We start from the raw sequence: 50,191 nt of genomic DNA on the forward strand, positions 1-50,191 counted from the left end.
GATCCTTACTCAACAGGTTCGATACCACCACAAGTAGCTGGAAAGGATTTAATTATCTCGCTTTTATGGCTATTGCACTAAAAAAATTCTATAAACCTCAAAAGTTTAGATGACCTCATAATCTAAAAACCTGGCAAGCGCATCTAACGTACTTGCAGAAGGATTTGAATCGTATTTTGTTTTTCCCCAAAGCCTTTTGAGGGTAAGTGGACTTAAGCGCACTTTGTTTTTTTCAAATATTAGTTCACTTAAAGATTCAAAATGTTTTTGCTGCCATTGCTCCGATGCAACCCAATTTAATTTGCGTTCAATTTTTTTAAGACACTTGCTTAGTAAGATATTACTTTCAGTCATGTGCTAATCGTATACTTTTCTTTATTGAAATGCAATGTTTTCATTGGTGACCATCCAGATCCCTAACAAAGGATAAATTCAAAATTAAATGGCTACTGTTCTATCCAAGGCCATATAAAAAAGGTCTTAAAATGTCCAGGTATGGAAAAAAGCACTTGCTTATTTGGGATAAACACCGCTTAATTCAGTTCTATTTTTTTATCCTTACTGCGAAGTATAATCGATTGATATTCCCATACTTCAGCATTACGCGTGGCTTTAATATCCATCACGCCATTTTCTTTACTTCCTTTCACCTTAAAAGTGAGTTCAACTTTGCTGTGATCTTCGCTATACTGCACATCACCGTTTAAAAGGGAAAGGTTATCTTTTACACTTATTCTTCCGAAGTAATCCATAACTTTTGGATCGTTATTCGCTATATCTAAAGCATCTTTATGTAAGGCTTCATCAGCGTAGATTTCGGTAAAATTAGAAATATGGGTACCTAAGTTTGTGGTAGAAAATGCTAAAATTAAAAGTACGGCTACAATACCAAGACTAATGACCAACCATTTTTTCATGTGTTTAATTTTTGGTTTTGTTGGCTTCAAAAAGTGCGCTGACCTCTGGTTTTTGGATCTCGATAATGGTTAAAATTCCAAGAACAATACCTAAAATACCAGTTAAACAGTTTATTACAGAAACTACAATGATAAAAGTAGCATTTTTACGTTGATTAAGATACTTAGCCGCTAAAAAGGTAAGTACGGCCATGATAATAGAGAATAGAATAAAAATACCTCCAAAAATAAAGAAAATCAAGTTAAAGTAATTAAACGGAAGATCACCGTGCATATCTGCATTGGTAAAAGCAACCCCCATCACCAGGTATATAAAGCCTACGAAGCAAATAAGTAAATTTAAAACGCCCTTTATTATGAATAAAATTCTATACGTTTCTAAATTTCTACCTGGCTCAACTCTTGATGGTTCCATTTTTAATTGGTGATGATTCTTAGGCAATTTACTAATATTAGACGAATAACGGCCGGGTTTTTAGATAGGTATTTAGAGAAATTATAAGTATTTTTCAGCATAGTTTACAAATACTTTTAAAATGGAAAATAAAAAAGAAAAACTTCTGGTTCAGTTTAGTAAAGCATTTGTTAATGGCGATCATCAATTTATGCTGAATCAGGTTACTGAAGATTTTCATTGGATCATGATTGGTAAAAAGGAAATTAAGGGAAAAGCGCAGTTTGCAGACGCTCTTAAAGATATGAAAAACTGCGTGACCAGTGAGCTGGAGCTTGTAGATGTAATTACGCACGGTAAAAAAGCCTGTGTTAACGGAAATATGAAGGTAGGATCTCCCAAAGCTGAAGACCAAAGCTTTTCTTTTTGCGATGTTTATGAATTTAGCTCATTTAAAGAGCCCAAAATTAAACGAATGACGTCCTACCTTATCGAGCGTTAATTCTTAAGAAATATATAAATACCAAAATCATATAAAAAAGCTATACATTCTAAATTAGAGATCAATAATAACTACTATACTACTATGAAAAAACTATTTATTCCGGTTGGTGCCTTATTTGCCATGTCTTTTATCAGTGCCCCAAAAACTGAAATTTTAATGCCTGTTCGTTCCGAGATTTCAGTAAAAGAAGCCATCAAAGTAGATTTAAAGGAATACTTTAAAGAAACCCGAAAAACTATTGAAGATCATATTAATGGACTTTCTAAAGAGCAGATGAGTTTTAAGCCAGCTCCAAATCGTTGGTCGGTTAGCCAGTGTTTGGAACATATTATTAAAACCGAAAAATTGTTATTTGGAATGACCAAAACCACTTTAAACAGTGATCCTAATCCCGAGCGTAAAAGCGAAATTAAAATGAGTGATGAAGATCTTATCGCCGGAATTACCGATAGATCCAGCAAAGCACAGGCCAGCGAGTCTTTAATGCCTAATGGAACTTACGAATCTCCTGAAGCTGCTTTAGAAGCCTTTGATGAACAACGTGATGAAATTATGGACTTTATCAATGAACAAACGGAAGAGGATCTAAGAAATCATATTTCAGATTCTCCTTTTGGACCGGTGGATGGTTATCAATCATTATTATTTATTGCAGGGCACACGGCTAGACATACCTTACAGATCGAAGAAGTGATGCAGGATGCTAATTTCCCTAAAGAATAAGTTTATTTAAAAATCGCTTAAATTCTAAAAAGCCATCCAGAAGTGGATGGCTTTTTTATATATGAAATTCTTCAGGATATACCACAATACCAAAAATATCTTTTGCCGCATTGGGTACCAGTTCTTTCAGCATAAAATTCTTTTTAGGAACCTCAAAAGGTGCCTGGATATCAAAATTTATAGCCGGTTCGTATTCAAATCTGGGATAATATTCTTCGTGCCCTAAAACGATAACCAGTTTGTAGTCTAGTTCTTTTGCCTTTTGGTGCACACTTTTAAGTAATTTAGAGCCAATGCCTTTCGATTGGTATTCTGGTAAAACTGCGACGGGAGCAAGGGCCAGGGCCGGGAATTTATTTTTATCGTTTTGGATGGTAATTTCACTAAGCAACACATACCCCACAAGCTTATTGTCCACTTCTGCCACCAAGGAAAGCTCAGGTATAAACGCGTAAGATTTACGTATGCGATCCACTAAAAATTGTTCCTGGTGATCACTATTCGATTCATTTAAAAATGCTGCTTCAATAAGGGTAAAGACACCTTTGCGATCTTCGGGTTTTTCCTGCCTAATTTTTACTTCCATCTGTTCTAAAAAATAAAGAAGCAATGTAAGTAAATAAAATGCATCTCGCTATTATTCGACATTAATTATCAAAACGGACTCTTCGCTATTTAAGCTTTCAATTTTTTCAGCATAAGGATTATACGCAAAACTATTTCGGCAGCAATTCATTCCATCGGCCATTCCAACATTGTTTACCAGCAGCGTAGGAATTTTATACGTTTCTGAAATAAATTGAAGGCGATTTTTGGCCTTTTCCATACCCAATTTATGCTTTGCCACACTGGCAAGATAAAGATCTGGTTTTTCTAAAATAATATCTTCCAGATGTTCGTCTACACTTATTTCATAGCAAATGGCCAATTTTATTTTCTTCTGCTGAAATTCAATGACGGAAGCACTCTTTTTAGGCTGAAAAAAACGGAACTTCATCTTCATGTAAATACTGTTTAAAATAATATTGAATATTACTTTTAGGTTTAAAAATGACCATTGCAATATGAATTTGATTTCCCATTTTTAAAGGTAATCCAAGTCCAATTGCTATCTTATATTTAGCGCTATAATCTTTAAAGATTTCAAGTCTGCCGTCGTTTTCGTCAAAAGCCAGATCCTTAGCCAGATTAGGTTCATAGTTGGTTAAAGAAAGTTCTGGGAAAACAATAAAATCTGCTTTGTCTTTAGCCGCTTTGGTGATAAAATCGAGGTGCTTTGCCATATTGGCTTTAATATTTCCCGATTCAGATTGTAATTGTGCCAGTGCTATTTTCATTTCTTATCATCTTTTTATACTGAATAGTCTTCCGTAGCTAAGGCAGCGCCAGCACCATTCTAAAGGACCAAATTTAAAATACTTAAGCCAAAGTTTGCTTAACATTATCTGAAGTATAAAGCATACGGTTGCGGTAATAAAACATTCCAGCAGACTCATTTTCTGATACATCGAAAACCCAATTCCGCTAAAAATAATCACTCCTATTAAACTTTGAAGGATATAATTGCTAAGTGCCGTCTTTCCAACGGGCTGGAAACGTTTCAAGAAAACAGTTAATTTTCCTGTAAACCACAACCACGCGATAAACCACATGTAAAAAAGGCCAAAAAGCGTGTCGCAAATCACCATTAATTTTAGCCAGATAGGATTAAAAAAATCATCCTTATAAATATCGAAATTGGGTAAAATAAAGAGAAAAATAAGTCGGTATACATTAGTGAGGATCACCAACCAGATAAATGCGTTTTTACTTTTTAAGATAAAATCCTTAAGCCCTAAAAGTTTACATGATCGTACAAAGGCAGCTCCTAAAAGCATCATCGAAAAAGCAATTGGAGCTAAAAAGACCAGTAAAACCGTCAAATTAGCGAAGTATTCCAAAACCCTGAAATTTAAAGCTTCGGTGTAGTTGCCGTTTCTTAAAATTTGGGTAACTTTTTCGAAATTGTATCCTTCTAAATACTTATCCGGAGAATAATTTATAAAGGGAAAAAAATATTCAGCAATTACATCATAAAAAGGGAATGCTAAAATAAAAATAGCAAATAGGAGTAAATATTTGGTGTTCAGTTGATACAAAAGGCAGATAAAAATGCCCAAAATCGCATAAAGATGAATCACATCACCACCCCAAAGCACTAGGATATGAAGCATACCAATTACAAATAAAATGAGCATGCGTTTAAGCATAAAAATGGGATTTGTTTTCTGCATTTTTAGCTTCTCTAGCTGCATGGCTATTCCCATCCCAAATAAAAAGGAGAATATGGGGAAGAATTTGGTGTAAAAAAATAGCTGTAAACCCCGTTGAATTAAGGCATCAAATCTTCCTGGTGACTGCTCGTAAAAAATATCCTGATTCATAAACACGGCGTTCATGATTTCGATGTTTACCACAAAAATCCCGAAGACGGCAAAACCACGCCAAATGTCAAGAATTTCGATACGATTATTTGGAGTGACGGGCCTTAGGCTTGGAGATTTCATATTTAATTTATGCGGGTTGCAGTTCAAAAATGGTAATCTCCGGTCGTACATTAAATCGCATTTGGCGCAAACATCCCAATGCACGGTTTATATACAGTGTCCTGCCATCATAAAGATCGATAATCCCGGCGTCGTAACGTTTATTTTCTACCGGTAAAATGGGAGCTCTTAAAAAAGGAGGTTTGCATTGCCCGCCATGGGTATGGCCGCTTAATATCCAGCCTTGATAGCCTTTCCAAATATCCAGATCACAAACATCGGGGTTATGGCATAAGGCGATATTCGCAATTTTAGGATCATAATTTTTGGTAGCATTTTCAGGATAAAAATTAATGCCCCAATAATCATCTATTCCCAGAAAATGGAGTCCGTTTAAGTCTTTTGCTTCATTTCTTAAAATGTGAATATCCCGGGAGGCTAATTGATCGATGATATTCTGGGCAACGTGTGCTTCTTTATAGTCTATACCATAATCGTGATTTCCTAAAATTCCGACACTTCCTAAGTTTCCGGTAGGAAAATAGGGGATAACTTCCGCAAGCTGCTCCAGATTCTTCGGTTCTTCGTAAGTTACAAAATCACCGGTATAAACTACAAAATCTGGATGTAATTGCTGGGCTTGTTTAAAGGAATCAATGATATACTGATAATCGAAAAAATCACCGATATGTACGTCACTAATATGCATTAATTTTTTGCCATGAAGATGCTTAGACAGGTTTTTAACTGGCATTTTGTGGTGAACAAATTCTAACCAGAATGGTTCTACCTGCCAGGCATAAATCCCTGGAATTGCCGCAATTCCGCCTAAAATAGCCAGTCTTTTTAAAAACTTTTTTCTTTTCATTTTGCTTATTCGAAGATCAATATTCAAAATAGTACACTGGCGCAGTACAAGCCCTTGAGGCATTCATTAGAAATTGTAAAAAGTTTTTGGAATTCATATCCAAAGTTTCCGTTTGTTTTTATTTATAAGGATCGCCACTCGCCGCAGTGATAATACAAATTATATGTAAAAAGATCCCCGGGAATATAAAGAAAATGTAGCCTATAGTTACAAATATTAGCCATAAAATTCCGGCTACGACTTCGCCTTTATAAATATGCCCAACGCCAGGAAAGAAAATGCTGAGTAAAATTGCTACTCCTGCGCTCCATTTTGGATAATTATTAATAACGGTTACCGGTGCTTGCGGTTGTTGTGCATTGTATGTTTGGCTGGCACTAAAGCGTTCGCCACAATGCCAGCATTTAATGGCTTCAGATTTTATAGTTTCTGCACAGTAAGGGCACTTTTTGGTTTGATAATCCATAATTTTTTGATTGGTGATTTAACGTTTGCTTTTAAATGGGAGGCTTATTTAGTTATGCGTCTTAGTTTTATCGATTTTGTTACGTAATTTAGGGATTATTAATGATTTATAAATATAAATAGGAAATACAATACATTTCTAATTCTTAATTTATGAGAATTGATTTTGAATTTTTAAAGCGCATAATTCCCGTATTTCCTGATATTTTAGCATTAACTGATACTATATTAACCATAAATATGGTTTTTGTTGGTTATTGAACAAATATTTTACAACTTTACACTAAACTCTCTGCTTATACTTATGAATAGAAAATTATTTTTTCTGGTTTTATTGATTTTAACGGCAATTTCTCTAAAAGCTCAGGAAACTCAATTTACTCATGCCGATACTCTTAGAGGAAGTATAACCCCTGAAAGAGCCTGGTGGGACGTGATGCGCTACGATATTTCAGTAACACCAGATTTTGATAAAAAATATACTTCAGGATTTAATAACATCACCTATAAAGTAGTTCAGCAAGATCATCCTAATGTGATGCAAATCGATCTTCAACAACCTTTAGTGATCGATAGTATTATTTACGACAAAAAACAATCATTAAGTTTTAGTAGAGAAGGTGATGTGTACTTCGTGAAAACTGAGCCTCAAAACATCGAATATGAGCATGAAGTGAAAATATATTTTAGCGGAAAACCTCATGAAGCTATTCGCGCACCCTGGGATGGCGGTTGGACGTTTACCAAAGACGAAAAGGGGAGGCCATGGATGACGGTTACCTGCCAGGGCCTTGGTGCTTCTATCTGGTATCCCAATAAAGATCATCAAAGTGATGAGCCAGATCGTGGCGCTTCTTTAACCATACGTGTTCCCAAAGAATTGATGGCTGTGGCCAATGGCCGAATGTTGGATAAAACCAAACATAAAGACGGAACCATTTCCTATAAATGGGGCGTAGAAAACCCAATAAGTAATTATACCATTATACCTTATATAGGTCACTATAAAAACTTCTCTGAAGTTTATACCGGCATAAAAGGCGATTTAGATCTTAACTACTGGGTGTTAGATTATAATGTAGAGAAAGCAAAAGATTATATGCCCACAGAAGTTCATAACCTTTTAGATGCTTTTGAATATTGGTTTGGGCCTTATCCTTTTTATGAAGATGGTTATAAATTGGTAGAGACAGAGCATACCGGGATGGAGCATCAATCTAATGTTTCATATGGTAACTGGTATGCCGGCGGCTATCGTGGCAGGGATTTATCGGGTACCGGTCTTGGTTTAACCTGGGATTTTATTATTATCCACGAGAGTGGTCACGAGTGGTTTGGTAATAATATTACCACTAACGATCTGGCCGATATGTATATTCATGAGAGCTTTACCAATTATAGTGAAACCCTGTTCCTGGATTATGTGTATGGCGAAGAAGCTGCGAACGATTATAACTACGGAACAAGAGGAGGAATCAAAAATGACAAGCCTATTATTCCTGATTATGGCGTTAATGCACAGGGGAGCGGTGATATGTACCCTAAAGGCGGGAATATGCTACATAGCATTCGCCATAGTATAGACAATGATAAGTTATTTAAGAACATTCTTACCGGCTTGAATATGACTTTTCATAACAAAACGGTAGATGGTTTAGAGGTTCAGGAATATATTTCAGATAAATCAGGTTACGATTACTCAAAAGTTTTCGAGCAATATTTGACCACGACAAAAATTCCGAAACTTCAGTTATATGTAGATGCATCAAACAGTAAAATGTTTTATAGATATACCAATATAGTAGATGGATTTAATTTACCGTTAGTGCTAAAAGGAGATGAAGAAAAAATAAAAATTATCCCTTCATCAGATTGGCAAAGTGTAGCTATTCAGCATAAAAATCAGTATTTATTTACCCCTTGGAGGATAGAGCATATGTATTATGTAGATGTAGAATTACTCGATAATCGGGATGACTCGAAATAAGAAATAATTTCAGATAAAGGCCTTATGACCTTATCTGAAATAGTTTACTAAAAAAAAAGAAAGAAAAGATGTTTTCAAAAGAAACGTATGTAGCGCGAAGAGAGAGCTTAAAAAAAAGAATGAAATCTGGCCTCCTAATTTTCCCGGGAAATAAGGAAACCGGAATGAATTACAAAGACAACTGGTATCCATTTAGACAGGATAGCAGTTTTTTATATTACTTCGGAATTAACCTTCCCGATCTTTATGTCCTTATCGATTTAGATAATGATAAAGAGATCCTTTTTGGCGACGATCTTACTCCTGAAGATTTTGTGTGGGTTGGAGCGGTAGAACCTTTATCGACGTACACCGAAAAGTGTGGTATTGCTGAAGTGCAGCCAATGGCAAAGCTGGAAGCCTATATTCAAAGAGCACAGCAAAAAGGTCAGGATTTGCATTATCTGCCCCCTTATAGAAACAAAATAACGATTGAGATCAGTAATCTTACCGGAATTCCTGTAAACGAAGTTGAAGCTAAAAAGTCGGTTGAATTTACTAAAGCTGTAATAGCGCAGCGTTCCATAAAATCTGCTGAAGAAGTTAAAGAACTGCACAAAGCGGTGAACATTACGGCCGCCATGCATCGCCATGCTATTAAATGGACAAAGCATGGAGTAACCGAAAAACAAATCGCCGGAGAATTGCAGGCCATCGCCATTGCCGGTGGCGGGAATATTTCTTTCCCGATAATTTTAACCAAAAACGGGCAGTATCTGCATAATCACGCTACTCAGGCCGTGATAGAAAACGGGGATATTGTGTTATGTGATTGTGGTGCAGAAACGGCAATGAATTATGCGGGGGATATGACGCGTACTTTTCCGGTTGCCGAACGATTTACAGCAATTCAAAGAGAAGTTTATTCGATCGTTTTAGATGCTCACGAAAGCGCAGCCGCAGCATTAAAACCCGGCTATCGTTTTAAAGATGCCCATTTATTGGCTTGTAGCCGAATTGTAGAAGGCTTAAAAGGTCTTGGATTAATGAAGGGCGATACTCAGGAGGCCGTAAATACCGGTGCGCATACCTTATTTTTTCAATGTGGGTTAGGACATTTTATGGGAATGGATGTTCATGATATGGAAAATTTTGGGGAGCAATTAGTGGGCTATACCGATGATCTTAAAAAGAGTACCGAATTTGGTCTAAAATCACTTCGATTAGGTAAAGCACTGGAAGAAGGTAATGTGCTTACCGTAGAGCCGGGCATTTATTTTAATCCGTTTTTGATCGATTCCTGGAAAGCTCAGGGGAAATACACCGATTTTGTGAATTACGAGGAAGTCGAGAAGTTTAAAACTTTTGGCGGTATGCGTGTAGAAGAAGACTTTTTAATCACCGCAAACGGAAAAGAGCTTTTAGGCGATCCTTTAGCTAAAACCATAGAAGAAATCGAAGAACTTAAAAACTTATAACTATAGAAAATCTGAAAATGCTATGAACCACTTTCTCTCCTTTAAATTTCTCCACTTTTTTAGCCTTTTGTTCATAGCATTTTCTTTTTCATCACAAGCACAAGAGTATCCCGAGTGGCAGCGTTTAGATGTGCTGTCAGTTAATACCGAGGATCCACGTGCTAATTTTCATTACTATGATTCTGAAGCTGATGCACTGACCGGGGAATATAAAAAATCGGGTAATTATAAAAGTTTAAATGGAAGCTGGAAATTTCATTTTTCTGAAGTTCCGGAAGAAAGACCAGAAGATTTTTATAAAACCACTTATGATGTTAGAGACTGGGACGATATTGAAGTGCCTGGGGACTGGCAAATGCAGGGATATGATTTTCCGCTGTATGTGAGTGCCGGTTTTACTTTTGAAATTAATCCACCTTTTGTAGACACCACCTATAATCCTGTAGGTTCTTATAAACGGAGATTTGATTTATCATACGATGATTTGATGGCCGGTAAAGACTTTTATCTGCATTTTGGCGCGGTAAACAGTGCATTTTATGTTTGGATAAACGGTAAGAAAGTAGGTTATAAGGAAGGGACCAAAACTCCGGCTGAATTTAAGATTACCAGCTATTTAAAGCCGGGAGAAAACAGCATTGCCGTTGAAGTATATCGATGGTCTTCTGCCAGTTACTTAGAAGATCAGGATTTTTGGCGATTAAGTGGAATCGAGCGCGATGTGTATATCTACAAAACTCCTAAATCCCGAATTAAAGACTTCTTTGTGACTCCGGGATTGGATGAAAACTATGATAAGGGAATTCTGGACGGATATGCGGTTATCGATGCGGAAAGTTCTCGTAAAAACCTTCAGTTAAATATAAAGATCTGGGACGATGGAAAAGTTATTTCAGAAATAACAAAACCTATTGGCGAAGCTAAAAACGATACCCTAAAATTTCAAATTTCAGGTTTAGATATAAAACATTGGTCGGCTGAAAGACCAAATCTTTATTCCTTAACCTTAAGCCTTAATGATACCGACAAAACGCTAATGGCCACTTCAGCAAATATAGGCTTTAGGACTTCAGAAATTAAAGGCGGGCAGCTTTTGGTAAACGGCAAGCCAATCTTACTAAAAGGGGTGAATCGCCATGAGCACGATCAAAATGCTGGTCATGTGATTTCGCATGAATCCATGCTCCAGGATATCAAACTTTTTAAAGAATATAACATTAATGCCGTTCGAAATTCGCATTATCCTGCCGATCCATATTGGTATGAACTATGTGATAAATACGGTATTTATATGATCGACGAGGCCAATCTTGAAAGTCATGGGTTTGGGTATGACGAAGATAAAACGCCGGCAAATAAACCAGAATTTGAAAAAATGCATCATGATCGTATCGCCAGAATGATGCAAACCAATAAAAACCATCCTTCAATTATTATCTGGTCTATGGGGAACGAGGCGGGTGACGGCCCGGCATTTATAAAAAATTATCACTGGTTAAAGAAAAACGATCCTAGTCGCCCGGTGCAATACGAAAGAGCTGAACGCGGCAAAAGTTTTCAGGAACCGCATACCGATATTATTCCCTGGATGTATGCCGGTGTAGATTATATAAAAGAGAACTATTTAGGGAAATATCCAGACCGCCCATTTATTTGGTGTGAATATGCGCACGGAATGGGGAATAGTACGGGGGACCTTATAGACCTTTGGAATTTCGTATATGAGAATCCACAAGTTCAGGGGGGATTTATTTGGGATTGGGTGGATCAGGGATTTGTGAAAACCGATGAAAATGGTAAGAAATATTGGGCCTATGGTGGTGATTTTGGACCCGATCGATATCGGCATGATGCTAATTTTGTGATTAACGGATTAGTAAATCCAGATCGTACGCCACATCCTGCACTTTACGAAGTAAAAGATGTTTATCAAAATGTAGAGATTAGGCTAAAAAATAAAAATGCTGGCACTTTTACTTTTGATATTGAAAATCGATTCTTTTTCACCAATTTAAATGAATACGAAATCACTTATGATTTGATAAAAGATGGGCAAATTGTTCAGGTGGGTGCTCCCATAACGATAGATTTGGTACCACAGGGAAGTACTTTACAAAAACATATTTTTAAGCTAGAAAAAGGAGCAGAGTATTTTATCAATTTTTATGTAAAAACCAAAAATATTGGTGCTATACTCGCCAATGGGCATGTAATCGCCAAAAAACAAATTCAGCTTCAGGAAGGTAATGAGGTACAATTACCGATTGCCACTTCAGGAAAATTAAGGACAAAAAATAAAGGTGAAAATCTTACAATTTCGAATACCGATGTCGAGGTGATTTTCGATAAAGAAACAGGGGAGCTTTCAGCATATAACTTTAAAGGAAAAGACCTGATCAAAAAAGGACCAAAACCCGATTTTTGGAGGGCGCCAATAGATAATGACTTCGGAAATAATTTTCAGAAACGTGCAAAAGCCTGGAAAGAAGCCACAGTGAATCCTAAACTGATTGATTTTGCTTCAGAAAAAGAGGATGGCTATGTTGAAGTAGTGACCAATTATCAATTAGATTCTGTTTCTTCTACATTAAAAATCACCTACAAAATTTACGAAAATGGGACTATTGAAGTCGGTAATGATTTTCAATTCAATGGCGATGCCGAAAAACTAACTTCATTGCCAAGATTCGGTAATTCCATGGTACTTCCGTTAGCCTACGACAATGTAGAATGGTATGGTCGTGGGCCATACGAGAATTATTGGGATCGAAAAACTTCCGCTTTTGTTGGGATTTATAAATCGAGCGTAGAAGATTTGTATGTGCCTTATATCCGCCCGCAGGAGAATGGCTATCGAACTGATAATCGTTGGGTAAAACTTACTGATAATAAAGGAAACGGAATAAAATTCACCGGAATGCCTTTGGTGTCTTTTAGTGCATTACGAAATCCGACTTCAGATTTTGATCCCGGTATGGAAAAAGCACAGCGACATACCACCGATATCAAACCTAAAGATGCGATTTATCTAAATATCGATTATAAGCAAATGGGTGTTGGAGGTGATAATAGCTGGGGTGCAAAAACCTGGGAAAAATACCAGCTAAAACCTAAAAATTACAGTTATACCTATTTTATGGAACCAATTTTTGAATGATCTTTTTTAGTCATTTCGAGCGTAATGCAATGAAGTCGAGAAATCTATTTATATTGAAAATAAGAATTTAGAAGTTAGATCGCTTTGCTGTTAGAATATAGATAAAAGAAACAAGACTAATTAATTCGATAATTTGAAGATGTGCTAATTTGAAAAATGATCCTTTTTGGTGTTAGAAGTTTTTTTGAATGCTTTTTTTTAGTCATTTCTAGTGTAATGCAATGAAGTCGAGGAATCTATTTGAGTTGAAAGTAAGAAATTTTGAGTATTGATAAGTTAGATTTTAGATCGCTTTGCTGTTAGAATAAAGATGAAGAAATCAAGAAACAGGACTAATTAATATGGTCATTTGAAGATGTGGATTTGAAAATGATTCTTTTTGGTGTTGGATGTTTTTTTGAATGCTTTTTTTTAGTCATTTCGAGCGTAATGCAATGAAGTCGAGAAATCTATTTTAAGTTAGAATTGAGAAGTTAGACCGCTTTGCTGTTAGAATATAGAAAATGGATTTATTCTGAATGCTAAATGTTGTTTTGTTATTTGAAACGTCACCCTGAACTCGTTTCAGGGTCTCATCATATAAGTCCACCAAGCTTTATGAGATTCTGAGTCAAGCTCAGAATGACGAAAGGAAGTAGAGCAAAATAATTTAGGTTGGAAGTTGAATCTTCTTTTGTCATTTCGACAGAAGCATAGCGAATTGGAGAAATCTCTTTTTTAGTTTAGAGAAGTATCTTTAAAATGCAGCATGGGAATCTCTTTAGCTATTGGGAGGAACGGAATAAATTAATAAGCTAGAAAAACCTTAATTTATATAGATCCCTCCACTACGCCTGCCTGCCGGCGAGGCAGGGTCGGGATGACGTTAGTAAGAATCAATAAAGATATGATTATTAAAAGCTGACAACTAAGTGCTAAAAAAACATAAACTACAATAACAATAAAATGGCCAAAAATCACCTTTTAAGAATAGCGATATTGCTTTTCTTTTCCTCTTCCATAATCGCACAGGAAGATGCTAAACTTTTAAGTTTAGAACGTATTTATTCCTCATCAGAATTTAGTAGTGATTATCAACGTCCTATCTTCTGGATAGAAGGCGGCGATGCTTTTGTGAGTATTGAAAAAGATGATTCGGGTAACGATGAGCTTATTCGGTACGAAAGCAAAAATTATAAATCGAATACTTATTTAGCGGCTAAAAATCTTACTGTAAATGATAAAAATCTGGTCATAGAAGATTTTTCGTTATCACCAGATGGTAGCAAGGTACTTATTTTTACCAATTCCAGCAGGGTTTGGCGCTCTAATACCAAAGGCGATTTTTGGGTTTACGATTTTGATACCTGGGAATTAAAGCAATTAGGAAAAGATTTTCCGTCTTCATCATTGATGTTTGCAAAATTCTCTGAAGATAATCAGTTTGTAGCCTATGTGCATAATTTTAATATTTATAAGGAGAATTTTAAAACCGGAGAAATTACTCAGTTAACCAAAGACGGCACCGGTGATATTATTAACGGAACGTTCGATTGGGTTTATGAAGAAGAATTTGGAATGCGCGATGGTTTTATGTGGAGTCCCGATGCTTCCAAAATTGCGTTCTGGCAACTGGATGCTTCAGCCATTGGTACGTTTTATATGATTAATAATACAGATTCGGTTTATTCTGAGCCTATTCCTCTTCAATATCCAAAAGCGGGATACGACCCTTCTTCAGCAAAAGTTAGGATAGTAGATACCAAAACTTCCGAAGTAAAATGGATCCCAATGCCTGGTGATCCTGTGCAGCATTATCTACCGGCAATGCAATGGCTTAATAAAGATCTGCTGCTTATTCAGCAAATGAATAGGAAACAAAATGAATTGAACATTTTCACCTATAAGCCTTCTACAGATAAGCTTAAAAAAGTGTATACAGAAACTGAAGATACCTGGGTAGATTTGCGTTATCCTGATATTTCATCAAATCAATGGGGAAATAAAGATCAGTTAATTGTAGATAACGGAAAGTCATTTTTACGAATGACAGAAAATGATGGTTGGCGCCATATTTACAAAGTAGATTTAACCTCTGGCGAAAAAACACTATTAACGCCTGGCGATTACGATGTAGCGACTTATTATCAAACCGATGATAAGAATTTATATATCGTAGCCTCACCAGATAATGCCACGCAACGTTATTTATATCGAGTACCTTTAAATGGAAGTGGAAAATTAACAAGAATTACTCCGCAGCAGTACGAAGGTGTAAATACGTATGATGTTTCTCCAAACGGAGAATATGCGATCCATAAATTTACCAATGTAAGCACCCCAACTACGGTTAGTTTGGTGAGCCTGCCTAAACATAAATCGGTAGAAACGTTGGTGGATAATGAACACTTAAAAAGCAAATTAGCTTCTTTAGTGCTACCGGAGACGACATTTTTTAAAGTGACTATCGATGATGATGGAATTGAAATGGACGCCAGGATGACCAGGCCTCTAAATTTTGATTCCGCTAAAAAATATCCGGTTCTTTTTCATGTGTATGGCGAGCCTTGGGGTGTTGTCGCCACCGATCAATGGGTTGGATTATACGAGCTTTTTATGGCGCAACAGGGATTTGTGGTGATAAGTATTGATAATCGCGGTACACCAACTTTAAAAGGTAGTAAATGGCGAAAAAGTATTTATCAAAAAGTGGGAGTGATTAACACCAATGATCAGGCTGCAGCCGCTAAAAAAGTATTAGCAACCTATAATTTCTTAGATGAAAACAGGGTAAATGTTTGGGGATGGAGTGGTGGAGGCTCTATGACGCAGAATCTACTTTTTAGATATCCAGAAGTTTACAACACCGGGGTTGCGGTTGCCGGTGTGGCCAATCAGTTGTTTTATGATAATATTTATCAGGAACGTTATATGGGATTGCCAGATGAAGATAAAGAAAAGTTTATTGAAGGATCTCCTGTAACATATGCAAAAAATTTAGAAGGAAATCTATTGCTCATTCACGGTACCGGAGATGATAATGTACATTACCAGAATATGGAGTTTCTTGTAAATGAACTGATCAGAAATAATAAGCAGTTTGATATGATGGCATATCCAAACCGTTCTCATGGTATTTATGAAGGGCAAAATACATCGATCCACCTGTACACGCTCATTACAAATTATTTTTTGGAGCATAACGGATTGAAATAAGTTTAAAAAAATAATTAATCAGTTTGTTGCCTGTACTGTGTTGGTGTAAAACCTTTTAGTTCTTTGAACTTACGATTAAAATTGGCGATATTTTGAAATCCGCAAAGTTCGGAAATTGCTGATACCGATAAGTCCTGGTCTTTATACAATAGTTTACAGGCATGTTCTATTCGTATTTCTATTAAAAATTGAAAGAAGGTTTTATTTGTTCTTTTCTTAAAATACCGGCAAAATGCATTTTTACTCATAAATGCAATTTCGGCGATATCTTCCAGAGAAATATTATCATGAAAGTTGTCCATAGCGTATTGAAAAACATCGTTCATACGTTTTCCCTCGTCTTCAGTATATTTTTTTTGGTACACAAAAGAAGACAACGGCTGTCTCTCAGCATGTGTAAGTTCATTTAGCAATAATAATAGGGTCGCCACCCTTTCGATTTTGCTTTGTCGCTTCAGGTTATTAAAAAGATGAAATTTTTTGTCATCCGCTTTAATTTTCATTCCATACTCAGATTCATCAAAAAACTTCTGAATTCCGCTAAGATCGGTAAGATTAAAAAATTCTTTTCCGAAGGACTTTTTGGTGAAAAAGAGCGTGTACATGATAGAATTTGGATGCGCTTCAGCATCACTTCTAAAAACATGCGGGATGTTCTCACCTATAATGAGAATATCATGTGGCTGATATTCGTTAATACTATCACCAACGATTAAAGAGCCGCTACCTTCCATAATGTAACTAATTTGTATCTCTTCATGCTGATGGAGTTTATCATAAAATACGATTTCATGATCTTCCTGATATACCAGCGCTTCCTTTTCTGGCTTAGGAATTTTAAAGGGGAGAACTTTCATGGGGTGTGAGTTTTTGTAAATATTATTAAAAAAAACTGAATTAATCAATTTATATGGTAATATAGTATCATGTTTAGCTAATCAATACAAATAGAAAGCGATTTAATGCATATATTTTTGTTAAAAAATTAAACACATGGCAATAAAATGGGAAGGGGTAATGCCCGCAGTAACCACTAAATTCACAAAGGATGACGAACTGGATTTAGTAACCTTTGAAAAGAATATTAACGCACAACTGGAAGCAGGTGTAAACGGAATCATCTTAGGAGGAACTTTGGGTGAAGCTAGTACTCTAACACCGGCAGAAAAGGAAACGCTTGTAAAGAAAACTTTAGAAATTACAGCAGGACAGGTGCCGGTAATCATTAATATTGCCGAGCAGTCTACGACAGAAGCTATTCAGGTGGCTAAAAATGCTGAATCCTGGGGAGCGCAGGGATTAATGTTGTTACCACCTATGCGTTACAAGGCGACAGATCACGAGACTGTAGTATACTTTAAAGAGATCGCTAAAAATACATCGTTACCAATTATGATCTATAACAATCCTGTAGATTATAAGATTGAAGTAACTATCCCAATGTTTGAAGAACTTTTAGCCGATTGTCCGAATATCCAAGCGGTAAAAGAATCTACTCGTGACATTAGTAATGTTACCCGTTTAAAAAATAAATTTGGGGATCGTATTAAAATCTTATGTGGGGTAGACACCCTGGCATTAGAAAGTATGGTTGCCGGTGCAGATGGCTGGGTAGCTGGTTTAGTAGCCGCTTATCCTGCAGAAACTGTAGCGATCTATAAGCTGGTTAAATCTGGAGATATCGAAGAAGCATTAAGAATATACAGATGGTTTATGCCATTATTAGAATTAGACATTTCTCCACAATTAGTACAAAATATCAAATTGGCTGAAGTGGCTACCGGTTTGGGAACCGAGTATGTAAGAGCGCCAAGATTAGTTTTACAGGGAGCAGAAAGAGAAAGAGTACAGGGTATCATAGATGCTGCGATGGCTGTAAGACCAGAATTAGTAGAATATAAATCTTTATAAATCAAGAAAACAGAAAGCATGATTACAGGAAAAAATTATATTGGTGAGGAGCTTTCAGGTAAAGGTGATGTTACCTTTAAAACTTTTGATCCAAAAGAAAATAAAGAAACTGCCGCTATTTTTACTGAAGCGACAACCCAGGAGGTTGATGCTGCCGTAGAAAAAGCGGCTGCCGCTTTTAAAGTGTACAAGCAAAAATCTGATGCTGAAAAAGCAGCGTTTTTAGAAGCAATTGCTGAGGAATTAGAAGCAAATGCTGAAGATTTAAAAGAAATTTACAGAGCAGAATCTGGCTTACCAGAAGGACGCTCTAATGGAGAATTTGCTCGTACCACAGGGCAGCTAAGAGCTTTTGCAGAAATGCTTAAAGAAGGTAGCTGGGTAGAAGCTATTATTAGCAATCCTGAAGGAAAACCTGATATTAGAAGAATGCAGGTACCTTTTGGACCGGTAGCTGTTTTTGGGGCAAGTAATTTCCCATTTGCATTTTCTACCGCAGGAGGGGATACCGCCAGTGCTTTAGCATCGGGTTCTCCGGTTGTAGTAAAATCTCATCCTTTACACGCGGGTACAGGAGAATTGGTTGCTGAAGCGATTATTAAAGCAGCAAAGAAAACCGGAATGCCAGATGGTGTTTTCGCTAACCTTAACAGTAAAGGAATTGAAGTAGGAGAGTGGCTGATAAAACATCCTAAGATCAAAGCTGTTGGATTTACCGGAAGTTATAAAGCAGGTACTGCTCTTTGTAAATTAGCTGCAGATCGTCCTGAACCTATTCCGGTTTACGCAGAAATGGGAAGTATTAATCCTGTTTTGGCGTTACCATCTGCACTAGAGGAAAAAGGTGATTTTTGGGCCGAGCAATATGCAGGTTCTATCACCGCCGGATGTGGGCAGTTTTGTACAAATCCAGGTTTAATTTTAGGGATCGAGAGTGCTGCTTTAGATCGTTTTGTTGAAAAATTAGGTGAGAATTTATCAAAAATTGCACCTTCAGTAATGTTGAGTCCTGGTATTCAAAATCAATATGAAAGCTCTAAATCTGAGGTTTTGGCGCAGGATGGTTATGCTGAAGTAAGCAGGTATGACGGTGATCTTCAACCTAATTTTGGAAGACAACAAATTATAACGGTTTCTGGCGCAAATTTCCTTCAGAATAAAAACTTCCATAAAGAAGTATTCGGGCCTTTTTCAGTAGTTGTAAAATGTAAAGATAAGACTGAACTTGGTGCAGTGCTACAGCAATTAGAAGGACAGCTTACCGGTACGGTATTAAATTCCGAAGAAAAAGAATTAAGTGAATTTGCAACGATTATCGACACCCTAACCGATACTGTAGGTAGAATTATTTACAACAGCGTACCTACAGGGGTAGAAGTTTGTGCTGCAATGACGCATGGTGGACCATTTCCTGCAACGTCCAATGCTAAATTCACTTCAGTAGGATTAACAGCGGTACAACGATGGGTGCGACCGGTTTCTTTTCAGGACTGGCCACAGGCATTACTTCCGCAAGCGCTAAAGAATGAAAATCCTTTAGGCATTTTACGAAACATCAATAATAAATACACTACAGATAGCTTATAGATTTTAATGGCAAGAAAAACTTTTTTTTGTGTTGACGCCCATACTTGTGGGAATCCGGTAAGAGTGGTTGCTGGTGGCGGTCCTTTTATCGAAGGAAAGAACATGAGTGAAAAGCGTCAGAATTTTATGCGGGAATACGATTGGATTCGCCGTGGTTTGATGTTCGAACCACGCGGTCATGATATGATGAGCGGAAGCATTTTGTTTCCGCCATCAGATCCCCAAAATGACTGCGGAATTCTTTTTATTGAAACCAGTGGATGTCTGCCTATGTGCGGGCATGGTACCATTGGTACCGTAACGGTTGCGATAGAAGAAGGTCTAATTTCTCCTAAAAATCCCGGTACGCTAAGGCTGGAAACACCTGCCGGACTCGTAAATGTGAGTTACGTTCAGGAAGGGAAAAAAGTAAAGTCGGTTAAAATCGTTAATATTAAATCGTATTTAGCAAAAGAAAATATCATAGTACATAGCAATGATCTTGGTGATTTAAAAATAGATGTTGCTTACGGTGGTAATTTTTATGCTATTGTAGAAGTTCAGGAAAACTTTAAAGGGTTAGAACATTATCAGGCTAGTGAATTAATTACGTGGAGCAGGGAATTAAGAAACAAATTAAACGAAGCTCATGAATTTATCCACCCAGAAGATCCTACGATCTTTGGTTTAAGCCATATCCAGTGGACGGGAGCTGTAATGGATGAAACCTCTACTGCGCGTAATGCAGTTTTTTATGGTGATAAAGCTATAGACCGCTCTCCTTGTGGTACTGGGACTTCGGCAAGAATGGCGCACTGGTATGCTAAAGGAAAACTGAAAAAAGGTGATCAATTTGTGCATGAAAGCATAATTGGTAGTAAATTTATTGGAAGAATAGAAGAAGAAACAGAATTAGGCGGTAAAAAGGCTATTGTTCCCAGTATAGAGGGCTGGGCAATGGTGACCGGTTATAATAATATTGTTATTGATGATGACGATCCTTATGCTCACGGATTTCAGGTACTTTAAAATTTAAATTATGAAGAGAGTTGCAATTATTGGTGGAGGAATTACAGGCTTATGTTCCGCTTATTATCTGGTTAAGGCCGGATATGATGTCACAATTGTGGATAAGGGGAATATTACAAAAGGAGCTTCTTTTATTAATGCCGGATATGTAACTCCCAGCCATTTTGTACCCATTGCAGAACCTGGAATGATTAATCAGGGTATTAAATGGATGTTCAATAATTCCAGTCCGTTTTATATAAAACCACGTTGGGATATAGATTTCTTTAAATGGTCCTGGTATTTCAAAAAATCTTCAACCAAACACAAAGTAGCAAAAGCAATTCCTGTGCTTAAGGAGTTGAATGAAAAAAGCAGAGACTTATATGCTGAAATGCTGGAGTCTTTGGATTTTGAATTTCACATGGAGCGTAAAGGCCTTCTTATGGTTTATAAAAGTGCTAAAAATGAAGAGCACGAAGGTCATATTGCTGAAAAAGGAAAGGAATTAGGGCTAGATGTAAAAGTTTTAGATAAAAAAGCCTTACATGATTTAGAACCCCAGTTTAGTGATGATGTTATTGGAGGTGTTCATTATGAATGTGATGCCCATAGCACACCAAACCTTTTTATGAAAAACCTGAAAAAATGGTTAGAAGATAAAGGGGTGAAATTTGTTTTAGAGGAAACGGTTTCTGGTTTAGAAGTAGATGGTAAAACCATAAAAGCAATTCATACCAGTAAAAATACTATTGAGGCAGATGAATTTATTATGGCTGCGGGAAGCTGGACTTTTCCTTTAGCTAAGAAGTTAGGTCTTAATATTCCTATTCAACCCGGTAAGGGTTATAGTATGAGCATTACCAGAGAAACCAATATTAATTTACCGGCTATACTGACTGAGGCAAAAGTAGCAGTTACCCCAATGAAAGGTTTTACAAGATTTGCCGGTACTATGGAGTTATCGGGCGATAATAATATTATTTTACCCAATAGGGTAGAAGCTATCGCAAATGCAGCTTCAAATTATTATTCAGGTTTCACCTTAACGCCTGAAGAGAAACAATCGGCTACCAGTGGTTTACGACCAGTATCCCCTGACGGATTACCATTTATAGGGAAATCTTCAAAATTTAGAAATTTAAATATTGCTGCGGGTCACGCGATGATGGGATGGAGCCTTGGCCCAATTACGGGAAAATTAATTTCAGAAATTGTAGAAGGCAATCACACTTCAGTGTTATTAGAACCATTTGATTTGGAACGATTTTAGAAAAAAAATTGTTTCAAATATTTATATAAGTTTTAAGACTGTCACTTTTATAGTGATAGTCTTTTTTTTGCTATGATTTTTCTGAGATCTGGATTTTGATATTATATGTAAAGATTATTCATTAATTACGTTAGATCTAATTGATAGATTTTGGGTATCTACCATGGTATCATCTGTTTAACTTTTACCAAAAAGCAACTATTAAATATTCTATTTCAAAAAAGGAAATACTCATCATTCTTTTTATAAAAATTTTAAAATAATACTTGTTAATATAGTATTATATAAAGCTAATTTTTTCAAAAAAGCCTCCTTAATCTAATTGTAAGTTTATCCTCTAAATATTAATGTTTATCCAGTTTTAATGGATTAAAATCAATCAAAACTCACAAAAATTTCAGTTATGATGAAAAAATTATGTTTTTATGTGGGAAAATTAAATGTTAAGAAAAAGCAATATTCATTGCTTTTTTTAATGCTATTTTTTTCTCAGCTAAGTATTGCTCAATCACGATTTGAGGGTAAGGTAATAGATGAAGGAGGTGTGCCCATGCCAGGTGTTTCGGTTAAGGAAAAAAATACTGGTAATGGGACCGTTACAGATTTTGATGGCGCATTTTCTATCTCCACTAATTCGGATGATACTATACTAATATTTTCATTCGTAGGATATAAAACCAAGGAGTTAAAAACAAGCGGTCTAAGTGGAAATATAAGTGTGACTTTAGAAGAAGATTTACAAGCTCTGGAAGAGGTTGTTTTAATTGGTTACGGAAAACAGGATAGAAGCCAGGTGACCAGTGCTGTTGCCAGTGTTTCTGAAAAAGATTTTAATCCTGGAAAAATACAGGATGCGGCTGAACTTGTTAAAGGTAAAGTAGCTGGTTTAGTTGTGACTAATAGTTCTGGAAATCCTAATGATGAATCTAATATTATGTTACGTGGGGTAACAACGTTAAATGGTAGTACAAAACCGCTTATTTTAATAGACGGAGTTCCTGGAGATTTAACGATGGTCGCTCCAGAAAATATTTCCTCGGTAGATGTACTTAAGGATGCCAGTGCAGCCGCTATTTATGGGACTCGTGGTGCTAATGGGGTTATTCTTATTAGTACAAAATCAGGAAGTTTTGATCGCCAAACCAGTGTAGTATATGATGCCTTTGTGTCTGTATCAGATTTTTATAAGGAAGCTGATTTTATGACTCTACAGGATATTAGAGATGGATTAACATCTTTTAGTGATGGAGGTTTCGAAACAGATTGGTTAGATGCGATTTCACAAACAGGATTTATGCATAATCATGCTCTTACTATTAATGGAGGATCAGAACTAACATCTTATTCCGGAAACATTTCCTATAGAAAAGAAGATGGAACTATCAAAAAATCGAATAACGATCAATTAAGATTACAATTAAATTTAGAACAATATCTTTTAAAAGATATTTTAAAAGTCGGTTTTAAAATCTTTTCTGAGCAGCGTAAAAGAACGCCTAACAATATTGAAGATAATGGGATCAGCAATATTTACCGCCAGGCAGTTATTCGTAATCCAACTTCCCCCATTTATGGTGAAGACGGAGATTATTTCGAAGAATTTGGACGATATCAATATTTTAACCCGGTTGCTATGAATAATGAGTTGATTGGGGAACGTGAGTTACGACGAACTAATATTACTGGTAATATCACTTTCGAGCCAATAAAAAACTGGGTAACGAATCTTTTAATTGCAAAAAACCTGTCGGCTACAGATATTTCCACCTACACTACTTCCAGATATTATTCATCTAAAACTACTGGATTTAGTGGTAGTGCTTATAAAAGTTATGAGAAAAAAGAGGATAAATTTTTAGAGCTTACTACTAATTACGAATTCGATATTAATACTGTTCATCGTTTTAATGCATTAGCAGGATACAGTTATAATTACTTTAGTAATAGTAATTTTTATGCCAGCAATTCAGATTTTCCTACAGATGGCTATCTATATAATAATATAGGAGTTGGTGCCAGGCTGAATGAAGGAAATGCCGGAATGGGTAGTGGAAAATATGACTCTCGTTTAATAGGGTTTTTTGGAAGAATTCAATATGGGTATGACAATCGATTTAATCTGCTTGCCAGTATACGTAGAGAAGGTTCTTCCCAGTTTGGAGACAACCATAAGTGGGGACTTTTTCCTTCAGTATCGGCTGGTTGGACGCTTAGTAATGAAGCGTTTTTGGAATCAGCTAGTTGGATCAATAATTTAAAACTTAGAGCAGGTTATGGAGTAACGGGGCAACGACCTAATGATAATTATCTTTCCTTAACCACCTATAATTATGATAGCAATTACGGAAATTTTGTTAATGAGAACGGACAATGGGTAGCTGGTTTAATGGTAACCCAAAATCCTAATCCAGATTTAAAATGGGAACGAACTTCTGAAGTTAACATTGGACTTGATTTTTCATTCTTTAATAGTCGTTTAGGTGGTTCCTTAGATTTATATAGAAAAGACACCGATGATTTGTTATACTCATATAATGTGCCTTTACCCCCAAATATCTACGGTCAAACATTGGCCAACGTAGGTTCGATTAGAAACCAGGGGTTTGAGCTTATGATTAATGCCCTTCCTGTAACCAATGACGATTTTTCATGGGAAACTACGGTTACGCTAACACATAATGATAATGAACTTTTAAGCTTATCCAATGATTTATATGAAACAGAAGATTATTTGGATGTGGCCTATGCAGGCGATCCGATTAATGTTCCTACCCATAGAGTTGAAGTAGGGCAGGCCATAGGAAATTTCTGGGGATTAAAATCGGTAGGAGTGACGGAAAATGGACTATTCCTGGTAGAAGATCCTAATACCGGTGAGGCCATTCCCTATTCCACAAGTCTTAATACCAACGATTATCGCCAATATCTCGGTAATGGATTTCCTACGGTTTATATGGGATGGACCAATACATTACGATATAAAAACTTCGATTTAACCACCTTAATTAGTGGACAGTTTGGCTTTGATATTTTAAATACACAACGGATGTTTTACGAAAATAATTCGATCCAATATAATCGTTTAAAATCGGCGGCAGAACCCGTTTATGGAGAACGTCCATTATCTGGAGCCCAAGCGCAGGCCTTTGTAAGTCATTATTTAGAGAAAGGAGATTTTGTGAAATTAGATAATATTACTTTGGGCTATAATTTTAAAATTGAAAAAATATCAAATTATATTTCTGATGTACGGGTATATTGTTCTGCCAAAAACTTTTTAACGATTACTGATTATAGCGGAATGGATCCTGAATTGGATAATAGAGATTTTTATGCCGCCGGGAATGACTTTAGAGATAAATATCCTACGATCAAATCTTTCACCATTGGTACTAGATTAAACTTTTAAAACTACATCATGAAAATTTTCAAAAATAAACTTTTAAAATATACAGGAATAGCTGCTTTTTTTCTGACCTCGTTTTCCTGTACAGATCTTTCTGAAGACACCTATAGTATTCTTACAAACGAGGACATAGACTTTAATAACGAGGAGGATATTTCAAGATTAACAGGCTACGTATATAACCATTTAAGGTATACATACTGGGAATGGAATGGATTATTTGATATCCAGGAAGAGTCTTCAGATTTAATTATGACTCCCTTGCGTATAGGAGTGGGTTGGGGAGATTTATATATTTCTATGCATAAGCATGATTTTAATTCTAATATTGGGCACTTTAGTACAATTTGGGATAATGCTTATTCTGGCATCGGTTATGCCAATACTATTTTGGACCTTCCTGAAATTCAGGAAAATGCTTTGCAAAGTGCCAGGCTTCGTACCATGCGTGCATTGTATTATTATATCTTATTCGATTGTTTTAGAAATGTACCTTTAGAAACAACACAAGCTGTAGAAAGCGGTTACCTGCCAGAACAGGCCAGTCCAGAAGAAGTTTTTGAATTTGTTGTATCTGAGCTTAATGCTGTGAAAGAAGATTTGGGAACCGAAAAAATTTATGGCTACCCCAATAAATATGCAGCCGAAATGATTCTTGCCAAAATGTACCTGAATCATAATGCATGGTTTAATGATTATGGTAATACTGAATATTTTGAACTGGCTTTACAACAAGTAGATGATATTATTAATAACGGCGGTTATTCCCTTTCACCAAATTATAAAGACAACTTTAAAGCCAATCTAGCCGGCAATAATGAGATTATTTTTGCAATTCCTTTAGATTACACCTATGCCAGTGGTAATTATTTGGTAAACAAAGCACTTACTAGTGAGGGCGCTAAAGCTTTTGGATACGACGGGTCTCCATGGAATGGCAGTTGTGCAGTGCCACAATTTATAGATACCTATCATGAAAATGATTCGCGTTTAGAAGATACATGGGCTTATGGGCAGCAATATCATTATGAAACCGGAGAACCATTGAGGATGAATGCAGATGACCAGGGAGAAGTTAATCTGGTTTATACGAAAAGAGTTCATTCTATAGATAATCCGGGAGCTTATATGATGGAAGGCTATCGTTTTGTAAAGAATGAAATTGTACCGGGTGTCGATGGAACTTATGGTGATGATGTCCCCTTCTTTAGACTATCAGACGCTATGTTTATCAAGGCAGAGTGTTTATTGAGACTTAACAGGGATCAGGCTGAGGCCGCAAGATTAGTAAGTGAAGTACGTGCTCGTGCATTTGAAGATGGTACTGAAGCCGTACGCTCTGTACAGGATTTAACATCCGGAAGTATTTATGACTATGGACACAGAGAATATACCAGTGAAGGTGCTACCAACTACAGCAATCTTGTAGCTACTTACGAAGGTGGAGATGATATAGAATTAGGAGGCCTTCTAGATGATTTAGCCTGGGAATTTGTAGGAGAACATCATCGGAGACAGGATCTTATCAGGTTTAGATTATCAGGGTCTAATACCAATGTTTATAACGGCAAATCCTGGTTTTGTAAAGATGCAGAACCTGATGCAACATATAAAAATGTTTTTCCAATTTTTCAGACCTTTTTAGATGCTAATCCTAAGCTTCAACAAAATCCTGGATATTAAGATTTTGTTTTTATAACATATGAAGACGGAGTGATAATTATCACTCCGTTTTATTTTATAGAATCTATACTATAAGGTCGTAAAAGCATATAAAACTTATCAATTAATGTTAATATAATATAAATATATGTTAATGACAGATTTAAAATTAAATAGCTTTTCACTTAATTTTAAACTATGAAAACACCTGTTTATACCTTTTTTATTTTTTTCCTAATTTCGATAGTCGCTAGTGCCCAGGGAAAAGTAGAAGATTATAAGAGAGCAGAATCTCTCGATACACTTTTCAGAAATAAGGTTTTTAATACACCAAATACCTTTAATTGGTTAAATAAAAATGAATTTTGGTATAGAAATAATACTGAAAATGGTACTGAATATGTTTTTGTAAATGCTAAAACCCTTCAGCGAGAAACGGCGTTTGATCATGATAAATTAGCTGGCGCTCTTTCAGAATTTTTGAAAAAGGAAATTGAAAGTTCAAAAATTGAAATTGCTAACCTGAAATTTGATGAAAACAGATCGAATTTAGAATTTCAATTAGATACGTTAAGATACAATGTAAATCTTATTGGTTATAAGCTTAGTGTTATCGACACCGTACCGAAAAGAGATTGGAATAGGGGATATTGGGGTAGAAAAGGGGACGAAAGAGAAGGAGAACCTGTACCATCACCAGATCAAAAATATACGGCATTTATAAAGAATTCTAATCTGTATATTCAAGACAGTAACACCAAAGTCGAAACACAGTTAAGTTTTGATGGTACCAAGGGGTTCTTTTATGCTGCTAATATAATCTGGTCACCAGATAGTAAAAAGATTATCGCCTATAAAGTTAGGCCGGGAGAAGATCATAAAATCTATTTCGTAGAATCCAGTCCAAAAGATCAGCTTCAGCCAAAATTACATACAAGGGATTATACCAAACCGGGAGATGAGTTAGATTTTAAAAGTCCGCAACTTTTTGATGTACCTTCCAAAATGCATATTCCGGTAGCGACAGATCTTTTTAACGCTCAATTCGCTTTATATAATTATCAGTGGAAAGATGATAGTTCTTCGTTTACTTTTGAGTTTAACCAGCGAGGCCATCAGGCATACCGGGTAATTAAGGTTGATGCCAAAACAGGAAAAGCGACAGCGATAATCGATGAAACCAGCCCGACTTTTATCGATTATAGTGGTAAAAAATATCGCCATGACGTAAAAGGAAAAGATGAAATTATCTGGGCTTCAGAACGTTATGGCTACAACCATCTTTATCTTTATGACAGTAATACCGGGAAAGTCAAAAACCAGATCACTTCAGGAGATTGGCCAGTAAGAAAAGTAGTAGAAGTAGATGACAAAAATCGTCAAATTTATTTTACGGCAAGCGGTTTGGATAAAGACCAGGATCCGTATTTAATTCATTATTGCCGAATTGATTTTGACGGAAAGAATTTTACCCGTTTTACTTCTGAAAATGGAAATCATAAAGTGACTTTTTCTCCAGATAAGGAATATTATGTAGATCAATATTCCCGTGTAGATATGCCGGCGGTTACGGTTTTAAAGAAAACAGGTAAGAAAAAGCCAATATTGATATTAGAAGAGGCTGATATTTCGGCTTTAGAAAAAACAGGATGGAAAAAGCCCGAAGTCTTTACTGCGAAAGCTAGAGACGGCAAAACCGATATTTGGGGAATTATTGTAAGACCAACTAATTTTGATCCCACAAAAACCTATCCGATCATCGAATATATTTATGCCGGTCCACATGATTCGTTTGTTCCGAAGGAATTCAATAGTTATTACTGGGCTTTAAGTTCGTTAGCAGAACTAGGATTTATCGTCGTACAAATCGACGGAATGGGAACTTCTAACAGATCGAAAGCCTTTCACGATGTGTGCTGGCAAAATTTAAAAGATGCCGGTTTCCCAGATCGTAAATTATGGATTACCGCAGCGGCTGAAAAATATCCTTATATGAATGCCGATAAAGTAGGTATTCGTGGTACTTCTGCCGGGGGGCAAAGTGCCGGGGCTGCTTTGGTTTTTAATTCCGATTTTTATGACGTTGCCGTGGCTTCTTGCGGTTGCCATGATAACCGGATGGATAAGATCTGGTGGAACGAGCAGTGGATGGGCTATCCAATTGGGCCGCATTATGCAGCGAACTCCAATATAGAAAATGCCGCTCAAATGCAGGGAAATCTAATGCTTATTGTGGGAGAAGTAGATGATAATGTAGATCCTGCATCTACCATGCAATTTGCAGATGCTTTAATAAAAGCCAATAAAGATTTTGAACTGGTTGTTTTACCCGGGGAAAATCATACCTCTGGAGGCGTATTTGGAGAACGTAAACGAAGGGACTTTTTTGTAAAGCATTTACTGGAGGTAGACCCACCTTCCTGGGATCAGGTTTACAACTAATTTGTCATTGAAGATCTAAATTAACTATCCCGATTGTCGATATTTTAGTTAAGTTTTATCTGGCAATACCGTGATTGAACGCCGGGATGATTTAATTTAGAAAGAAAATTATTTTTTGATACCGAAAGATTTATAATATGAAATTGTATAAAATTATTGCCTGTTTTATTTGCGTTTTGATCGCGGGATTAGTTGAAGTCCGCGCTCAGGGCGATCAGATTCTTGATGGAATAGGAGAAACGGGTTTAATTGCCCGCTATGTTTTTGATAAAGATGCCAAAGACTGGTCTCGTAATAACCTGCATGCAGCAATTAAAGGTGACGCCGAGTTTGTAAAAGACGAACTATTTAAAAATGTGCTATCACTTTCAAAAGGATCATACATCACTTTGCCTGCTTCAGCACTTAGTAATGTTGAGTCGGTTAGTATAGCAGGTTGGGTAAAACCGAATTCCACAAATTCAGGTCAGATCTTTTTTTACTTCGGAAAAAATCAAAATTCTCATACGTATTTAGCACCCTTCGGAACAGGAGCATATACAGATTTTACTGCTGAAGTTGCAAAAAGTATGAATAAAACATACACATTATCAACCTCAGTAGCTGAAGTTTCTAAAGATCGCTGGTCACATTTGGTATTGGTGATCGACGTGCCTTCAAAAGCTATAAAAACCTATATCAATGGTGTTCAGGTGGGGATGAAAGAAAAAATTGACCTTGAACTATCTGATATTTTTAATGTAGAATCTGGAGAAGAAAATCAATTATACATCGGTAAAGCTATCGCGCAGGAGCAGGCTTTTTTGGATGCCAGTATTCATGATTTCAGAATGTATAGAATTGCATTAACCGATAATCAGGTAAATGGAATATTTGAAAATGCTTTAAAAAAGCAAGATGGGGTGGTAAATGAGCGTAAAGAACCTCAGGATAACCTGCCGGAATTTTCAAGAACTGCTCCGCAAGTGTATAATGAATTTTTAACTTCAGTAGAAGATATTGAAATAGAAACAGAGGTAGGCGTTTTACCACGACTACCAAGAACGCTTGCAGGTACTTATAAAAATGGCCTAAAGGGGCCAAAAGTAAAAGTAATCTGGCCGGCGCCAACAGATAATAGCGAAGTTTTAAAAACCGGAACCTATACCATAATCGGAAGCGTTGCCGGAACAGATCTTGCCCCTAAAGCTACCGTTAACGTAGTTGAGCATATTATTACTGAAAAGCCAGACAGAAAATTAGAAACATTTAGTTTGGATCAGGTAAGTTTAGAGGCCAATGCCAACGGACAAAACACGAAATTCATCGAAAATCGTGATAAATTTATAAATACTCTTGCTGAAACAGATCCCGATTCATTTTTGTATATGTTTAGAAATGCATTTGGCCAGCAACAGCCACAAGGTGCAAAACCTCTTGGCGTTTGGGATACTCAGGAAACCAAATTACGCGGACATGCCACCGGTCATTATTTAACTGCTATAGCGCAGGCTTATGCCAGTACGGGATACGATAAAGAGCTGCAGCAGAATTTTGCCGATAAAATGGAGTATATGGTCAACACCTTATACCAATTATCGCAAATGTCTGGAAAACCTGCCAAAGATGGTGGTGATTTTAATGCCGATCCAACAGCGGTTCCTATGGGACCGGGGAAAGAAATATATAGTTCCGATCTTAGCGAAGAAGGTATTCGTACCGATTACTGGAACTGGGGAGAAGGTTTTATCAGTGCATATCCGCCTGATCAATTTATTATGCTTGAAAATGGAGCGGTTTATGGTACCGAAGAAACCAAGATTTGGGCACCGTATTACACCTTGCATAAGATCCTTGCCGGATTAATGGATATCTATGAAGTAAGCGGAAACAAAAAAGCTTTAGCGGTTGCTGAAGGAATGGGAGATTGGGTGTATGCACGCTTAAGCGAATTACCAACCGAGACATTGATAAGCATGTGGAATCGCTATATCGCAGGTGAGTTTGGCGGAATGAATGAAGCTATGGCGCGTTTATACCGAATTACCGGAAAAGAGGAGTATTTAAAAACTGCCAAACTTTTTGACAATATCAAGGTATTTTTTGGAGATGCGAATCATTCTCACGGTTTAGCCAAAAATGTAGATACCTTTAGAGGTTTACACGCCAATCAGCATATTCCGCAGATTGTAGGCGCTTTAGAGATGTATCGGGATTCCGATAAACCGGAATATTTTAATGTGGCCGATAATTTTTGGGTAAAAGCAACTAACGATTATATGTACAGTATTGGCGGAGTGGCAGGAGCCAGAAATCCTGCGAATGCCGAATGTTTTATTGCGCAACCGGGAACCTTATATGAAAATGGTTTATCAGCAGGCGGGCAAAACGAAACCTGTGCGACCTATAATATGTTAAAACTTACCCGTGATTTATTCCTTTACGAACAGCGCCCGGAGCTTATGGATTATTACGAGCGTGGATTGTATAATCATATTTTAGCATCGGTAGCAGAAGATTCTCCGGCAAACACCTATCACGTTCCGTTGCGCCCGGGCTCCAAAAAAAGCTTTGGCAATCCTAATATGACCGGTTTTACCTGTTGCAACGGTACGGCTTTAGAAAGCAGCACAAAACTTCAGAATTCCATCTATTTTAAAGATGCTAATAACAAAGCATTGTATGTGAACCTTTACGTACCCTCTACCTTGCACTGGCATGAGCAAAACATAAAACTGACTCAGGAAACGAATTTCCCTAAAGAAGATCATACCAAATTAACGATTAACGGTAAAGGTAAATTTGATCTTAAATTACGGGTGCCGGGTTGGGCAACAAGGGGATTTATCTTAAAGATCAATGGTAAGGAAGAAAAAATGGAAGCCACTCCCGGAACCTATGTAACGCTTAGCAGAAAATGGAAAGATGGCGACACGGTAGAACTAAAAATGCCATTCAGTTTTTATTTAGATCCTGTGATGGATCAGCAGAATATCGCAAGTTTATTTTACGGTCCTGTTTTATTAGCCGCTCAGGAAGATGAGCCAAGAACCGAATGGCGCAAAGTAAAATTTGATGCTGAAAATATTGGAGCTTCCATCAAAGGAAATCCGGAAGAACTGACTTTCGAGATCGACGGGATCATTTACAAACCATTTTACGAAACTTATGGTAGACATTCAGTTTATCTGGATGTAGATCTTGAATAATATATCTAACTGTGTCATTCTGAACTCGTTTCAGAATCTCATCTATATATTTTTCTAAAATACAATAAGAGATTCCGTGTCAAGCACGGAATGACAAAATAAAGTAGAACTAAATTATAATTATAATAACCAAAGCATGAAGAAATTATTAAGTTTTCTTTTCGTATTTATAAGCCTTTCCAGTAGCATTTATGCTAATGAGATGATCGATGTAATTAACACCTTTAGAGCCGATAAATTTGCGTTAAGACGTACTTATACCATGCGTGAATCTAAAGAATACTACGAGCGTTACAATCAATTTTATACCGATTGGGAAGCCAAACTGAAAAATATCGATTTTAACGGATTATCGAAGGATGGAAAAGCCGATTATGTACTTTTAAGAAACCTGATCGCAAAGGAGGAATATCTGCTTAATCAGGATTACGCAGCTTTTCAAGAAGTAGCTTCAGTAGTCGATTTTGCAGATAATTTGTATGCTTTTATTCAGCAAAGAAGAAGAGGAACCCAGCCAGATGCCAAAGTATTGGCGATGACTTTTAATGAGGCTGAAAAGAGCATTTCAGAAAAAATAAAAGTGCTTAAAAACAACGAATTTAAGGATTGGTTGAAGGCTGAAAAGGCTGCAGCGATTATTTCTTCGCTTCAACGTGGTTTAAGTGAAGCTTATAATTTTTATTATGATTACGATCCAGATTTTACCTGGTGGATGAAGACTCCGTATGCCTCTTTAGATCAAAAATTGAAGGAATATGCCGAATTTCTTATTGAACATTATTCCAAAGAGAGTCAGAAGGATGATGGCAGCGGAATTATAGGGAAACCGGTTGGTAGAAAAACGCTGATCAAAAACCTGGAATATGAGTTTATTCCTTATACGCCAGAAGAACTAATCGAAACCGCTGAAAAGCAATTTGACTGGTGTAAAACCGAAATGATTAAAGCTGCTAAGGAAATGGGCTATGGTGAAGATTGGAAAGCAGCCTTAGAGCATGTAAAAAATACGTATGTAGCGCCAGGTAAACAGCCAGAAGCGATTAATGATTTATATGAACATTCCGTAGATTTTATTGAAGAACGTGATCTTATTACGATTCCGGAACTGGCTAAAGAAACCTGGGGAATGATTATGATGACCCCGGAACGGCAAAAAGTGAATCCGTTTTTTACCGGTGGTTGGGAAATTAGTATTTCGTATCCAACAGAAGGTATGGAGCACGACGATAAATTAATGAGCATGCGTGGTAATAATCCCAATTTCTCATTCCCTACCGTACAGCACGAATTGCATCCCGGACATAATCTTCAGTTTTATATGAATCAGCGGAATAAACCTTACCGTAGTTCGTTTGATACTCCATTCTGGATGGAAGGCTGGGCGTTGTATTGGGAAATTTTGTTGTGGAATAAGGATTTTCCAAGAACTCCAGAAGAAAAAATGGGAATGCTTTTTTGGAGAATTCACCGTTGTGCAAGAATCATTTTCTCTTTAAAATATCAGTTGGGAGAATGGACTCCGCAACAGTGTATAGACATGTTAGTAAACAAAGTAGGGCATGAGTATGCCAATGCTGAAGCTGAAGTCCGCCGGTCTTTTGCGACATCGTACACCCCGCCATTATATCAATTAGCTTATATGATCGGCGGACTTCAGTTTTATGCCATGCGAAAGGAGCTTTTAGAAAAGGGATGGACAGAAAAACAATTTCATGATCGCGTTATGAAAGAGAATATCATGCCGGTATCCGTGCTGCGGTTATTGTTAGAAGATAAGGACATTCCTAAAAATTATAACGCCGACTGGAAATTCTCTACCGATTTTAAATAAAAGCCCCTTAAACCTACTACATGAAAAAATTTAAAGGAATTTTTCTTCTACTTCTGGTCTGTACGATCTACTCTTGCGGCAAGGATAAAAACGAAATTTTATTATCGCCTGTAAAAAATGCAGTGGTAAAAGAAAGCGACTGGCAGTACGAACCCTGGAGTGCACCGGTACATTACAGTGATACGGCTTCAGATCAATACAATTCGCAGGTGCTTATCCTTTCTTCAGATACCTTAACGGCTGAACGTTGGTTTAAAAAAATAGAGGTAAAACCTTTTGCCACTTATAAAGTGACCGGTTATGTAAAAACTGAAGGTGTAGAAGGCGAAAGCGCACAAAGTGGCGCCGGATTACGATTAGGAAAATTCGAATTTACCGGAGACACCATTTTTAAAGGTGATACCGATTGGACAAAAGTGGAAATGGAATTCTCTACCACAATGGACGATAGCTTTTTGTTGGAATTGTTATTGGGAAAACAAGGACAGGCCAAAGGGAAAGTTTATTTTGATCATTTTCAGTTAGAAGAAATTTCAGCTAAAGAATTAAAGCCTGCAATTACGGTACACCTGGATAAAAAATTAGATCCTATGTCGCCCTATATCTATGGGCAGTTTATAGAACATATGGGAAAATCTATTTACGGTGGGATGTGGGCAGAGATGCTGGACGATCGCAAATTTTATTATGTTCCCGGCACCAAATTATCACCTTGGGAAACGGCTGTAGATACCAATTTGGTTACCATCGATAGTTCGTATGCGTATTCAAAAGGAAAATTACCGGTGTATCAGGTAGAAAATAATTTAAGCTTAAAACAACAAAAATTAGCCCTTGTTTCTGGCAAAACTTATGAAGGCCGATTGGTTTTTAAAGGAAATGGCATCAAAAAAGTTACGATTTCTTTAAACGGAACTAAGGAGAGTTTTGAAGTTTCAGGAACTGATTTTCAGAAAATAGCTTTTGAGTTTTCTTCGGAAGAAACCAGCGATAATGCTGTTTTAGAAATTGCTTTTGAAGGAAATGGAAAACTAACTTTAGCTGCAGTTTCTTTAATGCCAAGCGACAATATTGAAGGATACCGCCCTGAAGTAATCGAATTAATGAAGCAGTTAGATGCTCCGATCTATAGATGGCCCGGTGGAAATTTTGTTTCAGGTTACGACTGGAAAGATGGAATTGGTGATCCCGATAAGCGCCCCACCAAATTTGAGCGTGCCTGGAATGGTTTGGAATATAACGATGTTGGTGTACACGAATTTATGGAACTTTGTGAGATTTTAGACACCAAAGCAAATATTGCCGTAAACACCGGTTTGGGAACCGCTGAGCTAGCTGCGGAGGAAGTGGAATATTTTAACGGAGCGGTCTCTACAAAAATGGGACAATGGAGAGCTGAAAACGGGCATCCAGCACCTTACGATGTGAAACTTTGGGCCGTAGGAAACGAAATGTTTGGGGACTGGCAGTTAGGGCACATGCCTATCGAAGATTATGTGAAAAAGCATAATAAGGTGGCTAAAGCAATGTGGGCGGTAGATCCCGATATCGATCTTATCGCTGTGGGATATCCCGGAAAATGGAATGATATGATGTACAAGAATTGTGCAGATTACATGACCTTTATAAGTGAACATTTTTATAAGCAAAACTGGCATGCCGGTGGGTTATTAACCCACGTGAACCAGATGCCTGAGGTGATTTCGGCTGTTGCTGAAGAGCACCGAAGAGCGCGTAGGGAAATTCCCGGAATAGCAGAAAAGAATATCAAAATTGCTATGGATGAGTGGAATTACTGGTACGGTCCACATGTGTATGGATTATTGGGGACACGTTATTTTTTAAGGGATGCGTTAGGTATCGCTGCCGGATTGAATGAATTCTCTCGCCAGTCGGATATTTATTATATGGCGAATTATGCACAAACCGTAAATGTAATTGGCGCGATAAAAACCACCAAAACAGATGCCTGGTTAGAAGGCACGGGACTGGTGTTAAAATTATATCGCAAGGAATTTGGTACGCAGCCGGTTGAATTTACCGGATCGCCAGAACCTTTAGATGTTTCAGCTACTTTAACAGAAGATGGTGAATTTCTTACAATTTCAGTGGTAAATGCGACTCATCAAAAGCAGTTTTTAAAATTAAATGGTTTTTCAGAAGGTATAGCCACTTCAGGAGAAGCTTTTATTATTTCAGGAGAACATGATATGGTTTTTAATGATGAAGAACATAAAGACCGCATCAGCATTAGAAAAGCGGATATAGAAATTTTAGAAAATAGTATGAAGATTCCGAAGGAAAGTGCAGGAATCTATAAATTTAAAGTGATTAAATAATTCGGTAATTCAAATAAGCATAAACAAGTGGTAAGTCGGGATTGTATATTTTTGATTGCAATTCCTGATAATTGAGCAAACAATGAACATGAGAACTAAATTACAAACATTACTGTTGTTGTTTTTAATAACGGCAGCAGTGAATGCACAGGAAAAATCAACGTATTGGGATAACCTTAAAGACCGGGAATCTACTTTGGGACTAGAAGATGGTTTTACAACATTTAAAACCGATGAGTTTACCTTAAAACTGGTCAATGCTTCACAAACGGTAGCCGGATTATATCCAAATTCAGATCTCGATTTTGATTTTACTCCGGGCGAGCGAATCGAAATTCGTGATAAAGATGGCATTTATTATATAGGCGATCTAAACTTTAGAATTAAAGGAGAGGATGGCGAATGGAAATCGTTTTCAACCGCTAAAAACCGAAAAAAAGTAGAAGCCTTATCGGTTTCGGGTCATGTTTTAACAGCGGCAGATTTAAGTAATACGTTAGGAAAAGATAATCCGCTTACTATTAAAAGATATTACGAGAAAAAAGATGGCGCGTTGGTTTTACGCTTTGAGATTACAAATCCAACAACTAAAACTATGGAAATCGGTGCTTTAGGGACACCAATGGCGTTTAATAATATTCTGGAAGGAAAACATCTGGATGAAACACATGCCGATAATGTATTTTTTGATCCCTATATTGGTAATGATGCCGGTTATGTAGAAGTAAAGCATCTTACCGGAGAAGGACAGGTTTTACTGGTGTTGCCAGAGGAAAATATGCCTTTTGAGGCGTACCGTCCTTTAAATGATGATCCTACCACAAGGAGTATTGTATTTGAAGGAGTACATGAATGGATGGCATTGAGTAAAGCTTATGCCGAAAAGGAGTGGAAAGGAAAAGAACAGTGGAATAAACCGACGTCTTTGAATCTTGAAGCTGGAGAAACCAAAAATTTCGCATTGAAATTTGTACTGGCACCTGGTATTAAAGAAATTCAGAATCAATTAATCGAAGAAAAACGACCGGTAGCGGTTGGTGTACCGGGATATGTATTGCCAATGGATGTAAAAGGAAAGTTATTCCTGAATTATCCGGAAGAAGTTGAAGCTATTTTAGTAGAACCTAAAAACGCGCTTAAAATTACTGAAATTGGTAAAAAAGGAGGCGGATTTACCGAATATCGGGTAGAAGGAAAAATTTGGGGGAGAAGTCGTGTCACGGTTGCTTATAGAGATGGTTTAGAACAAACGATTAATTATAAAGTGATAAAACCTGAAACTGAGGTTGTAGATGATTTTGGTCATTTTTTAATGACCGAACAGTGGTTTGATGAACCCGATGAATTCTTTGGAAGAACAAACTCGGTGATCTCTTATGATTATGAAGATAAAAAACAGATCACCCAGGACAGCCGCGCTTGGGTTGCCGGATTAAGTGATGAAGGTGGAGCCGGAAGCTGGTTGGGAGCAATGATGAAACAACTTATTCAGCCAGAAAAAGCAGAGATTGAAAAGCTTCAGTTATTTATCGATGAAACACTTTGGGGCGGCATTCAGTATGATGAAGGAGAACGAAAATACGGCGTTAAAAAAAGTGTTTTCTTTTATGAGCCGGATTCTTTACCAAAAGGAACGTATAACGACTCGATAAACTACAATACCTGGGCCGCGTGGAATAAAAAAGGAGCAGACGATCCCGGAAGATCCTACAACTATCCTCACGTTGCAGCAGCTTATTGGGTAATGTACCGTTTAGCCAGATATCACAGTGGTTTAGTTGATAATCACGACTGGAAATGGTATTTGGAGCAGGCGTATTATACCTCTATTGCCATGTCTGATCTTGCACCATGGTATGCCGAATTTGGACAAATGGAAGGAACAGTTTTCTTAAACATTTTGAAAGATTTGCAAACTGAAGGTTTAACGGACATGGCGACGACACTGGAAGCTTCAATGAAGAAAAGGGCCGATCATTGGAAATCGCTAAACTATCCGTTTGGTAGTGAAATGCCGTGGGATTCTACCGGGCAGGAAGAAGTATTCATGTGGAGTGATTATTTTGGATATCAGCAAAAAGCCAATGTTACCTTAAATGCTATTCTTGCGTACATGCCGGTCATGCCGCACTGGGCGTATAATGGTAATGCACGTAGATACTGGGATTTTCTTTATGGAGGAAAATTATCCAGGGTAGAACGCCAAATTCATCATTACGGGTCAGGTTTAAATGCGATCCCTGTTTTAAAAGCCTATCGTGATCATCCCGATTTTTATTTATTGAAAGTTGGCTATGGTGGAACTTTAGGAGCGATTTCGAATATAACTCAGGATGGTTTTGGATCTGCAGCGTTCCATTCCTATCCATCGACCATGAGAATCGATTATTTGTCGGGGGATTATGGATCTAACTTTTTTGGTTACGCGATAAATACCGCAACGTATATCACAAAGAATGAAGATCTGGGATGGCTTTCTTTTGGTGGAAATATCGAGGAGAACGATGATGAAATAAAAGTAGTGCTGACAACAGCAGCAAAAAGTAAAATTTATTTTGAACCAAAACAATTATGGTTAACTTTAGATGCAGGTACTTTTAAAGCCTTGATTTACAATAAATCATCTGAAGAAATCGAGTTGATTTTAAATGAAAAAACTGAGGATAGCCCACAAGCTTACTTAAGATCGAATAAAGAACTTGATCTTAAATTTGATAAAATGAATGGAGCTTTTAAAATTCCTTTGAAAAAGAAATCTATTTCAATTAGTATAGAATAAGTAGTTTACTAGTTATTCTATATAGTTTTAATTGTTTTTCGATATGTTGAAAAGAGAGGTTTTCGCCTCTCTTTTTTTATAAAGTAATTTGAAATTATTTATCCTTTAAGTTATCCGCTTCTGGAGAAGAATAAGGATAGCTTAAAATCTTTAGAATCCCTCTTTTTCGTATTAATTTAAATATGCTGTATGCTATCCATAAACTTAAGATGGAGATAGCTCCTAAAGCCAGAATACCATAAATATTCGGGAAAGCATCGTATAAAGAAAGGCCTAAAAAAAGAAATGGTAAAATAGATAAAATCGCAAGTATACCACCTATAAGGGATCTAAAAAATAATTTCATTATTGAATTTACTCTTAACAGTTATATTCATTAAAGTTAAAGAAATGATGACTTAAAGCTTTAACCTGAGTTTAATTTAAAAAAATCTGGGAGACTGAATAAAGATCTTTGTAAAAGTTTTATATCGAAGACTTTATTTCTGATATAAGTCTTTTTTTATTTTAAATACACTTTGGGAAAGTCCTTTAAAAGCTACAATTTGATGTTACTACTGTATTCTCGTCGATTATTTCTGAAATTTGTTCTAATTCTTCAGGAATGTCATCGATACAAACTTCAGCAATAAAAGGATAGTTTTGCATACCTGAATTTCCGATGTCATTGGCTGAAAGCTTAGTTAATACTGAACCGTTTTTCAGAATTAATTTAGCGATAGTATTTTCTGAAATATCAAGTTCTTCTAATTTTTGCAGACAGTGAAAATCGAATACATCGGGTTCACCGCCTTCCAGATAACGCATATTTAATTTTTTGATTGAAGGTACCTCACAAAAATCGACAATAAGAAAAATATTTTTACTGTTCATTTTGGTTCATTTCATCATTAAGCTTATTGGTTGAATTCACTTCAAACTATTGCATTTACATGTTACCAAATTAAGAGAACCTAAAATTTAGACCTTACCGATACTATTAATTTTGTAAACATTTCTAGACAACATTTAGAAAATTTAATTAGTAAAAGTATAACAAGAATACTAATAAGCGTAAAAACAATGAATTTTAATGATTTTTATCATCTTTTTGGGATCTATTTCGAAATATTTTTGGGCAATAATAAAATTTAGAAATTATGAGAAGATTAGTATTTACAACAATTGCTGCATTATTGCTTAGTTTTTCGTTTCAGGCTCAGGAAAGTGAAGGCGCTAAAGATAATCCATGGCAATTTAGGTTAAGAGGAGTAGTGGTTTCACCAGATGAAAAAGCTTCTATAGAGGCGATAGGTGGGGATGCCGATATTTCTACTTCTGTTATTCCTGAATTAGATATTACTTATTTTTTTACTAAAAACTGGTCGTTGGAACTTATACTTGGAACGACAAAACACGATGTGGAAGCCGTAAATACCGCTGCAGGAAATATCGATTTAGGAAGTGTTTGGTTATTACCGCCAACTCTTACTTTTCAATATCACTTAACTGAATTGGGTAATTTTAAACCCTATATCGGAGCTGGTGTGAACTATACTATTTTTTATAGCGTAGATGAAGGTCCTGTGGCAGATGATTTAGATTATGATAACAGTTTTGGCTTTGCCGGACAGTTAGGTTTTGATTATATGATTAGTGATAAGTGGTTTATTAACCTGGATGTTAAAAAGTTATTCCTACAAACCGATGTTACGGTGAATGCCACTTCTGCTTTAGATGCTACCGTTGGAGCCGATGTAGATATTAATCCGTGGCTTTTTGGATTAGGTTTTGGTGTTAAACTTTAATCTTTTATCAAGGTTTAATTTGTACAATAATCCAGTTCCAAACTCTTGGATACCTGGAAATAATGAAAAGGTTTTTCTAATTATGCATACCTCGGGGCAAGCCCCGGGGGTCTTTGGATTATACTTATTTTATTTAGAAGTGAAAGGCTGTTCTAAAAGATGTAGAAGTTGTAATTTTAAAATTATAATCATTACAATCTCCACATTATTTATGGCAGCTTTTCTGCTTTTTTAATAGTCACGCATTAATTAGTAGCTATTGCATCATAAAATGCTTTACGGTAGACCTCACCCAGTGCAATAGTAATTCCAGCTATCCTGATACGGTTTCGCTGAATGCTTTCTATTTTGTTAATCGATACGATATAAGATTTATGAACTCGAATAAATTGATGGGTTGGCAACTGCTCTTCAATTTTTTTCATCGTTTGGAGGCTTGTGATCTTTTCATCAGTGGTATAAATGCTTAGGTAATTCTGTAATCCCTTTACATAGAGTATCTCATCTAAATGCACTCTAACGAGTTTATACTCTGTTTTTACAAAAATATCGCTCACAATCTTTTTAGTCTCGGTTTCCGAAGTTTTAACATCATCTTTTTCAGCTAAACCTTTCAATATCAGCTGTGCTTTCTCAATCGCTTTATAAAAACGCTCAAAAGAAACAGGTTTTAGCAGATAATCCACTGCATCATGATCAAAACCTTCTAGTGCATAATCAGCATAAGCAGTGGTTAATATCACTAAACATTTTCCTTTTACAATCTTCATAAACTGTATACCACTTAGTTCAGGCATCTGGATATCAAGAAATACAAGGTCAACCTCTCCCTCTAATACTTTATTTAAAGCTTCTAACGGGTTGTCTGTACTAAAAGTTAAATGAAGTACAGGTATTTTTGCAATATAATGTGTTAAAACATCAATGGCCAAAGGTTTATCATCCACAACCATACATTTAATCATAAAGCTCGATTTTTAGATCAACAATAAAATAATCATTTTGCTGGTTAATTATAAGTTCATGTCTATACGGATATAGCAAAGAGAGACGTCTTTTAACATTCGCTAGTCCAATACCACCTGTTTTATCTTTTCTTGCCGTATTTATCTTATTCTTTAAGTGAAAATTAAAATCATGTCGGTCTACAAAAATTAATATCTGGATCGGATCTTTGCTGCTTATAAAAACACCATGCTTAAATGCATTCTCTACAAAATTGATCAAAATCAATGGAGCTATTTTTTGATTACCCACAATACCAGATACTTCAAATTTAATATGAGCATGCCCTTTTTGCCCAATTTTTTGCAGTGCTACTACATTGTCCAGATAATTTATCTCGCTAGAAAGTAATACGTATGGATCATCACTTTCCCTAAGCATATACCGTAAAAGTTCAGAAAGCTTCAATAGTGCTACAGGGGCTTCTTCAGATTGTTGCTGAGTGAGTGCATAGATATCATTGATGGTATTGAATAAGTAATGAGGGTTTACCTGAGATTTTAAGAAAGCCAGTTCTGTTTTAAGCTGTTCTTTTTCCACTAATTCTTTTTCTGCACGCAGGGTGCGCCAGTCCATTAAATAGCTTAAAAGCAATCCCAAAAAAATATTTACAAAATTGGCACTTAAGGTTATGATGAATGCAAAGGAGAAATCCAGGTCTCTTTCATAAGACTTCCACCCGATTAACGGATAGACGATTTGCTCCATCAGATAGTAAAGCGGACTAAAGATGAGTATACATCCTAATACTGAAAGAACATATTTAATGAGGTTTCCCTTTTTAAGGATATAGGGAATGAGTAATAAATAGTTAACGTAGAAGAATAATGCCAGACATCCAATTTGTAAAAATTTAACCGGCAATACAATTGAAAAAAATAAGAACCAGTCTATTTGAGTTCCCAGCACTCCCATCCCCAATGCCTCAAGTAAATTTTGAGCAAGAATCAAAAGCCAGTAGCCAAAATGCAGATAAAATAACCATTTTTTGTTCATCAAGTCAAAAGTAGGTCAATAAACTCTTAAGTTAAAAAAGAATAAACAAAGCAGTCGATTTTATTGACGAAACCGTCAAATAGCCTTGTAAGTCTTTTTCTACTACAAATTAATTGTTGTCAATAGAATCAAGCGGTTGGTCAATTGTTTTATGAAAATACTGGTTTAAAATAGACATTTGTCATCAATAAAAAATTGAATTCACTATGCACAAATTTCTATTACTTTCGATTTTCTTATTTTTTAAAATAACTATTGGATATACGCAACAGCCCAATGATAAAGCTGAAAATAAAAATATACAACAATTTATCCAGATTTGGGGATTGGTGAAATACAGATCTCAAAAAAGCATAACAGGACAATTTGATGCCGATAAGGTATTTTTAGAATTGATAGATACTGTAAAAAAAGCCGATAAAAATCAGTTCAACCAACTTATGATAAAACTGTCAAAAGATATTGGTACAAAATCAATTGTTTCAAACCAGACTTATCCTAAGTCAAAATTGATTAATGGACCTTACCTAATTAATAATGTGGACTATGACTGGATTAAAGGCAAAAGTTATTCTTCGCTATTAAAAAAACAATTAGAAGATTTGTCCAATACAATCAACCATACAGGTAAACATCATTATGTACCTGAGGTTTTTCATGATGGTGATCTACCAAACGAAGCAGCTTATCCCAACTACACCTTTAATTCTCAGGCGATGAACCTATTAACATTGGCAAAAGCCTGGAATGCTATAGAATTTCTTTTTCCTTATAAGTATGTAATGGATAAAGATTGGAAAGAGGTGTTAGCAGAAATGATTCCATATTTTAAAACTATCAACGACAAAACCAGTTATGAAAAAGGGGTATTGATGTTAGCTGTTGCCATAAACGACACACATTCTGCAGCTTTTATGTCACCTGGAAGCATGCAAACAAGTAACATTATCTTTAATGTTCGGTATTATCCTCCGTTTGATTACAAAGCAACGAAAAACGGACTTATTATAACTGAATTTTTAAACGATTCGCTGGCGAAAATCAGTGCGTTGAAGCCAGGAGATGAAATTGTAGCTATCAATGGCATCAAAATAAAGAAATGGTTAAAGGACCGCTCTTCGTTTTTACCCGCTTCAAACGATGCGGTTACGTATAGAGAATTGAGTACATCCAACAATACCAGAGGAGATGTTTTTGCTTTTAGTGATTTGAATGGTAATATTTTAAACGTAAAAGTGAAGAGGCAAGGAACCAAAATAAATCTAAGGTTAACGCTTTTGGATCGAAAAGAGCAACAAGATATCCAAATTATTCAAGATCATATAAAAAGAGAATGGGCTCAAGAAGATGCTTTAAAAGGTATAGAGACTATCGGAAATGATATTACCTTGATAAGAGCAGGAAATTTTTTTGATCAAGATATCCCAGAGGATAAAGATATGCCTCAGTTATCAACCGAATTGAAAAGCAAAAAAGCGATCATTTTCGACATGAGAAAATACCCACAGTCGCCTGGATTTTTTGGTTATTATATTCCAATGCTATTGGGTAAAAAACCTTTTCGATTTGCGCGCTATTATGCGGTAGACCTAAGACAGGTAGGCATTTTTAAATACAAGGACGAACTAGATACCTATATGCGGGTTTCGGATAATGGGGATAAACCTATGGGCGATCTTTACACAGGCAAAATAGTTATCTTAACCAATGAGCATACCCAAAGTATGGGAGAATGGTTCACCATGATGTTAAGGCAATTCAACAATAATACCACTGTTATGGGGAGCCAAACTGCCGGAGCTGATGGTGATGTAAAAAGGATTGCCCTACCCGGAGATTATCAATTTAGTTTTACAGGCAACGGCATTTTTTATCCTGATGGGAGGGAGACGCAACGCATAGGGATTAAGCCAGATATTTATTTTGAACCCGCTATAGAAGATTTGGGTAGAACAACCGATGCGCATTTACAGAGAGCTATAAAATATATTAGGGAAGGGATGTGAGATTGGGGATTTTTCAAAAAATTATAGAGCTTAATTTTGATTTTCAATAATATTTAAATTGATTATCAGTAATTTATAATAATAAACTCGAGTTTCCTATTCTAAAATACATTTATCGACCTGAAATGCCATTACAAACAAGATCAATTTTAGGAGAAACCCATTGGCCGTTACAGCGTTTATGTGCCTTGGCATCAAAGCACTGATCTGACTGATTGTAGTCTCTATCCTTTTCCTCATATGTTCTTTAATAAAAGCCAAAGCAGGAGTATCTTTTCGTTTTGAATTTGATTTTCTACTGATTTGTAGGTCAACCTGTTCGACCTCTCGGAACATATCTTCAATCTCATAGTTGGTATATCCACTATCACCAAAAAGGGAACTTTCCGGGGGCAGGTCGTGGTACATCCTCCCAAGGATCTGTGAATCATGCTCGGCACCTTCCACCAGGTACATTTCTACCGGAATACCATCGGCAGTGGTGACAAGTTGGACCTTTACCCCATAGAAATGTTCCCGCTTAGAGGCATTATAGCCCCTGTATTTCTCGTCCCTGAAGAGTTTGCACCGACTGATCCTTATATTGTGACAAGCCTTGACAGGGAAGGAATCAATGATATATTCCATTTCACAACATAGGTATTTGAAGACCTTGCCTATACGCAAAAGGATGAACATTAAGGTTTCCTTTAGCTTGTGCAGGCGTTTGGTAGATCCACTCTTTTTGATAACCTGATCGAAAATATGGCTATGCATGTAGTCCAATGTCAAAGATTGGTTGCCCCGGAAATAGAGGGCAGATACTAAGGCGGTGGTAATGACCTGCCCATCGGTGAATAATCTGTTATTGTGTTCCTTGTGATTCATTTCTTTTAGCAAATCGTCAATCAAACAATAAATTGCTATAACTTTGTCCTGGAGCATAGTAAGTACATTTTGAAGTTAGGTATCTCAAAATTAAGGACTTATTTTATGCTCCTCTTTTTTATTTTTTAGGAAACTCGAGTTAAATATTTGAATTTTCTTATTGGACTATTTAGTGATTTTTTCATAATAATTCTATTTTAATATTATTTGAAGAATGGAATGTACTGATGCAATTATTAATGTGAGCATGATTATTTTTTTTTGATTATGGAATGAAGATAATTTGGGATTGGTAATTAATTACTGAAAATATGATGAGTGGTAATTAGGGTATGTTGTACGGAAAAATGATCATTTTAAGTTTAAAAAGACTTATAATAGCTTTAATCAAAGGACTTTTTGATCTTTTTTAAGAGCGAGGCTATTTTGAATAAATTAAAAATAGGAGTCATGCCTGCGGTTTACTAAAACGTAGAATTAACTATCTACTCGTATAAAAAGTCATAACTTTAAAAATTCAAAAGGTATCTTAAGGGCTGGGTATTTCCAATAAAGTTGAAAAACAAATAAATATGAAAATTTATCTATTGATGTTGAGCTTAATATTGAGTAATTATTTGAGCTTTTCTCAAAATGATATTAGTATTGGAAAATCGGAAATTTTGCATTCAGATATCTTAAACGAAGATCGACAGCTTGAAATTCATCTACCCAAAAATTATAATAATTCCGATAAAGAATATCCGGTTATGTATCTGCTTGACAGTTATTATAATTTTACCCATACGGTCGGTGTCACTGAATTTCTTTATTTAAACCGGTTAATTCCTGAAATGATTATTGTAGGTGTTAGAAATACTCATCGTAATAGAGATTTAACTACAGATTCTTCACAGTTAAGTAAAGAGCAACAAGCTAGGATGGGCACTACTGGCGGAGCTGATCATTTTATCTCTTTTTTTAAGCAAGAACTAATTCCGCATATTGAAAAAAAGTATAAAGCTGCACCTTATAGAATAATAGTCGGCCATTCCTTAGGTGGACTATTTAATGTTTATACCTTTTTTAAGGAACCTAATCTATTTAATGCTTACTTAACTATAAGCCCTAGTCTATGGTATCCCAACAGCTTGATTTCAGAACAATTAGAAAAGGGGTTTACAATAAATCCAGAAAATCATACTAGTTTTTATATGACATTAGCTACTGAAAATTCAGGAACAATGCGAGGAAACACGTTGAAATTAAGCGGAACATTCGAGAATTATAAAATAACCCATGAAGATTCAAATCTACGATTTAAATATCAACCTATGCAGGAAGAATCACATGGCTCAACAAACTTACCCTCTTTATATAAAGGTTTAAAATTTATTTTCGAACCAACTTTATATGAAGTGCCTAAAAGTAAAGAAGAGATTTTAGCTCTGGGAGGGGCACTTGAAGTTATTGAAAAAACCAAAGAATATTACAAACAATTATCTCAAAATTATGGTTTTGAAGTTTCCAATGAATATGCTTTAACAGATCTTGGTTATTCATTTTTACGCATAGAAGAGTATGATAAATATGCGTTGAAGGCCTTTCAGGATGCCATTGATTCAAATCCTAATTCTTATAATGCATTTTCCAATTTAGGAAAGGCTTATGAAAATTTAGAGGAATTAGAGCAAGCAAAGCAGTATTATGAAAAAGCTTTAAAAATGGTGAAGGAAACCGGAGATCCTGAGTGGGAATTTTATCAAGTTGATTTGGAGAATTTAAAAAAGAAAATTCAAGATAAAAAAGAATAGGGTAGGAGTAAACTACTTTAGGGCAAACGCACGAGGCATTTGTTAGAAAATTATTTTTATTTAAAGGCATCCCGATATCGGGATCTGAGCATTTAATCTCGGTTATCGAGTAAAGCACAGCAATAGCATAGTCCACTAATGCGAAAAGCAAATTGAAATACTATTAAATTAAAGATGAATATCTACTTTTTATCCACTTTCGCTTCTATTCCTGCAAGTTTTTCATCTTAACTTCAAAGAGCTTTTATAGCAATTTATAGTATGTTATTCAACATACTATTTCTAATTAAGAATTATTATTATTGTCAGATTAATTTCTACGATTTATTAGTTTATGGAAGATTTTGAAAAATACATACATGAAAATTTAAAGCTTTCTGATGAGCTTATTAAAAAGCTCTTATCATCAATGGTTATACAAACAATCCAGAAAAAAGAGTATTTAATTACTCCTGGAAAAGCAGGTGATTTTATAGCGTTCGTAAATAGCGGAGTCTTAAGGTATTTTATCGGAAAAGATGGATCTGAATATAATATAGATTTTCATTTAGAAGCTACTTTTGCCAGTGCTTATTCCAGTTTTTTGACCGGAAAACCGGCTATAGGCTATCTACAGGCTCTTGAAGATAGCCAGCTTCTCATGTTAAGTAAAAAAAATTATGATGCACTCCTTTCAGAAAATACCGAGGCCTATAAGTTTGCTAAATTTATTAGTGATGATTATTTTCTTAGAAAGTGTAAACGGCAAACTTCCTTATTAATGGATTCGGCCATAGAGCGGTATCGGCTGTTGCTTGAAACTTACCCCGGCATAGAGCAAAAAGTACCACAATATCAAATCGCGTCGTATTTAGGAATAGAGCCAGAATCCTTAAGTAGGATAAAACCCTTAACATAGGTCAATAAATAAATTTTGATAATTTCTGATTTTTGAACCGTTAAAACAAAAAATGATGGTTTTAAAGAAAATACCAGTCCCTTTTATACTTCTAGCTTCTTTTTTGGGGAGCGCTCAATCTTTTCGGTCAACTTATCATTATCTGGATATTGATAATGAAAAAATGGCATATATAGAAAAAGGTGAGGGAGAAGTTATTTTATTATTATTATTGCATGGATGGCCTCAAACATCCTATACGTGGAGAAAAGTAATCCCTATACTTTCTAAGCACTATAAGGTGATCGCTTTAGATTTACCTGGTTTGGGAGCTAGCGATCCTACAACAAATTATGATAGTAAACATATAGCCTATAAGATACACTGTTTTATGATTAAAATGGGCATCGCTTCTTTTCATTTGGTTGGCCATGATATTGGCGCCTGGATTGCGACAACTTATAGTTTTCTATATGAAAACAACCTGAAAAGCCTTTGTTTAATTGATGCCGGTATTCCTGGATTCATTGATTCCTCGCTGTTTAATACTGATAATGCTCATAAAATTTGGCAATTCTATTTTAATCAAATCGAAGAACTCCCCGAATTCTTAATTGAAGGCAAGGAAAAAGAATATCTATCTTGGTTTTTTAATCAAAAATCTTTTATAAGGTCAGCAATTAGCTCAGATGATTTGGCAGTGTATGTCGAGGCCTATAAAGGAAAGGCTAAACTTAAAAATGGATTTAACTATTACAGGGCTTTTTCTACAAGTAGCTTTCAAAATAAAAAGCACCTAAAAAAGCTAACTATTCCTGTTCTGGCTATAGGTGGAGCACATGCTGTAGGTAATGGTTTAGGAAATTCCTTAAATAATATAAGCCATAATTTAAAGAGTATGGCTATTGATGATTGTGGGCATTACGTGCCGGAGGAAAGACCTGTATTGCTTTCTAAACTGATTATAGAAATGATAAATAATATTGAGAATTAAAAGTGATAAAGCATTGAAAATAAATATTATATCGTAATGTCTTTTTTCAATATTTTAGGAAAAAAAGGTGCATTTATTTTGTTCAAAATTTAAAACAGATAAAAAAAAATGGACTTGCAAGAAAAAGTCGGACAGTTTTTTTAAGATCTATGCTACATTATTAAATTGATAAAATTCTTGTTCTACTTCGTAAGGAGTTTTGTATCCCAAAAAGGAGTGTAATCGTTTCCGGTTGTACCATATTTCGATGTACTCAAATACAGCGGTC

General features: G+C 36.1%; 38 protein-coding genes and 1 pseudogene. 23 read left to right on the plus strand and 16 right to left on the minus strand.

What is annotated here, in order from left to right:
* Window positions 1-113: pseudogene (locus L1967_RS18520) on the plus strand (IS5 family transposase); the annotation flags it as partial.
* Here the strand turns inward: L1967_RS18520 and L1967_RS18525 are convergent.
* From L1967_RS18525 to L1967_RS18535, 3 genes are all read right to left on the minus strand, one after another.
* A complete protein-coding gene (locus L1967_RS18525; protein ID WP_249602994.1) occupies window positions 106-354 on the minus strand; it encodes a hypothetical protein in 249 nt (82 codons plus the stop codon). The pseudogene L1967_RS18520 and the gene L1967_RS18525 overlap by 8 nt on opposite strands.
* A gap of 179 nt (window positions 355-533) precedes the next feature.
* Window positions 534-917, minus strand: coding sequence for a cytochrome c oxidase assembly factor Coa1 family protein (locus L1967_RS18530; protein WP_249602995.1), 384 nt, complete (start codon window positions 915-917; stop codon window positions 534-536).
* A 4-nt stretch (window positions 918-921) separates the two neighbouring features.
* Window positions 922-1,332, minus strand: a complete 411-nt coding sequence (locus L1967_RS18535) for a hypothetical protein (RefSeq protein ID WP_249602996.1) — start codon at window positions 1,330-1,332, stop codon at window positions 922-924.
* A 121-nt stretch (window positions 1,333-1,453) separates the two neighbouring features.
* Here L1967_RS18535 and L1967_RS18540 point away from each other — a divergent pair, with 121 nt between their 5' ends.
* On the plus strand, window positions 1,454-1,813 hold the full coding sequence (locus tag L1967_RS18540; RefSeq protein WP_249602997.1) for a nuclear transport factor 2 family protein: 360 nt from the start codon (window positions 1,454-1,456) through the stop codon (window positions 1,811-1,813).
* 84 nt (window positions 1,814-1,897) lie between these two features.
* Window positions 1,898-2,539, plus strand: a complete 642-nt coding sequence (locus L1967_RS18545; RefSeq protein WP_249602998.1) for a DinB family protein — start codon at window positions 1,898-1,900, stop codon at window positions 2,537-2,539.
* 55 nt (window positions 2,540-2,594) lie between these two features.
* Here L1967_RS18545 and L1967_RS18550 read toward each other — a convergent pair whose 3' ends face one another.
* The 6 genes from L1967_RS18550 to L1967_RS18575 all read right to left on the minus strand — a co-directional run bounded on the left by L1967_RS18550 (window position 2,595) and on the right by L1967_RS18575 (window position 6,398).
* Entirely contained in the window at window positions 2,595-3,125 is a 531-nt protein-coding gene (locus L1967_RS18550; RefSeq protein WP_249602999.1) for a GNAT family N-acetyltransferase, read from the minus strand.
* A 51-nt stretch (window positions 3,126-3,176) separates the two neighbouring features.
* Window positions 3,177-3,542 (minus strand): carbon-nitrogen hydrolase family protein, encoded by a 366-nt coding sequence (locus L1967_RS18555; RefSeq protein ID WP_249603000.1) that lies wholly within the window; start codon window positions 3,540-3,542, stop codon window positions 3,177-3,179.
* Entirely contained in the window at window positions 3,511-3,876 is a 366-nt protein-coding gene (locus L1967_RS18560; RefSeq protein ID WP_249603001.1) for a carbon-nitrogen hydrolase family protein, read from the minus strand. Before L1967_RS18560 ends, L1967_RS18555 begins: the two co-directional genes overlap by 32 nt.
* A gap of 6 nt (window positions 3,877-3,882) precedes the next feature.
* Window positions 3,883-5,085, minus strand: coding sequence for a DUF418 domain-containing protein (locus L1967_RS18565; protein WP_249603002.1), 1,203 nt, complete (start codon window positions 5,083-5,085; stop codon window positions 3,883-3,885).
* Between the two features lie 7 nt (window positions 5,086-5,092).
* On the minus strand, window positions 5,093-5,932 hold the full coding sequence (locus L1967_RS18570; RefSeq protein ID WP_249603003.1) for a metallophosphoesterase: 840 nt from the start codon (window positions 5,930-5,932) through the stop codon (window positions 5,093-5,095).
* A gap of 118 nt (window positions 5,933-6,050) precedes the next feature.
* Complete coding sequence (locus tag L1967_RS18575) at window positions 6,051-6,398, minus strand: zinc ribbon domain-containing protein (protein ID WP_249603004.1); 348 nt, start codon at window positions 6,396-6,398, stop codon at window positions 6,051-6,053.
* Between the two features lie 303 nt (window positions 6,399-6,701).
* Here L1967_RS18575 and L1967_RS18580 point away from each other — a divergent pair, with 303 nt between their 5' ends.
* The 4 genes from L1967_RS18580 (at window position 6,702) to L1967_RS18595 (ending at window position 16,193) form a co-directional block, all read left to right on the plus strand.
* Window positions 6,702-8,384: a M1 family metallopeptidase gene (locus tag L1967_RS18580; RefSeq protein ID WP_249603005.1), complete on the plus strand. Its 1,683-nt coding sequence runs from the start codon at window positions 6,702-6,704 to the stop codon at window positions 8,382-8,384.
* A 68-nt stretch (window positions 8,385-8,452) separates the two neighbouring features.
* On the plus strand, window positions 8,453-9,841 hold the full coding sequence (locus L1967_RS18585; protein ID WP_249603006.1) for an aminopeptidase P family protein: 1,389 nt from the start codon (window positions 8,453-8,455) through the stop codon (window positions 9,839-9,841).
* Between the two features lie 67 nt (window positions 9,842-9,908).
* Window positions 9,909-12,998 (plus strand): beta-galactosidase, LacZ type, encoded by a 3,090-nt coding sequence (lacZ, locus tag L1967_RS18590; RefSeq protein WP_249603007.1) that lies wholly within the window; start codon window positions 9,909-9,911, stop codon window positions 12,996-12,998.
* Between the two features lie 945 nt (window positions 12,999-13,943).
* A complete protein-coding gene (locus L1967_RS18595; protein WP_249603008.1) occupies window positions 13,944-16,193 on the plus strand; it encodes a S9 family peptidase in 2,250 nt (749 codons plus the stop codon).
* Window positions 16,194-16,207: 14 nt separating this feature from the next.
* Here the strand turns inward: L1967_RS18595 and L1967_RS18600 are convergent, their stop codons facing one another.
* Window positions 16,208-17,050: a helix-turn-helix domain-containing protein gene (locus L1967_RS18600; protein WP_249603009.1), complete on the minus strand. Its 843-nt coding sequence runs from the start codon at window positions 17,048-17,050 to the stop codon at window positions 16,208-16,210.
* Window positions 17,051-17,186: 136 nt separating this feature from the next.
* Here L1967_RS18600 and L1967_RS18605 point away from each other — a divergent pair, with 136 nt between their 5' ends.
* From L1967_RS18605 to L1967_RS18655, 11 genes are all read left to right on the plus strand, one after another.
* Window positions 17,187-18,104, plus strand: a complete 918-nt coding sequence (locus tag L1967_RS18605) for a dihydrodipicolinate synthase family protein (RefSeq protein WP_249603010.1) — start codon at window positions 17,187-17,189, stop codon at window positions 18,102-18,104.
* A gap of 18 nt (window positions 18,105-18,122) precedes the next feature.
* Entirely contained in the window at window positions 18,123-19,691 is a 1,569-nt protein-coding gene (locus L1967_RS18610; protein ID WP_249603011.1) for an aldehyde dehydrogenase (NADP(+)), read from the plus strand.
* 6 nt (window positions 19,692-19,697) lie between these two features.
* Window positions 19,698-20,699, plus strand: coding sequence for a 4-hydroxyproline epimerase (locus L1967_RS18615; RefSeq protein ID WP_249603012.1), 1,002 nt, complete (start codon window positions 19,698-19,700; stop codon window positions 20,697-20,699).
* A gap of 10 nt (window positions 20,700-20,709) precedes the next feature.
* Window positions 20,710-21,951, plus strand: a complete 1,242-nt coding sequence (locus tag L1967_RS18620) for an NAD(P)/FAD-dependent oxidoreductase (protein WP_249603013.1) — start codon at window positions 20,710-20,712, stop codon at window positions 21,949-21,951.
* 403 nt (window positions 21,952-22,354) lie between these two features.
* On the plus strand, window positions 22,355-25,360 hold the full coding sequence (locus tag L1967_RS18625; protein ID WP_249603014.1) for a SusC/RagA family TonB-linked outer membrane protein: 3,006 nt from the start codon (window positions 22,355-22,357) through the stop codon (window positions 25,358-25,360).
* 9 nt (window positions 25,361-25,369) lie between these two features.
* Window positions 25,370-27,040 carry a RagB/SusD family nutrient uptake outer membrane protein gene (locus L1967_RS18630; protein ID WP_249603015.1) on the plus strand — a complete coding sequence of 557 codons (1,671 nt, stop codon included), beginning with the start codon at window positions 25,370-25,372 and terminating at the stop codon, window positions 27,038-27,040.
* A gap of 177 nt (window positions 27,041-27,217) precedes the next feature.
* Window positions 27,218-29,461, plus strand: a complete 2,244-nt coding sequence (locus L1967_RS18635) for a S9 family peptidase (protein WP_249603016.1) — start codon at window positions 27,218-27,220, stop codon at window positions 29,459-29,461.
* Between the two features lie 137 nt (window positions 29,462-29,598).
* Window positions 29,599-32,649, plus strand: coding sequence for a beta-L-arabinofuranosidase domain-containing protein (locus L1967_RS18640; protein ID WP_249603017.1), 3,051 nt, complete (start codon window positions 29,599-29,601; stop codon window positions 32,647-32,649).
* 136 nt (window positions 32,650-32,785) lie between these two features.
* Window positions 32,786-34,480, plus strand: a complete 1,695-nt coding sequence (locus L1967_RS18645; protein WP_249603018.1) for a DUF885 family protein — start codon at window positions 32,786-32,788, stop codon at window positions 34,478-34,480.
* 20 nt (window positions 34,481-34,500) lie between these two features.
* The gene (locus tag L1967_RS18650; protein ID WP_249603019.1) at window positions 34,501-36,819 is read left to right on the plus strand and encodes an alpha-L-arabinofuranosidase C-terminal domain-containing protein; all 2,319 of its coding nucleotides are present in this window, start codon (window positions 34,501-34,503) and stop codon (window positions 36,817-36,819) included.
* Window positions 36,820-36,907: 88 nt separating this feature from the next.
* Window positions 36,908-39,598 carry a DUF5695 domain-containing protein gene (locus tag L1967_RS18655; RefSeq protein ID WP_249603020.1) on the plus strand — a complete coding sequence of 897 codons (2,691 nt, stop codon included), beginning with the start codon at window positions 36,908-36,910 and terminating at the stop codon, window positions 39,596-39,598.
* A gap of 94 nt (window positions 39,599-39,692) precedes the next feature.
* Here the strand turns inward: L1967_RS18655 and L1967_RS18660 are convergent, their stop codons facing one another.
* Complete coding sequence (locus L1967_RS18660; RefSeq protein WP_249603021.1) at window positions 39,693-39,944, minus strand: hypothetical protein; 252 nt, start codon at window positions 39,942-39,944, stop codon at window positions 39,693-39,695.
* Window positions 39,945-40,129: 185 nt separating this feature from the next.
* The gene (locus L1967_RS18665; RefSeq protein ID WP_249603022.1) at window positions 40,130-40,471 is read right to left on the minus strand and encodes a hypothetical protein; all 342 of its coding nucleotides are present in this window, start codon (window positions 40,469-40,471) and stop codon (window positions 40,130-40,132) included.
* Between the two features lie 266 nt (window positions 40,472-40,737).
* On the opposite strand from L1967_RS18665, the gene L1967_RS18670 reads away from it, so the two are divergent.
* The gene (locus tag L1967_RS18670; RefSeq protein ID WP_249603023.1) at window positions 40,738-41,385 is read left to right on the plus strand and encodes an OmpW/AlkL family protein; all 648 of its coding nucleotides are present in this window, start codon (window positions 40,738-40,740) and stop codon (window positions 41,383-41,385) included.
* Window positions 41,386-41,630: 245 nt separating this feature from the next.
* Here the strand turns inward: L1967_RS18670 and L1967_RS18675 are convergent, their stop codons facing one another.
* Together L1967_RS18675 and L1967_RS18680 are read right to left on the minus strand one after the other, a co-directional pair.
* Window positions 41,631-42,350, minus strand: coding sequence for a LytR/AlgR family response regulator transcription factor (locus L1967_RS18675; RefSeq protein ID WP_249603024.1), 720 nt, complete (start codon window positions 42,348-42,350; stop codon window positions 41,631-41,633).
* Entirely contained in the window at window positions 42,343-43,386 is a 1,044-nt protein-coding gene (locus L1967_RS18680; protein ID WP_249603025.1) for a sensor histidine kinase, read from the minus strand. Before L1967_RS18680 ends, L1967_RS18675 begins: the two co-directional genes overlap by 8 nt.
* A 206-nt stretch (window positions 43,387-43,592) precedes the next feature.
* On the opposite strand from L1967_RS18680, the gene L1967_RS18685 reads away from it, so the two are divergent.
* Window positions 43,593-45,392 carry a S41 family peptidase gene (locus tag L1967_RS18685; RefSeq protein ID WP_249603026.1) on the plus strand — a complete coding sequence of 600 codons (1,800 nt, stop codon included), beginning with the start codon at window positions 43,593-43,595 and terminating at the stop codon, window positions 45,390-45,392.
* A 96-nt stretch (window positions 45,393-45,488) separates the two neighbouring features.
* On the opposite strand, the gene L1967_RS18690 is transcribed toward L1967_RS18685, so the two are convergent.
* The gene (locus tag L1967_RS18690; protein WP_249603027.1) at window positions 45,489-46,316 is read right to left on the minus strand and encodes an IS982 family transposase; all 828 of its coding nucleotides are present in this window, start codon (window positions 46,314-46,316) and stop codon (window positions 45,489-45,491) included.
* Between the two features lie 515 nt (window positions 46,317-46,831).
* Here L1967_RS18690 and L1967_RS18695 point away from each other — a divergent pair.
* The 3 genes from L1967_RS18695 (at window position 46,832) to L1967_RS18705 (ending at window position 49,923) form a co-directional block, all read left to right on the plus strand.
* The gene (locus tag L1967_RS18695; RefSeq protein ID WP_249603028.1) at window positions 46,832-48,052 is read left to right on the plus strand and encodes an alpha/beta hydrolase-fold protein; all 1,221 of its coding nucleotides are present in this window, start codon (window positions 46,832-46,834) and stop codon (window positions 48,050-48,052) included.
* 409 nt (window positions 48,053-48,461) lie between these two features.
* On the plus strand, window positions 48,462-48,950 hold the full coding sequence (locus L1967_RS18700) for a Crp/Fnr family transcriptional regulator (protein ID WP_249603029.1): 489 nt from the start codon (window positions 48,462-48,464) through the stop codon (window positions 48,948-48,950).
* 163 nt (window positions 48,951-49,113) lie between these two features.
* Window positions 49,114-49,923, plus strand: coding sequence for an alpha/beta fold hydrolase (locus L1967_RS18705; protein WP_249603030.1), 810 nt, complete (start codon window positions 49,114-49,116; stop codon window positions 49,921-49,923).
* 147 nt (window positions 49,924-50,070) lie between these two features.
* Here L1967_RS18705 and L1967_RS18710 read toward each other — a convergent pair.
* A partial coding sequence (locus L1967_RS18710) for an IS3 family transposase (protein WP_249603031.1) occupies window positions 50,071-50,191 on the minus strand: 121 nt, incomplete at its 5' end.

Source organism: Zunongwangia pacifica (genome assembly GCF_023499215.1).
In the GTDB taxonomy this organism is placed as follows: Bacteria; Bacteroidota; Bacteroidia; order Flavobacteriales; family Flavobacteriaceae; genus Zunongwangia; species Zunongwangia pacifica.

What these genes read in the sequence shown, in the direction of transcription:
- L1967_RS18605 (WP_249603010.1), top strand. Translation starts at nt 17,187, where the DNA reads ATGGCAATAAAATGGGAAGGGGTAATGCCCGCAGTAACCACTAAATTC.
- L1967_RS18545 (WP_249602998.1), top strand. Translation starts at nt 1,898, where the DNA reads ATGAAAAAACTATTTATTCCGGTTGGTGCCTTATTTGCCATGTCTTTT.
- L1967_RS18650 (WP_249603019.1), top strand. Translation starts at nt 34,501, where the DNA reads ATGAAAAAATTTAAAGGAATTTTTCTTCTACTTCTGGTCTGTACGATC.
- L1967_RS18585 (WP_249603006.1), top strand. Translation starts at nt 8,453, where the DNA reads ATGTTTTCAAAAGAAACGTATGTAGCGCGAAGAGAGAGCTTAAAAAAA.
- L1967_RS18550 (WP_249602999.1), bottom strand. Translation starts at nt 3,125, where the DNA reads ATGGAAGTAAAAATTAGGCAGGAAAAACCCGAAGATCGCAAAGGTGTC.
- L1967_RS18625 (WP_249603014.1), top strand. Translation starts at nt 22,355, where the DNA reads ATGATGAAAAAATTATGTTTTTATGTGGGAAAATTAAATGTTAAGAAA.
- L1967_RS18700 (WP_249603029.1), top strand. Translation starts at nt 48,462, where the DNA reads ATGGTTATACAAACAATCCAGAAAAAAGAGTATTTAATTACTCCTGGA.
- L1967_RS18580 (WP_249603005.1), top strand. Translation starts at nt 6,702, where the DNA reads ATGAATAGAAAATTATTTTTTCTGGTTTTATTGATTTTAACGGCAATT.
- L1967_RS18555 (WP_249603000.1), bottom strand. Translation starts at nt 3,542, where the DNA reads ATGAAGATGAAGTTCCGTTTTTTTCAGCCTAAAAAGAGTGCTTCCGTC.
- L1967_RS18610 (WP_249603011.1), top strand. Translation starts at nt 18,123, where the DNA reads ATGATTACAGGAAAAAATTATATTGGTGAGGAGCTTTCAGGTAAAGGT.
- L1967_RS18630 (WP_249603015.1), top strand. Translation starts at nt 25,370, where the DNA reads ATGAAAATTTTCAAAAATAAACTTTTAAAATATACAGGAATAGCTGCT.
- L1967_RS18620 (WP_249603013.1), top strand. Translation starts at nt 20,710, where the DNA reads ATGAAGAGAGTTGCAATTATTGGTGGAGGAATTACAGGCTTATGTTCC.
- L1967_RS18705 (WP_249603030.1), top strand. Translation starts at nt 49,114, where the DNA reads ATGGCATATATAGAAAAAGGTGAGGGAGAAGTTATTTTATTATTATTA.
- L1967_RS18575 (WP_249603004.1), bottom strand. Translation starts at nt 6,398, where the DNA reads ATGGATTATCAAACCAAAAAGTGCCCTTACTGTGCAGAAACTATAAAA.
- L1967_RS18530 (WP_249602995.1), bottom strand. Translation starts at nt 917, where the DNA reads ATGAAAAAATGGTTGGTCATTAGTCTTGGTATTGTAGCCGTACTTTTA.
- L1967_RS18535 (WP_249602996.1), bottom strand. Translation starts at nt 1,332, where the DNA reads ATGGAACCATCAAGAGTTGAGCCAGGTAGAAATTTAGAAACGTATAGA.
- L1967_RS18670 (WP_249603023.1), top strand. Translation starts at nt 40,738, where the DNA reads ATGAGAAGATTAGTATTTACAACAATTGCTGCATTATTGCTTAGTTTT.
- L1967_RS18645 (WP_249603018.1), top strand. Translation starts at nt 32,786, where the DNA reads ATGAAGAAATTATTAAGTTTTCTTTTCGTATTTATAAGCCTTTCCAGT.
- L1967_RS18655 (WP_249603020.1), top strand. Translation starts at nt 36,908, where the DNA reads ATGAGAACTAAATTACAAACATTACTGTTGTTGTTTTTAATAACGGCA.
- L1967_RS18560 (WP_249603001.1), bottom strand. Translation starts at nt 3,876, where the DNA reads ATGAAAATAGCACTGGCACAATTACAATCTGAATCGGGAAATATTAAA.
- L1967_RS18680 (WP_249603025.1), bottom strand. Translation starts at nt 43,386, where the DNA reads ATGAACAAAAAATGGTTATTTTATCTGCATTTTGGCTACTGGCTTTTG.
- L1967_RS18675 (WP_249603024.1), bottom strand. Translation starts at nt 42,350, where the DNA reads ATGATTAAATGTATGGTTGTGGATGATAAACCTTTGGCCATTGATGTT.
- L1967_RS18640 (WP_249603017.1), top strand. Translation starts at nt 29,599, where the DNA reads ATGAAATTGTATAAAATTATTGCCTGTTTTATTTGCGTTTTGATCGCG.
- L1967_RS18540 (WP_249602997.1), top strand. Translation starts at nt 1,454, where the DNA reads ATGGAAAATAAAAAAGAAAAACTTCTGGTTCAGTTTAGTAAAGCATTT.
- L1967_RS18615 (WP_249603012.1), top strand. Translation starts at nt 19,698, where the DNA reads ATGGCAAGAAAAACTTTTTTTTGTGTTGACGCCCATACTTGTGGGAAT.
- L1967_RS18695 (WP_249603028.1), top strand. Translation starts at nt 46,832, where the DNA reads ATGAAAATTTATCTATTGATGTTGAGCTTAATATTGAGTAATTATTTG.
- L1967_RS18570 (WP_249603003.1), bottom strand. Translation starts at nt 5,932, where the DNA reads ATGAAAAGAAAAAAGTTTTTAAAAAGACTGGCTATTTTAGGCGGAATT.
- L1967_RS18635 (WP_249603016.1), top strand. Translation starts at nt 27,218, where the DNA reads ATGAAAACACCTGTTTATACCTTTTTTATTTTTTTCCTAATTTCGATA.
- L1967_RS18660 (WP_249603021.1), bottom strand. Translation starts at nt 39,944, where the DNA reads ATGAAATTATTTTTTAGATCCCTTATAGGTGGTATACTTGCGATTTTA.
- L1967_RS18685 (WP_249603026.1), top strand. Translation starts at nt 43,593, where the DNA reads ATGCACAAATTTCTATTACTTTCGATTTTCTTATTTTTTAAAATAACT.
- L1967_RS18690 (WP_249603027.1), bottom strand. Translation starts at nt 46,316, where the DNA reads ATGCTCCAGGACAAAGTTATAGCAATTTATTGTTTGATTGACGATTTG.
- L1967_RS18595 (WP_249603008.1), top strand. Translation starts at nt 13,944, where the DNA reads ATGGCCAAAAATCACCTTTTAAGAATAGCGATATTGCTTTTCTTTTCC.
- L1967_RS18665 (WP_249603022.1), bottom strand. Translation starts at nt 40,471, where the DNA reads ATGAACAGTAAAAATATTTTTCTTATTGTCGATTTTTGTGAGGTACCT.
- L1967_RS18565 (WP_249603002.1), bottom strand. Translation starts at nt 5,085, where the DNA reads ATGAAATCTCCAAGCCTAAGGCCCGTCACTCCAAATAATCGTATCGAA.
- L1967_RS18525 (WP_249602994.1), bottom strand. Translation starts at nt 354, where the DNA reads ATGACTGAAAGTAATATCTTACTAAGCAAGTGTCTTAAAAAAATTGAA.
- L1967_RS18600 (WP_249603009.1), bottom strand. Translation starts at nt 17,050, where the DNA reads ATGAAAGTTCTCCCCTTTAAAATTCCTAAGCCAGAAAAGGAAGCGCTG.